The 57671-nt window shown below is 67.1% G+C and carries 33 protein-coding genes and 1 tRNA gene (2 of these 34 cut by a window edge); 9 read left to right on the top strand and 25 right to left on the bottom strand.

Annotated features, from left to right (window positions below; genetic code table 11):
* The 4 genes from NMB43_RS14055 to NMB43_RS14040 form a co-directional block, all read right to left on the bottom strand.
* Positions 1-385 carry the start of an NAD(P)-dependent oxidoreductase gene (locus tag NMB43_RS14055; protein ID WP_494348788.1) on the bottom strand. 542 nt of this gene lie to the left of the window's left edge, so the window shows 385 of its 927 coding nt (coding positions 1-385); it begins with the start codon at positions 383-385; the stop codon falls past the left edge of the window.
* 6 nt (positions 386-391) lie between these two features.
* Positions 392-1087, bottom strand: coding sequence for a 4-carboxy-4-hydroxy-2-oxoadipate aldolase/oxaloacetate decarboxylase (gene ligK, locus NMB43_RS14050; RefSeq protein ID WP_494348787.1), 696 nt, complete (start codon positions 1085-1087; stop codon positions 392-394).
* Positions 1088-1099: 12 nt separating this feature from the next.
* Positions 1100-2125, bottom strand: a complete 1026-nt coding sequence (locus NMB43_RS14045) for an amidohydrolase family protein (protein ID WP_494348786.1) — start codon at positions 2123-2125, stop codon at positions 1100-1102.
* A 325-nt stretch (positions 2126-2450) separates the two neighbouring features.
* Positions 2451-3563 (bottom strand): 4-oxalomesaconate tautomerase, encoded by a 1113-nt coding sequence (locus NMB43_RS14040; RefSeq protein WP_494348785.1) that lies wholly within the window; start codon positions 3561-3563, stop codon positions 2451-2453.
* A 152-nt stretch (positions 3564-3715) separates the two neighbouring features.
* On the opposite strand from NMB43_RS14040, the gene NMB43_RS14035 reads away from it, so the two are divergent.
* The 3 genes from NMB43_RS14035 (at position 3716) to NMB43_RS14025 (ending at position 22679) form a co-directional block, all read left to right on the top strand.
* Complete coding sequence (locus NMB43_RS14035; RefSeq protein ID WP_494348784.1) at positions 3716-4636, top strand: LysR substrate-binding domain-containing protein; 921 nt, start codon at positions 3716-3718, stop codon at positions 4634-4636.
* Positions 4637-4923: 287 nt separating this feature from the next.
* Complete coding sequence (locus tag NMB43_RS14030) at positions 4924-20970, top strand: leukotoxin LktA family filamentous adhesin (protein ID WP_494348783.1); 16047 nt, start codon at positions 4924-4926, stop codon at positions 20968-20970.
* 68 nt (positions 20971-21038) lie between these two features.
* A complete protein-coding gene (locus NMB43_RS14025; protein WP_494348782.1) occupies positions 21039-22679 on the top strand; it encodes a ShlB/FhaC/HecB family hemolysin secretion/activation protein in 1641 nt (546 codons plus the stop codon).
* Between the two features lie 253 nt (positions 22680-22932).
* On the opposite strand, the gene NMB43_RS14020 is transcribed toward NMB43_RS14025, so the two are convergent.
* From NMB43_RS14020 to rpsU, 5 genes are all read right to left on the bottom strand, one after another.
* Positions 22933-23011, bottom strand: a tRNA-Ile gene (locus NMB43_RS14020).
* A 55-nt stretch (positions 23012-23066) separates the two neighbouring features.
* Positions 23067-25058 (bottom strand): RNA polymerase sigma factor RpoD, encoded by a 1992-nt coding sequence (gene rpoD, locus NMB43_RS14015; RefSeq protein ID WP_494348781.1) that lies wholly within the window; start codon positions 25056-25058, stop codon positions 23067-23069.
* A 56-nt stretch (positions 25059-25114) separates the two neighbouring features.
* Entirely contained in the window at positions 25115-26899 is a 1785-nt protein-coding gene (gene dnaG, locus NMB43_RS14010; RefSeq protein ID WP_494348780.1) for a DNA primase, read from the bottom strand.
* Positions 26900-26914: 15 nt separating this feature from the next.
* On the bottom strand, positions 26915-27361 hold the full coding sequence (locus NMB43_RS14005; RefSeq protein WP_494348779.1) for a GatB/YqeY domain-containing protein: 447 nt from the start codon (positions 27359-27361) through the stop codon (positions 26915-26917).
* A 111-nt stretch (positions 27362-27472) separates the two neighbouring features.
* Entirely contained in the window at positions 27473-27685 is a 213-nt protein-coding gene (gene rpsU / locus NMB43_RS14000) for a 30S ribosomal protein S21 (protein ID WP_494348778.1), read from the bottom strand.
* A 93-nt stretch (positions 27686-27778) separates the two neighbouring features.
* Between rpsU and tsaD the strand changes: the two genes are divergently transcribed.
* The gene (gene tsaD, locus NMB43_RS13995; RefSeq protein ID WP_494348777.1) at positions 27779-28822 is read left to right on the top strand and encodes a tRNA (adenosine(37)-N6)-threonylcarbamoyltransferase complex transferase subunit TsaD; all 1044 of its coding nucleotides are present in this window, start codon (positions 27779-27781) and stop codon (positions 28820-28822) included.
* Here tsaD and plsY read toward each other — a convergent pair whose 3' ends face one another.
* Complete coding sequence (gene plsY, locus NMB43_RS13990) at positions 28823-29446, bottom strand: glycerol-3-phosphate 1-O-acyltransferase PlsY (RefSeq protein ID WP_494348776.1); 624 nt, start codon at positions 29444-29446, stop codon at positions 28823-28825.
* 53 nt (positions 29447-29499) lie between these two features.
* Between plsY and NMB43_RS13985 the strand changes: the two genes are divergently transcribed.
* On the top strand, positions 29500-29889 hold the full coding sequence (locus NMB43_RS13985) for a dihydroneopterin aldolase (protein WP_494348775.1): 390 nt from the start codon (positions 29500-29502) through the stop codon (positions 29887-29889).
* Between the two features lie 123 nt (positions 29890-30012).
* Here the strand turns inward: NMB43_RS13985 and NMB43_RS13980 are convergent, their stop codons facing one another.
* The 6 genes from NMB43_RS13980 to NMB43_RS13955 form a co-directional block, all read right to left on the bottom strand.
* The gene (locus NMB43_RS13980) at positions 30013-30369 is read right to left on the bottom strand and encodes an H-NS histone family protein (protein ID WP_494348774.1); all 357 of its coding nucleotides are present in this window, start codon (positions 30367-30369) and stop codon (positions 30013-30015) included.
* A gap of 139 nt (positions 30370-30508) precedes the next feature.
* Positions 30509-31414: a site-specific tyrosine recombinase XerD gene (xerD, locus tag NMB43_RS13975; RefSeq protein WP_494348773.1), complete on the bottom strand. Its 906-nt coding sequence runs from the start codon at positions 31412-31414 to the stop codon at positions 30509-30511.
* On the bottom strand, positions 31414-31920 hold the full coding sequence (locus NMB43_RS13970; RefSeq protein WP_494348772.1) for a methylated-DNA--[protein]-cysteine S-methyltransferase: 507 nt from the start codon (positions 31918-31920) through the stop codon (positions 31414-31416). Before NMB43_RS13970 ends, xerD begins: the two co-directional genes overlap by 1 nt.
* 183 nt (positions 31921-32103) lie before the next feature.
* Positions 32104-32691 (bottom strand): chalcone isomerase family protein, encoded by a 588-nt coding sequence (locus NMB43_RS13965; protein ID WP_494348771.1) that lies wholly within the window; start codon positions 32689-32691, stop codon positions 32104-32106.
* A gap of 105 nt (positions 32692-32796) precedes the next feature.
* Positions 32797-33009, bottom strand: coding sequence for a hypothetical protein (locus NMB43_RS13960; protein WP_494348770.1), 213 nt, complete (start codon positions 33007-33009; stop codon positions 32797-32799).
* On the bottom strand, positions 33009-34286 hold the full coding sequence (locus NMB43_RS13955; RefSeq protein ID WP_494352151.1) for a glutamate-5-semialdehyde dehydrogenase: 1278 nt from the start codon (positions 34284-34286) through the stop codon (positions 33009-33011). Before NMB43_RS13955 ends, NMB43_RS13960 begins: the two co-directional genes overlap by 1 nt.
* Before the next feature lie 148 nt (positions 34287-34434).
* On the opposite strand from NMB43_RS13955, the gene NMB43_RS13950 reads away from it, so the two are divergent.
* On the top strand, positions 34435-35691 hold the full coding sequence (locus NMB43_RS13950) for an MFS transporter (RefSeq protein ID WP_494348769.1): 1257 nt from the start codon (positions 34435-34437) through the stop codon (positions 35689-35691).
* On the opposite strand, the gene NMB43_RS13945 is transcribed toward NMB43_RS13950, so the two are convergent.
* The 4 genes from NMB43_RS13945 to leuS all read right to left on the bottom strand — a co-directional run bounded on the left by NMB43_RS13945 (position 35676) and on the right by leuS (position 41063).
* Entirely contained in the window at positions 35676-36707 is a 1032-nt protein-coding gene (locus NMB43_RS13945) for an extracellular solute-binding protein (RefSeq protein WP_494348768.1), read from the bottom strand. The two genes, NMB43_RS13950 and NMB43_RS13945, sit on opposite strands and share 16 nt — an antisense overlap.
* Before the next feature lie 84 nt (positions 36708-36791).
* Complete coding sequence (gene holA / locus NMB43_RS13940) at positions 36792-37805, bottom strand: DNA polymerase III subunit delta (RefSeq protein ID WP_494348767.1); 1014 nt, start codon at positions 37803-37805, stop codon at positions 36792-36794.
* Position 37806: 1 nt separating this feature from the next.
* Positions 37807-38319 carry an LPS-assembly lipoprotein LptE gene (locus tag NMB43_RS13935; protein WP_494348766.1) on the bottom strand — a complete coding sequence of 171 codons (513 nt, stop codon included), beginning with the start codon at positions 38317-38319 and terminating at the stop codon, positions 37807-37809.
* A gap of 92 nt (positions 38320-38411) precedes the next feature.
* Complete coding sequence (gene leuS / locus NMB43_RS13930) at positions 38412-41063, bottom strand: leucine--tRNA ligase (protein WP_494348765.1); 2652 nt, start codon at positions 41061-41063, stop codon at positions 38412-38414.
* Between the two features lie 190 nt (positions 41064-41253).
* Between leuS and NMB43_RS13925 the strand changes: the two genes are divergently transcribed.
* Positions 41254-41499: a GlsB/YeaQ/YmgE family stress response membrane protein gene (locus NMB43_RS13925; protein ID WP_494348764.1), complete on the top strand. Its 246-nt coding sequence runs from the start codon at positions 41254-41256 to the stop codon at positions 41497-41499.
* 38 nt (positions 41500-41537) lie between these two features.
* Here NMB43_RS13925 and NMB43_RS13920 read toward each other — a convergent pair whose 3' ends face one another.
* The 5 genes from NMB43_RS13920 to NMB43_RS13900 all read right to left on the bottom strand — a co-directional run bounded on the left by NMB43_RS13920 (position 41538) and on the right by NMB43_RS13900 (position 54030).
* Positions 41538-43304 carry a hypothetical protein gene (locus NMB43_RS13920; RefSeq protein ID WP_494348763.1) on the bottom strand — a complete coding sequence of 589 codons (1767 nt, stop codon included), beginning with the start codon at positions 43302-43304 and terminating at the stop codon, positions 41538-41540.
* Positions 43305-43324: 20 nt separating this feature from the next.
* On the bottom strand, positions 43325-44551 hold the full coding sequence (locus NMB43_RS13915) for a glycoside hydrolase family 6 protein (RefSeq protein WP_494348762.1): 1227 nt from the start codon (positions 44549-44551) through the stop codon (positions 43325-43327).
* A 137-nt stretch (positions 44552-44688) separates the two neighbouring features.
* Positions 44689-47025, bottom strand: coding sequence for a hypothetical protein (locus tag NMB43_RS13910; protein ID WP_494348761.1), 2337 nt, complete (start codon positions 47023-47025; stop codon positions 44689-44691).
* Positions 47026-47130: 105 nt separating this feature from the next.
* Positions 47131-50019, bottom strand: a complete 2889-nt coding sequence (locus tag NMB43_RS13905) for a PAS domain-containing protein (RefSeq protein WP_494348760.1) — start codon at positions 50017-50019, stop codon at positions 47131-47133.
* 6 nt (positions 50020-50025) lie between these two features.
* The gene (locus NMB43_RS13900) at positions 50026-54030 is read right to left on the bottom strand and encodes a PAS domain-containing protein (protein ID WP_494348759.1); all 4005 of its coding nucleotides are present in this window, start codon (positions 54028-54030) and stop codon (positions 50026-50028) included.
* Positions 54031-54291: 261 nt separating this feature from the next.
* Here NMB43_RS13900 and NMB43_RS13895 point away from each other — a divergent pair, with 261 nt between their 5' ends.
* On the top strand, positions 54292-55254 hold the full coding sequence (locus NMB43_RS13895) for a diguanylate cyclase domain-containing protein (RefSeq protein WP_494348758.1): 963 nt from the start codon (positions 54292-54294) through the stop codon (positions 55252-55254).
* On the top strand, positions 55241-57671 hold the 5' portion of the coding sequence (locus NMB43_RS13890; protein ID WP_494348757.1) for a CHASE domain-containing protein. The gene runs 830 nt beyond the window's last position; the window shows 2431 of its 3261 coding nt (coding positions 1-2431); its start codon is at positions 55241-55243; its stop codon lies off the right edge, out of view. The genes NMB43_RS13895 and NMB43_RS13890 overlap by 14 nt, the downstream gene beginning before the upstream one ends.

Below are 57671 nucleotides of genomic sequence, written 5' to 3'. Positions count from 1 at the left end.
CGGCTTCCACGTAGTGCGCACCGACCGCTTCGACGATGCGCGCCGCTTCGCACTTGGCGCCGGGCGAGGCGGAGTTGAGATCGAGAAACCAGGTGCCCGGGCGCAAGGCCGGCGCGCAGGCGCGCGCCACGGCGACGGCCTGGCTGGCGGTGACGGCGGAGATCACGCAGTCCGCTTCGCGTGCCAGCGCGGCATGGCTGGCGTGCAGGCCTACACCGTGGGCGTTGGCGTGGCGGCGGAGGGGGGCGTCCTGCGGCGTGTCGAGCTTGAGGTCGAAGGCCATGACGACGACATTGCGCGTGCGCAGGTCCTCGGCCAGGATGCGGCCCACCTCGCCGTAGCCGACGAGGCCGATGCGCCATCGCAGGGGGGCAGGGCAGGTCATGGCGGTTCAGTCCAGGTAGCGCAGGCCGGCCTTTTCCAGTGGCTCGCGCATCTTGTACATGTCCAGGCCCAGCACGCCGGCTGCGAACTGCGCACGCTTGGCGCCTTCGTTGGCTTCGCGCGCCTCGGCGGCCTCGGCGACTTTCAGCGCCATCGCGGCTGGCACCACGACCACGCCGTCGCTGTCGGCCACCACCACGTCGCCTGGATTCACCAGCGCGCCCGCGCACACAACCGGGATGTTCACCGAGCCCAGCGTGGCCTTGATCGTGCCCTTGGCACTGATCGCCTTGCTGAAGACCGGGAAGTCCATTTCCTGCAGCGTATCCACGTCACGCACCCCGCCATCGATGATCAGCCCCAGCGCACCGCGCGCCTTGAACGAGGTGGCCAGCAGGTCGCCGAAGAAGCCGTCGGTGCTGTCGGTGGTGCAGGCCGCCACCGCTACGTCGCCGGGCTGCAACTGCTCGGCCGCGACATGCATCATCCAGTTGTCGCCGGGCTGTAGCAGGATGGTGACGGCCGTGCCGCACAGCTTCGCGCCGGGATAGATGGGGCGCATGAAGGGCTTCATCAGGCCGGTGCGGCCCATGGCTTCATGCACGGTGGCCACGCCGTAGCGCGACAGTTTCTCCACAGCGGCCGGGTCGGCCCGTTCGATCTTGCGCTTGACGACGCCGAGCTGGTTCATCAGGGATGTCATCTGCAGGGCTCCTTATTTTCCGCGTGCCTTGAGGGCCGCATCTAGGCGCGGGTAGACGCGCCGTGCGTTGCCCTCGTAGATCTTGTAGCGCGCCTCGGGCTCGATGTTGGCGGCGTCGATATAGCGCTTGGTGTCGTCGTAGTTGTGGCCGGTCTCGGGGTCGATGCCTCGCACCGCGCCGATCATCTCGCTGGCGAACAGGATGTTGTCGATGGGGATCACGCGGGTCAGCAGGTCGATGCCCGGCTGGTGATAGACGCAGGTGTCGAAGAAGATGTTGTTGAGCAGGTGCTCCTGCAGCAGCGGTTTCTTCAGCTCCTGGGCGAGGCCGCGATAGCGCCCCCAGTGGTAGGGCACCGCGCCGCCGCCGTGCGGGATGACGAACCTGAGCGTGGGGAAATCCTTGAACAGGTCACCCGTCAGGCACTGCATGAAGGCGGTGGTATCGGCGTTGATGTAGTGCGCGCCGGTGGTGTGGAAGCAGGCGTTGCACGAGGTGCTGACATGCACCATGGCAGGGATGTCGTACTCCACCATCTTTTCGTAGATCGGGTACCAGTGGCGGTCGGTCAGCGGGGGCGAAGTCCAGTGCCCACCCGAGGGGTCCGGGTTCAGGTTGATGGCAACGAAGCCATAGTCCTTGACGCACTTCTCCAGCTCGGCGATGCAGGTGGCCGGATCGACGCCCGGCGATTGCGGCAGCATGGCCGCGCCGATGAAGTTGTCCGGGAACAGTTGCGCCACGCGGTGGCACAGCTCGTTGCAGATGGCGGCCCAGGTTGCGGAGACCTGGAAATCGCCGACGTGGTGCGCCATGAAGCTCGCGCGCGGTGAGAAGATCGTCAGGTCCGAGCCGCGCTGGCGCATGAGCTTGAGCTGGTTGGTTTCGATGGACTCGCGCAGCTCGTCATCGGAGATATGCAACTCGCGCACCGAGGGCATCTGCGCGGGGTCCTTGATGCCGGCGATCTGGCGATTGCGCCATTCCTCCAGCGCCTTGGGGGCGGTCGTGTAATGACCGTGGCAGTCGATGATCATTGTTGTTCTCTCTGTTGATGTCGGGGGAACAGGGTGTTTCCTGCGGGCTCGGCAGGCCCTGGACCCCCTCGCCCCAGCGGGGAGAGGGGCTGGGGGAGAGGGGGGCGACTGGCTGGGCTCGCAAAGACACTGGATTCCTGCTTTCGCAGGAATGACGGGGAGGGCGATGCACAATCCGGCTCCGTCGTCCCTGCGAAAGCAGGGACCCAGCGACTTTGCTTTTCGCTCGTGCGCGGACAAGCCGATCCAAAGACACTGGATTCCTGCCCCCGATCAGGTCGAGGGCGGGCTCTGCGCAGGAATGACAGGGGTGTGGATCGCGGGCTCATGACGATGCTCCCGCCCACACGCTGCGCGGCACCATCACTTCCCCACGCATCAGCAGGCGGGCGGTGCGTAGCAGGGCGGCGCGGGTCACGTTCTGCGGGTCGGCCGGATCGGTCTCCAGCTCCACGCTGAACTCGCCGGTCGGGTGCTCGACGGAGACGGTCTTGGGGTTGCCGGCCGGCATGCGTGCGATGGCGGCGGCCACGCTGCCTTGCAGTACGCAGGCGGTGGCGACGGTGACGGCGGCCAGTACGCCGATGGCGTCGTGGCACACATGCGGGATGAAGCTGCGCGTGCTGATCGCGCCGCCTGCGCGCGGCTGGGCAACCAGGGTCATCTTCGGGTAGTTCTTGCTGCTCACGTCGCCCAGGCCCATGGCGTGGCCGCAGGCGATGCGCAGGCGTTCCAGGCGTGTCTTCAGTTCTGTGTCGGCGTTCAGTGCGTCGACACTTTCGTAGCCCGTGCGGCCCATGTCGCTGGCGCGCAGGATCACCAGCGGCATGCCGTTGTCGATGCAGGTGACTTCGACGCCCTCGATCACATCGTGCACCTGTCCGGTGGGCAGCAGGCCCGGCGCGACCGAGCCAGCGGTGTCGAGGAAGTTGATGGTGATCGGCGCCGAGCTGCCCGGTGCGCCGTCGATGCGCGCATCGCCCTCGTAGCTGACCAGGCCGTCGGGTGTGTGCACCGTGATGTCGGCCGCCATGTCGGTGTTGAGCGTCAGCACCCGGAAGGTACTCGTCTCCCCTTGGGGCGCGACCAGGCCAGTTTCCAGCGCGAAGGGCACCACGGCGGCCAGCATGTTGCCGCAGTTGGGCGTGGTGTCGACCTTGTCGGATTCCGGTTGCAGTTGGGCGAACAGGAAGTCGAGGTCGACGCCGGGCCGGCTGCTGCGGCTCACGATGCCGACCTTGCTGGTCAGCGGGTGCGCACCGCCCAGGCCGTCGATCTGGCGCTTGTCCGGCGAGCCCATCACGGCCAGCAGCACGCGGTCGCGTGTGGCGATGTCGGCAGGCAGATCACTGGCGGCAAAGAAGGGGCCGCGCGAGGTGCCGCCGCGCATGAACAGGCACGGGATGGCGGTCTGGCTGCTGGGCGTAATGGCACGCATGGCGGGCCGTCTCCTCTCTGTCGGGCGCCGCTTCGAGGCGGCTTGTGGGCTGAATTGTGGGAGGCGAGCGGGCCGGCAGAAAGCGTACGGGGCGACTAGCTGCTATATCAAAGTGATATAACTGTCTGTCAGGTATACGGGAAACGCCTTATATGGATCTCAAGCAACTGGAGTACTTCGTGCGCGTCGCGGAACTGGGCAGCTTCACCCGCGCCGCCCAGGCGCTCGACGTGGCGCAGCCCGCGCTGAGCCGCCAGGTGCGCCTGCTGGAGGTGGAGTTGCGCCAGACCCTGCTGGCGCGCAATGGACGGGGGGCGACCCCCACGGAGGCGGGCAAGCTGCTGCTGGAGCATGGGCGCGGCATCCTGCACCAGGTGGCGCGTGCGCATGAAGACCTGGCGCGGGTGCGCGGCGGCCTGGCCGGTCACGTGGCCCTGGGCCTGCCGCCCAGCGTGGCGCGCGTGCTGACGGTGCCGCTGACGCGTGCCTTCCGCCAGCGCCTGCCCGAAGCGCGGCTGTCGATCAGCGAGGGCTTGTCGGTGGGCCTGCAGGATGGACTGCTCAACGGCCATGCCGACATCGTGCTGCTCTACAACCCGGGGCCGGTGCCGGGCCTGGAGACCGAGTTCCTGTCGCACGAGGAGCTGATGCTGGTCGAGGCGCGTCCGCCCGGCCTGCAGGAAGACCCGCCCCCACCCCCCGTCGCCCTTGCCGACGTGGTGGCCTTGCCGCTCGTGATTCCCCGCCGGCCCAATGCCATTCGAATGCTGGTGGAGGCCGAGATGGCGGCCATCGGTGCGCAGCCCGAAATTGCGCTGGAGATCGACGGCGTGCCGGCCATCCTCGACCTGGTGGCCGATGGCGCCGGCTGCGCGATCCTGTCGCGCCACGCCGTGAGCAAGTCGATCCGCCCTTCGGCCTACCGCCAGCGCGCCATCCTCACGTCGGCCGGGCAGCCGCTGACGATCCGTCTGCACACGGCGATCAGCGCGCTGCGCCCGGTGACGCGCACGCAGCAGATCACGCTCGACCTGATCCGCGAGACCCTGCAACAGGTTCTGCATCCGGTCTGAACTCCGGCGTGCCTTTTTGCGGCGTAATGTGTCGCAGTTCCGGTCTGTCGGTTTTTTTTTCCCCATGCCGGCAGACTGTTCACGCTTTCATTCTGGGAACGCGCGCGGGGCCTGGCAGGACGGATTTCCGAATGAATCTTGCTTGATTGGCATATTTGCTGATTCTCTTGCCCAACCCCGCTTCACGACCCGGCATGTGCAGCCCTTGGCCGGGTCCGTGAGAGAACACATAAGAACGAATCGCTGCCGCTAACGCCCCATGGCAGCACCCAGAGACGGAGTGAGCCATGAGCCAAGGTGCCATCACCTACCTGCGCAGGCAGTATCTGTGCGTCCTGCGCCGTTGCGCCTACCTGAACGTCGCGTTCATGCTGGGCAGCGCAGTCGTGCTGGTGGAGGCCCGCGCGGCGGGCATCCTGCCCGATGGCCGCACGCAGACCTCGGTCAATACCAACGGGGCGGTGACGGACATACACACCGGCACCATACGCGGCAACAACGCCTTCAACAGTTTCAGCCAGTTCAACATCGCCGGCGGCGAAACCGCCAACTTGCACCTGCCGGGCGGCACGGCCAACCTGGTGAACCTCGTCACCGGCTCGGCCAGCGCCATCGACGGCGTGATGAACGCCTACAAGGACGGGCGCATCGGCGGCAACGTGTTCTTCTTCAACCCGCATGGCGTGGTGGTCGGCGCCGGCGGGCAGATCAACGTGGGCAGCCTGCTGATGGCCACGCCCACGCGTGACTTCCTGGACCGCCTGCTCAACGCGCAAGGGCAGATCAACGACGAGGCGGTGAAGCAGGCCCTGGCCGGGCAGTTTCCGCTGTCCGACAGCGGCCTGATCAGCGTGAAGGGCGCGATCCGCACAGTGGATGCGACGATGCTCGCTGCTGCGCGCGTCGAGATCGGCGCGGGCGGCAGCCTGCGCAGCGGTCCGGCGGTGGCGGTGCAGTTCGGCAGCCTCGTCAATGTGGATGGCATGACGCAGGCCGGTGCGGTGTTCGCCGAGGGCGACACCATCCGCATCGTGGCGGCGGGTGACGTTGGGCTGGCAGGCACGGTGGCGGCCGACGGCATGGGCGCCCAGGCGGCGGGCAAGGTGAGTGTCCGGGCTGGCGGCGACGTGAGCGTGGCGGATGGCGCGCGCATCAGTGCCGATGGTCAGGGCAGTGGCTCCGATGCGGGCCAGGTCATGGTCTGGGCTGATCGCAACGCGACCCTGGCACAGGGTGCCACCCTCTCGGCGCGCGGCGGCGAGGTGTCGGGCGACGGCGGCTTCATCGAGTTCAGCGCGAAGGAAAAAGTCGTGCTGGCGGGGGGCGAACTGAAGGTCGGCGCCACCCAGGGCAAGGCCGGCGCGGTGCTGATCGACCCCGAAGACATCGAGGTTGTCGCCAACAGCACGTTCACCGACGGCGGCAGCTACACGCTGATCGCCAACGACTCGATCACCGTGAACGACAACGTGGTGATCTCCACCCGCAACACGGCCAATCCGTCCACCGACGACCACCTGACGGCGGCCTCGCAGGGCGACTCCGGCAACCTGCGCCTGAAAGCCTCGCACATCGAGCTGAAGGCGGGCTCCAAGCTGCTCGCGCATGCCGACAACGGCTTCGTGGCCGGCGACGTGACCGTGTCGGCCAGCCACATCAATGCGCTGGGTGCGACGCGCACGGCAGATGCCAGCGTCAAGATCACCGATGCCACGATTACCGGGCGCGACATCCTGATCCGCAGCGACGCCGACACCTCGGCCATCGTGCAGGCGCTCGAACAGGTGCCGAATACCTCGTTGGCCGATGCGCAGAAGCTCGTCGACAACGAACTGGACAACCTGTCTGACGGCCCTGGTGGTGAATTCCTCGCCATCACCACCCAGGCGACGGCAAAGACCGAGTTGTACGGTGCCACGGTGACCGGCAGCGGCAAGGTCACCATCGACAGCCGCGCCGGCGCGCGTGCCGGTTTCGAGAAGACCGCCAGCGCCGAGACCCTCATTGGCGACAGCGCCACCGGCAGCACGCAGATCAGCGGCGGCAGCGTCAGCATCGAGGCGAAGTCCAGCACCTCCTTCACCGTCAACGTACTGGGCAACCTGGTGCGCCTGGCCGACCAGAGCTGGCTGCCCGACCCGGACGACGGCACGCTGCAGACGCTCAACGACCAATTGTTCGACTTCAGTGCGGTGCCGCTGGTGGCCTTGTCGTCTTCCACCGCCAAGGTCGTCATCAACGGCGCCAGCGGCGTGAGCGCAAGTGGCGCGCTGACGGTCAACAGCGAGGCCGTCTCGGCGGCCAAGCCCAACTTCAGCAGCCCGCTGCTGTTCTCGGCGGCCTGGGGCGAATCGACGGCCGACGCGAAGACTCAGGTGCTCGGCACGAGCGCGCTCACTGCCGGCGGCAAGGCTGTGATCAGCGCCAACACCGATGCGGAGGTGAACGTCACGGCCACCGTCAACTCGACCAACAAGCCGATCGATGCCGTGTTCGTGTACGCGGAGAACACCGCCAACGCGCTGGCCGAAACCGGCGACAGCGCCACCGTAACGGCCGGCGCGGTCGACCTGACGGCGCTGACCAAGGCCGACATCTCGGTCAGCGGCACCGCCAGCAACATGGGCGGCAGCGGCCTGGGCATCGCGGTGGCGGTGAATCTGTCCGACAACAGCGCGACCGCGAAGCTCGGTGGCACCGCGACGGCCACCACCGGCGACCTCAAGGTCGATGCCAAGGTCGACATCGCCAAGAACACCACCGGGGCCGATGCCGCGACCCTGGGCGACCCGACCACGCTGAGCGCACGCATGGCCAGCGTGTCGGACAAGATCCAGGGCAAGGTGGCTGGGGGCCTGCTGACTTCGGTCGGTGGCCTGAGCCAGGCCAACAGCGACACGCTCACCGGCTTCATGTTCCCCGGCATCAAGGAAGGCAAGTTCAACGCCTCCGGCGCGGTGACCTACACCGACGCGACCAACACGGCCAACGCCAGCATCGCGGCCAATGCCACGGCCAAGGCCGAGGGCAAGCTGGACGTGACGGCCAAGGTGGAGGACCGCCCCACCGCCAGTGCGGGCGCCAAGAGCAACTCTGCAGGCACCGCCATTGGTGGCGCCGTGATCCTGGCTGATTTCACGAACAACGCGAACGCCTTCATCGGCCGCGGCGCCACGGTGGACGCCAAGGGCGCACTGCGCGTGGATGCCCAGACCGCCGTGCCCTACGCCTGGCAGATCGACTGGAATTCGCCCGATGCGATCCTGAACCACTTGCAGGGCAACGTGCTGGACCTGGTGTTCACCTCGTACTCGATCAACTCCGCCAGCGGCAAGGGCAGCAAAGGCAGTTCCGGACAGGGTGTCGGGCTGGCTGCTGGGGTGAGCCTGTTCGACCTCAACAACAACAGCCATGCCTACATCGACGAAGGCGCGAAGATCAACACCGTCTTCGACAAGGACAGCCTGGCACTGCCGCAGCAGTCGGTGACCGTCTACGCCAAGAACGACGTCAACACGGTCAATGCCGTGGGCATCCTGGGCACCAAGTTCTTCGGCACCAGCGGCGGCAAGGCGGCGGTGGGCGGTTCGGTGAACATCGTCGACATCGACGGCACGGCCAGCGCCACCATCCGCGGCGATGCGCAGGTCAAGAGCGAGAACGGCGTCGACGTGCAGGCCGAGTCGGTGAACCAGATCGTCACCGTCACCGAGGCAGGTGGCCAGTCCGACAATGTGGGCGTCGAGGGTGCGGTGTCGATCAACATGATCGACAACACCACGCTGGCGGCCATCGACGACGATGCGAAGATCGACGCCGGCAGCCATGTGCAGGTGCAGGCGCTGGGCGATGTGGAAAACATCGCCGTGGCCGGTGGCGTGGTCGCCACCAAGGGCCAGGTCGGCATCGGCTTCGCGGTGTCGATCAACGACATCGGCACCACGACCTCTGCCTTCGTGGGCGACTACGACCCGCTGGGTCTCGATAACGCCGCTGCGACCGGCAGTGTGAAGACCGCCGGCAATCTGTTGGTGAAGGCCGAGTCGGATACCGAGATCGGCGCCTACTCGGTCAGCGGTGCCATCGCCACCAGCAGCAGCTCGCAGAGTGCCGGTTCCGGCGCCAGTGGTTCCAGCACCCAGGCCGGCAGCAGCGGCGCGGGCACTGGCAAGTTCGGCATCGCCGTGTCGGGTGACGCCTCGGTCAACGAGATCATTGCCGACACCCAGGCCTACCTGGCCGATGGTGCGAATGTCACCCAGGCCGGCAATGTCACGCTGGACGCGGACAACACCCTGGCCATCAACGCGCTGGCCGGCGCGGTGACGATCTCGACGCAGAGCAATGGCAACGGCCTGGCCGGCTCGCTGGCGATGAACAGCCTGGGCGGCACGACGGCGGCCTATATCTCGAATGCCGGCGTCACCCAGAGCGGCGCGCTGTCGCTGGATGCCGACGTGGATGGCGAGATCAAGACACTGTCCGCCTCGGTGCAAGGGAGCAAGGGCAAGATCGGCGTCGCCGGTTCGGTGTCGATCAACGACATCGCCAACACCACCACTAGCTACCTCTACAACAGCACGATCAATGGCGTGCAGGGCGTGAGCATCCGCGCCAGCGACGTCTCGGCCATCCGTGCCGTGGCCGGCGCCATTGCCTTCGGTGGCAAGGCCGGCATCGGGCTCTCGTTCGCCTGGAACGAACTGGACAACGTGACCCACGCCTACATCGAGGACAGCGATGTGGACGCCAGCGGCGCGCTGAGCGTCAGCGCGACCAGTGACGGACAGATCGACGTGGTCGCCGCTTCCCTGGGCGCCAGCAGCGGGCAGATGGCCGGCGCGGCCGCCGTCGCCATCAACGAGGTCGACAACCGCACCCAGGCGTGGATCGACGGGACGAAGACGACGGCCGGCATCGACGCCGCCTCGCTCAACGTCAATGCCAAGGATGGCGCCGGTATCTTCTCGGTGGTGGGGGCGCTGGGCCTGAGTACGGGCAAGGCGGCCTTTGGCGTCAGCTTCGCATGGAACGACATCGACAACCGCATCGGCGCCGAGCTGAAGAACACCCATGTCGATACCGGTGCTGCGAGCGTCATTGCGTCCAACGAAAGCGAGATCGAGACCTATGCCATGGGCGGTGGCGGGGCCGCCAAGGTGGGGATTTCCGGCTCACTCGCGATCAACGACATCACTACGCAGACGCAGGCGCGCAGTGACAGCAGCACCTTGCTGGCAACGGGTGACGTGACGCTGCGTGCGCAGGACCAGGCCGACATCCTGGCGGTGACTGGCGCGCTGTCGGGCGGCGGCACCGCCGCCGTAGGCGCCTCGGGTTCCTACAACCACATTGGCGGCGGCACGCTGGCGGAAGTCAGCGGTGGCTTGATTGATGGTGCCGCCTCCGTCGCCGTCGAAGCCAAGCGCAGCGGCACGGTGGACGTGTGGGCCGCGTCCGGCTCCGGTGGCGGGACGGCGGGTTTCGCCGGCTCCATCGCGATCAACGACCTCGGTGGCAGCGCCACGGCGCGCATCGACGACGGTGCCAACGTGGCGGCCGATCACAACCTGCTGCTCTCCGCGCAGGACGACGAGCGCATCCAGGCCAAGGCAGGCACGGTGGCGCTGGGCGGCACCGTCGGTGGCGGCGGCGCCATCGCGGTCAATGACATCCATTCGACGACCAGCGCCGAAGTGGCCGGCAGTGCCACGCGCCTGGCCGCGCTGGGCCAGGGCGGCACGATGGCGGTGGACAACGGCAACTTGTCCGCGGGTGGTTTCGGCGTATCGGTCGACAGCCGTCAGCAGAAAGACGCCATGCGCGGCGTGGCGGTCATCGCCTCGTCGAGCAGCCAGGTCGAGTCCATCATCGTGAACGCCTCGGGCGGCGGCACCGCCGGTGTTGCGGCCACGGTGTCGGTCAATCTGCTGGGCGGCAGCACCGGCGCTTCGGTGACTGGCGGAGCGAAGATCAACGAATCGCTGCTCGGCGCGGATGGCTTGCAGGAAGCGCGCGTTGCGGCCTATCACCAGGATGTGGTCAAGGCCGGCGCGGGCGGCCTCGCGGTCGGCGGCACGGCTGGCGTGGGCGGCTCGGCCGATTCCACCATCGTCTCGCACACGACGACAGCCAAGGTCGACGGTTCGACCGTGCAGGCGAACGCGGCCGTCTCGCTCGACGCGGATTCGCGCGTCGAGACGCTGCAGACCGTGGTCGGCGTGGCCGGCGGCGGGGTGGCGGCGGTCAATATCTCGGCCACCGTGCTGTCGGTGAACGGCACGACCGAGGCGCTCGCCCACAATGCGACGCTCAACAGCCAGGGTGCGCTCGGGATCGAAGCGAACTCCGAACTGGAGGCACGCCACTACGTTGGTGGGCTCGATGTGTCCGGCGCGGCCGGCGTCGGCGCATCGGTCATCGTGACCGTGGTCGACCAGGACACGCGTGCGCAGACGACCGGCAGCACGGCGCTCAACGCCAAGGGCACGACCGAGGTGAGCGCGACCTCTGACCAGGACATCGCCATCATCGGCGCGACCGGCTCGGCCTCGGGTGGCTTCAACATCGCCGGCACGGTCGGCGTGACCGTGGTCAAGGGCAGCACCGAGGCGCGCATCGGCGGCGCCAGCAGCGTCAACCAGGATGCGGCCTACGCAGGCACGGCGCAGGACGTGATGGTCAGCGCCAGCGACACCACGACCTACGACAGCAAGCTCGGCGCGCTGAGTGTCGGCGCGACGGTGGGTGGCATCGGCGCCACCGCCGACGTGGTGCTCATCAATAACGGTGCGACCGCCGAGATCGCCGGCGGTGCACGGGTCGATGCCGACCGCGACATCGGCGTGGAGGCCAGCGCGACTCGCAACGTCGACTCGCTGACCATGGCCTTCTCGGGTGGTCTGACGGTCGGCATCTCGGGTGCGGTGTCCTACATCGGCGTGGGCAGTCGTGCCGACAGCGATGCGCGTTCCGAACTGCTCGGCTCGGTCAATGACGCGAGCGGCGTGGCTTCGCGCAGCGCCTTCGGCAACCAGTCGAACACCGATGCCGGCGGCATCTCGGGTACCGTGGCGCGGACCAATGCGGCGCGTGGCAGCCTGAACGTCGCCAATGACTTCAGCGTGCTGCCGACCAACAATACCGCCGGTGCCGGTGTGGGCAGCGGCGCTGTCGTGAATGCCGGTCGTGATGTCGCGGTCGGGGCCACGACGCATACCGATACCGACGCCATCGCGGTCGGTGTAGCTGTGTCGGGTGGCGCCTCGCTGGGGGGTGGCATCGCCATCGCCCAGGTCGATGATGCGACCCTGGCGAGCCTGTCCGGCACCGTCACGGCCAATCGCAACGTGCTGGTGACGGCGCGCGACACGCAGAGCGGCAGCTCACGACTCGAGACCTACGCGGGCGGCGGCGGCCTGGTCGGTCTGGGCGCCTCGGTGGCGATCCAGAGCAAGACCAGCAGCGCGACCGCCGAGATCGGCACCGGTGCCGTCGTCAACACGACCGGCAGTGCGCCAGCCGATGCCAATGGCACCGGCCTGGTGCGGGTGGAGGCCGAGCTCGATCACGATCTGTCGTCCGAAGCGCTCGGCGCGGCGGCGGGCCTGGGTGGGGTCGGCGCGGCGATCGCGCATGCCACGCTGGATGGTGACGCCACCGCGCGCATTGGCAACAACGCACAGGTCAGTGGCAAGGCGCTCGACGTGCATGGTCACACAAGGACCGACACCTACGCCGAGGCCGTCGCGGCGGCTGGCGGCATCATCAGCGGCGCCGGTGCCGACGCGCGGGCGACCGATCGCTCCTCGGCACACGCGACCCTGGGTACCGGCGTCGTGACGCGCACGCCGGGCGGGCTGACGCAGGTGCGCAGCGATGTCGATCCGGTGGCGCAGGCCAAGACCCTGGGCGCCGCCGTGAGCGCGGGCGTCTCGATCGGGGTCTCGCTCGCCAAGGCGGAAGTCGACACCGATGCGATCACCCAGATTGGCAACAACCTGGATGCGCAGGGCGGACAATTCACCGCGCGTGCCGACACCTTGTCGCGCAGCGGCCAGAAGACCGCCGAGGCCGAAGCCGAAGCGGCGACTGGCGGCCTGCTGGTTGGGGCCAGCGCGACCTCGGCCGAGGCCATCGCGCGCCCGACCACCCAGGTCACGCTGGGCACCGGCAACACGATCACCACCGGTAGCGGCGCGATCAGCTTCGCCACCGACTCCGACGTGGCGGCCGACAGCTCGGTCACGGGCATCTCGGTCGCAGGCCTCGTGGCGGCCGGCGCCAACTTTGCCCAGACCACGGTCGACAGCCGTACCGAGACCCAGGTGGGGGGCGGCACATTCACCGGCGCCAGCATCGCGGTGAGCGCCAACAGCGAGGATGAGCTCGACACCGAATCGCGCTCGGGCGCGGGTGGCCTGGGGGCGATCCTTGCGGCCAAGACGGTCAACGATGCCGACGCCGTCACCACGGCGCAGATCGGCGGCACGCTCAACACGCCGACGGTCAGCATCACTGCCACGCACAGCACCGACTTCCAGGGCACGGCGGACAGCCTGATGGCCTCGGTCGCCGGCTACAGCGGCGCCAATGTCTTCAACTACAGCGATGCGAGCACGCGCGCCGAGCTGTCGACCGGTAGCCGTGCGGAGCAGGCCGAATCCTTCACGATGAATGCGCTCAGCAGCGTGACCAAGGGCAGCGCGAGCGCAGGCTGGACGGTGCAGGCCGCCTCGGGCGGCGTGTTCAGCGGGGCTTCAGGCGGCAGCTACAGCACGATCCATAACGACACCGATGCGCTGATCGGCGATAACGTGAAGATCGCGACGGCCAAGGCGGGCAGTGCACAGGGCACGCTGACGGTGCAGGCGCGCAACGATGTCGATGCCTATGACGCCGTGCTGCTCGACACCGGCGGTGCGATCGCGGTGGCGCATACGGAGTCCTTCATCGACGCCACGCAGAACGATGCCGATGTCACCGTGGGCGCGGGTTCTCGCCTCAAGAGCGATGGCGACATCCGCCTCGAAGCGCGGACCGATGCGACCGTGGACACCGAAGCGCAGAGCAAGACCTATGGCCTGGCCGGCGCCCCCTCCGGCTCCTCGCGTAGTGCGATCGTGACTTCGAACGACGTTGCCCTCAACGGTGCGCGCATCGAGTCGGAAGAGAACGTGAGCATCCTGGCCGGGGCCAACAACACCCTCGTGGCCGATGCCGAGACGCGCCTGTGGAACAAGACCGTGGTGCCGATCAACTCGACCCCTGACGCGCATGGCGCGATCGTGCAGAACAACACGATCACGATCCAGGCCACCGGCATCGACACCAGCGGGATCAGCGACGTGCGCGATGCGCAGATCGCCCGCGCGGCGATCGCCACCGTCAAGGACATCGAACTCAACGCCGGCGAGGGCAGCCATCACACGCGCGGCTACGGCCGTGGCACGGACCTCTACCGCGAGGCGCTGGAGGCGGTGGCCAACTTCTTCGGCGCCGATGTGAGCCTGGACATCAAGGGTGGCAGCACCTTCGACGATTCGCGCTCCGGCGTCGCCGTCAATGGCACCGTGTTCGCCGGCACGCGCCATCATCAATACCTGGTCATCGACGCCACTGGCAATGTCACGCGCCAGTCCGAGGGCGTCAGCTACAGCACGCGCAACAACGTGTCGCTGAACCGCGAGCTGCAGGACCGCATCGACTACCTGCAGGCGCGCTACGACGAGTACAAGCTCGACAAGCCGGATGTCGCGGCCGGCTTCCAGAACGACATCCTGATCCTGCAGGCCAAGCAATCGAAGCTGGCCGGGGCCAAGGCCGACTTCATCGACCTCAATCCGGCAGTGGCCTACACCGGCAACATCGCCATCGCGGGCGACTACCTGACCGGCAGCGCCAATGCCGAGCTGGTGGCACCGGGCGACTCGGCCATCGAGATCACCAACCACAGCAAGAAATTCCTGCACGTCAATATCGGCAACGCAGCGGCTGATTGCCTGGCTGCGCTGTGCATCCCGGGCGAGCAGGGCGGCAACATCACGCTCAATGGCGTGCGCGTGAGCAGCGCGGCGGACATCAACGCGCGCAACCAGCATGGCCAGGTGGCCAGTTTCGCCGCTGGCAACGTGCTGGACCGCAGCAACTCGCCCGATCCGCAGATCGTGCTGAAGAACACCTACGAGGACCCGGTCAATCTCAACGCGCTGTCGCCCGAGGTCCATGTCGATGGCGACCTGTCGAACGTGCGCGGCCTGGTCAAGATCGAGAGCACCGGCACCGTGCTGGTGGCGGCCGACGTGGTGGCGCAGACGGTGGACATCGCCACCAAGGGCGACTTCATCAAGACCTTCTCGCTGGGCTTCACTCATATGGCGGGCGATCCCAGCCTGTCGAACAAGGTGACGGTCGGCGGCAGTCCGATCGGCCAGACGCTGGAGAGCAAGTACCAGTCGCAGGCCCGGCAGGACATTGGCGTGACCAGCTACAACACGGCGGCTGGTACCTACGCGCGGACCTATCTGGTGGATAACGTTGTCATTCCTGGCACGGGCAGCACCATTGCCGGCAACAACGTGTTCATCAGCGGTGAGAAGCTCAACATCAACGGGCTGATCCAGAGCGGGTTGCCAGACTTCAGCGTGAACATCACACAGGCGGACGTCGATAGCGCCAAGGCCAAGCCAGGTACCTGGATCAAACTGGACATGCAGGCCAACGGCGAGAGCGTGAAGGATGTCTTCAAGCCGCAGATCCAATGGGACGACGCCAACAACCGCATCGAGCTGGGCAGCGTGCAGGTGCAAGGCGGCTACATCCAGCTTTACGGCGACATCTTCAGCACCGGCAACGGCAAGCTGAACGTGATGGATGGTTACGGGCGCATCCAGGTGACCAACAGCTCCAACGCGGCGCTGGCGCTCAATCGCGTTGACACCGGTGAAGGCATTGCCGGCAAGGTCAAGATCACCGACACCAGCACCAAGACCACCAGTGGCCAGTCGCTGGAGACCACCATCACGCGCCAGAACGGCGTGGTGACCTATAGCTACAACGGGCAGGTCAGTGACAGCCGCGGCGCCAGTGTCACCGTCGACACCAACGATGCCAGCGGCCGCAGTGCGACCTACACGCCCTACAAGGATCGTCGCTTCTTCTGGATCAATGCTGAGTACATCGATGCCAGCCGCTGGGAGACTTACGACCGGTCCTGCTTCCTCGATTGCGATGTGATCGGGTCGGTGACCGACTGGCTTTCCAAAGATCCGGGCTCGGCGACCGATTCCAAGGCCTCGCACACCAATGTCTCCCGCATCTCGGGCGATTGGCTGGCGGTGGATGGTCGGACGGCAGATTACATCCTCGATTACACCAAGGTTCGCGGTAATACGTCTGACAGCGGCTTCTACAAGACCGGGAGTTACTACTCTGGCCTCAATGAACACATCACTTCAAAGCGCGACTGGTCGTGGTCGGAGAGCAACTACTACGTCAATAGCTTGGCGGCCTCCAAGGGCATAGGGGTCAACTTCATCGGTTACGACAGCGGCCTGCTGAGTGTCAGCAACGGCAGCAACGTGCTGCAGTTGCAGGGCACGGTGCGCAACCTGACCGGCAGCACCACGCTCAGCGCGGGCAGCATCAGTGCCGCGCCGCTGGCGCAGGTGGTGGCGCAGAACCTGTCGCTGACGGCCACCACGGGCAGCATCGGCGCGCCCAATGTGGATGCCAGCCAGAGCAAGCTGCTCAATGTCGACCTGCAGGCGGGCGGCAGCCTGAACGCCAGCGCGCTCAATGGCAGCATCGGCATCCGCGAGGTGAAGGGTGACCTGAGCCTGGTCGGCGTGCGTGCATCCGCCAGCGGCCTGGTGGAGCTGCGTGCCGACGCCAATATCGCCGAGACCGGCGCCAGCCTGGTCGACGTGCAGGGCGGGCGTATCCGCCTGGTGTCGGAGAACGGCGCCATCGGCTCGCTTGCCAACCCGCTGGAAGTGGACGTGACGAGTGCCACCGGCTGGCTGCAGGCCAGCGCGGCGAAGGACATCGCACTGGTCGAGCAGAACGGCGACATGCGCGTGCTGAGCATCGACTCGCTGGCCGGCGATGTCTCCCTCAACGCACGCGCCGGCGCCATGCTGGATGTGAATAGCGCAGAGTCGGTGGACGTCGAGACCCGGGCCGAGCTGCTGGATGTCGCCAAGCGCGCACGCCTGACGGCGAACGATGGCGCCGCGCTCAGCGAACAGGCCACGCTCAACGCCTACAACGCGCAGAAGACGCAGGACTACTTCCAGTACTGGCAGATGCGCGGGCTGGTGGAGCAGTTCGATGCCTGGGGGAACTCCTTGGGCTTCACGGCCAACGCCTACGACCCGAACTTCCAGTACGTGTTGCCGGCCGCCACGGCCGCGCAACTGAAGACCGCCAACAACTGGAGTGATGCCGACATCATGGCCTACCAGGCAGAGCGCACGGCCTTCTATCACGCGGCCGCGCAGAGCTTTGGCACCGGAGGCGTGGCGAGCTTCCAGCGCAACTACCGCTACGACGTCGCCACGCAGGACGCCGGCACCAGGCAGAAGCTGGCGGCAGGCAGTACCTGGACCGAGGGCGAGATCACCAACCGCGTCGCGGCCGGCATCTTCAAGGACACGGCGGATACCGAGGTGCTGATCGAGGAAGCCAACGTGGCCGGCCGCAACCTCAGCCTGAGCGCCAGCCATGGCATCGGCATCGAGAAGTCCGCCATCAGCTTCAGTGCCAACCCCGCGGGTTGGACCGAGGAGCAGCAGCTCGCGCTGGTCGCGGCGGAGCGTAGCGACGTGACGCTGGACTACGTCAACCGCACGATCACGATCCGCGGCAAGGACGATGTGGACATCACGCTGCGCAACAATGGCACGCTGAGCGCAACGGCCGGCGGCAGCATCTACGTGGGCTCGGAAGAGGATGTGCGCGTCAAGTCGGTAAGCACCACGGGCGACGTGCGCATCAAGACCGGTGGCGAGCTGTTCAATGCCGCCGCCAGCGGTGTGGCCGCGGTCGATGCGCGCAACATCACGCTGGAGGCGGGCGGCGGCGATCTCGCCAGCGCCCAGCAGGAGATGCTGGTGAAACTCGCCGCGCAAGGCGCGCTGACCGCACGGGCCGACCAGAACCTGTACCTGCGCAACCTCGGCGGTGACCTCATCGTCGACCAGGTCTACGCCACGCAGACCGCACAACTGCGCTCGCCGGGCGCGATCCTGGAACTCAGTGCGGACCTGCGGCCCGACATCCAGGCCCGCAACATCTCGCTGACCGCCGGTACCACCATCGGCAACGGCGCCAGCCAGCTCAATTACCTGGACCTCGGCGGCGACGCGGACGGCTGGGTCGACCTGTCGGCCCCCATCGGCATCTACGTCTACAGTCCCGACCGCGCGCTGAACCTGCGCAACGTGAGCACCGGCGAACTGAGCATCGACAGCCTGGGCTCTCCCGTGGCCATCGTCGGCGCGGTGAACGTGGCCGGCAACGCCCATGTGAGCTCAGGTGACAGCGTGACGCTGCAGGATGGCGCGTCCATCATCAGCAGCCAGGGCGACATCGACATCAGCGGCCGGACCTTCGACATGGCCAGCGGCAGCAGCCTGACGGCCCAGCTCGGGAATGTGTCGGTCAGCACCGTGCAGGGCATGACGCTGACGCAAGTCCAGGCCGGGGGTGACATCACGCTCGCGGCCGGGGGGAGTCTCACCACTAGCGGCCCGCTGCTGAGCGGCCAGAACCTGTCGCTCGGCTCGGGTCAGGCCATGCAGGTGAGCGGCAGCACGAGCGCAGGCGGCAGCGCCAGCTTCACGGCGGGCACCACGCTGGACCTCGCCGGCAGCTTCAGCAGTGGCGGCAGCACGAGCCTCAGCAGTGGCGGTGCCGCGACATTGGGCGGCACCCAGACCATCGGTGGCGACTTCGTGGCCAGCAGCGGCGACAGCCTCACGCTGAGCGGCAACACGACCGTGACCGGCGACAGCACGCTGAGTGCCCAGCAAGACCTCACGCTGGCCGCAGGCGCTGCGTTGAGCAGTGGCGGCGATGCCAGACTGACTTCCACCGCCGCTTCGATCAGCATCGCCGGCACGCTGGACAGCGCCGGCAACAACACGCTGCAGGCGGCGCTGGACGTGGGGATCGGCGGCACGGCCAGGGCCGACGGCAACACGCAGATCGACGCCGGGCGTGACCTCGCCAGCAGCGGCACGCTGCACAGCGGGCAGAACCTCGCGCTGACCGCGGGCCAGGCCATGCAGGTGAGCGGCAACACGACCGCAGGCGGCAGCGCCAGCTTCACGGCAGGCACGACGCTGGACCTCGCCGGCAGCTTCAGCAGTGGCGGCAGCACGAGCCTCAGCAGTGGCGGTGCCGCGACATTGAGCGGCACCCAGACCATCGGTGGCGACCTCGCAGCCAGCAGCGGTGACAGCCTCGCGCTGAGCGGCAACACGACCGTGAGCGGCGACAGCACGCTGAGCGCCCAGCAAGACCTCACGCTGGCCGCAGGCGCTCAGTTGAGCAGTGGCGGCAATGCCAGTCTGACTTCCACCGCCGCTTCGATCGACATCGCCGGTACGCTGGACAGCGCCGGCAACAACACGCTGCAGGCGGCGCAGGACGTGGGTATCAGCGGCACGGCCACGGCAGACGGAAACACGCAGGTCGACGCCGGCCGCAACCTGGTCTCCACCGGCACGCTGCACAGCGGGCAGAACCTTGCGCTGACCGCGGGTCAGGCCATGCAGGTGACGGGCAATACCACGGCGGGCGGCACCGCCAGCCTCAGCGCCGGCACCATGCTGAGCCTCGCGGGCGATTTCGCCAGCGGTGGCAGTACGAGCCTCATGAGTGGTGGCGACAGCAACATCGGCGGCACGCAAACCATCGGTGGTGACTTCACTGCCAGTAGCGGTGCAGCGATGAACTTGACGGGCAGCACCACCGTCGCGGATGACAGCGCGTTGAGCGCGCAGCAAGACCTCACGCTGGCCGTGGGTGCCACGCTCAGCAGCGGCGGCAACGCCACGTTGAGTTCCAGCGCGGGCTCGGTCTGGGTCTCCGGCACGCTGCACAGCGGGCAGAACCTCGCGCTGACCGCGGGTCAGGCCATGCAAGTGAGTGGCAACACGACAGCGGGCGGTACGGCCAGCCTCGGTGCGGGCGCTACGCTGAGCCTTGTGGGCGACTTCGCCAGCGGTGGCAGCACTAGCCTCACGAGCGGTGGCGACAGCAACATCGGCGGCACGCAAACCATCGGTGGTGATTTCACCGCCCGCAGCGGCGGCGCGATGAACCTGACAGGCAGCACCACCGTCGCGGATGACAGCGCGCTGAGCGCCCAGCAAGGCCTCACGCTGGCCACGGGTTCCCGCTTCTCGACTGGCGGCGACTTGAGTGCCAGTGCCGGCGGCAACGTGCAGTTGGATGGCCTTGTCGCCGTGGGAGGTCAAACCCGCGTCGCCGGCGGCCAGGATGTGTCGGTGGGCGGCCAGGTGACTGGGCAAGGAGACATGTTGGTCCAGGCGGGCAACGACGTGGTGTTCACTGGCGGCCAACTCGCGTCGCCTGCGCCGATCAGTCTCGTGGCGGGCACGGATGGCAGTGGCAGCGTGCGGGGTAGCGCGCAGGGTGGCACCGACATCGTGGCGGGAGACAGTCTGCGCATCACGGCGCCTCAGGGCATCGGTGCCGGTGCGCCGCTGCAGGTCGACGCTGCCGACCTCGTGCTCCATGCCGACAGCATCGATGTGCAGGCTGCCAGCACGGGACCGATGAAGCTGGAGGTCGGTGGCAACAATGGCGCGCTGGCAAATTCGGCCGCCTTGCGACTGGATGGTCTGGCCGGGGCGACCTTCACCTGGCTGGGGGCCAACCAGGCGAGCGTCTCCAGTACCGGCAACCTGTTCGTGCTGAACGGGCAGATGGGCGATTACGGCGTATTCACGACGCCGGACTACAGCGTGCGCATCGACCACCTCGACCGCACGCCGCGCCCTGGCCTGGACGTGCGGGGCTTCACGCTGGACGGGGCCTATACCCTGTCCGTTACACCTGAGGAGGCGGTACTGGGGGCCTACGTGATCGGGTCCAACCCCAACAAGGTGGTGTATGGCTATCCGGCCGGCTCGGCCAGCGAGGAAAACGGAGACACCCGCGTGCCGATCCGCGTCGCCGGGCCCGACATGACGCCGGCCGAGGCGCCGCGCGCGGGTTTCCTGCAGATCGGCAATCTGTTCGATTGCGCGGCGCAGGATGAGGAATGCCAACAGATTACCGGCGCAAGCCAGGGGGGAGAATGACTAAGAGCGAGGCCAAAGGCCGGCAGGCGAAGGGCACGCGGCGCGCCGGATGTGCGCTGGGACTGTGGATGGCAGCAGGTTTTGCAGGGGCGCCGGTTTGGGCCCAGTTGCTACCGCCCTCGGTCGACCCCGCCGCGATCCAGCGCCAGGAGCGCGAGCGCTTGGAGCAGCAGGAGCGCGAGCGACGCCTGCTGGAGCGCCAGGAAGCACCGCAGATCCTGACCCCCAAGCCGGCCGCCGGCGGCGAGGCCAACGAGGTCAAGAACATCCAGGTCACACGCTTCGAGATCGACGAGTCCGCCATCCTGAAGAAGGAGGACATCGAGCGCATCCTGGCGCCGCTGCGTGGACAGACCGTGAGCCTGGCCGACCTGATGCGCGCGGTCGACGCCATCAACAAGCTGTACGAGGCCGTCGGCGAGCTGACGGCGCGTGCCTTCCTGCCGACGCAGACGATCAGCGGCGGCGTGGTGCGCATCCGCCTGATCGAGAGCCGCGTGGGCAAGCTGGGCGTGGTCGGCAATCAGCATCTGTCCGGCGACTATGTGCGCGAGCGCCTGCGCCTGCAGGAGGGTGAGCGCATGTCGGTGCCCACGCTGGAACAGGATCTCGCGCGCTTCAACCGCCTCAACGAGAGCCAACTGCGCGCCAGCGTGGTGGCCGGCGACCAGTTGGGCCGTACCGATGTCGAAATCCGCGTCGAGGAGACGCCGCGCAATCGCACGACCCTATACGTGGACAATTCGGGGCGTGATACCACCGGCAACGGCCGCATCGGCTTCTACACCCGCTTTGCCAACCTGGCCGGGCAGAGCGACGCGCTGAGCTTCAACGGCTCGAAGACCGAGGGCTCCTATTCGGTGGGCGCCGGCTATTCGATCCCCCTCACGCGCGACGACCTGCGCCTGGACGTCGGCTTCAGCGGCGGCGAAAACGAGATCATCGACGGCCCTTTCGTGCCGCTCGAAATCACCGGCCGCTCGCAGGACTTCAGCCTCGGCCTGACCCAGCCCCTGGTGGCCGAGATCGCGCGTAGCTGGTCGGCCTATTCGCGCCTGTCCTTCCGCAAGTCGATCAGTGCCTTCGGCGGCATCGAGCAGATCAATGAAGACCTCAGCGTCCTCACCCTGGGCCTGAGCGGCGACAAGGCCGGCGACCGCAGTGGCTGGCTGCTCGACCAGCAGCTTTACGTGGGCATGCACTACATCGGCGGTGAGCGCGCGTTCACTTACTACCGCGCCAATGCCAATCGCCTGGATCGCCTGGGCGAGCGCGTCCAGCTCATCACGCGCGCCGGTCTGCAGCTTTCGGCGACCGACATCCTGCCCTCCAGCGAACTGTTCCAGATCGGCGGCGCCTATACCGTGCGCGGCTACTCGGAGGGCCTGCTGTCGGGCCGCCACGGTTACTACCTTGGCATCGAGGCGCGCCTGCACGGCGGCGAACTGCGTGAACTGGAACGCCAGGGCAATGCGCCGCGCTTCCAGTGGCTGGGCTTCATCGACCATGGCGGTGTCATGCCCTACCGCCCGGGCAACCAGCCCGAGACCACCGGCGACGATTTCCTGACCGGCATCGGGGTCGGTGTGCTGGTCGAGTGGCGCCAGATGAACGCCCGCCTTGCGCTGGCCGCCCCGCTGGACAAGAACCCGGGCGAGCTGCACTACGACAAGCTGCGCGCACACGTCGCGCTGAACCTCAACTTCTGACGCGGCTGCCGGTCCGCTGACAGACCGGAGTCCAGGCTGGGCGAGCAGCGTTGCACTATTGACCGAGCAGGTTTCGGTCAATGGTCTTGATCCGCCAACTCTCCCGCTGCCTCACCGGGTCGTCGGTCTTACCGTCGCATGAGCCCCAGCGGGCTCCCGCCATCCCCGCAAAGCCTCTCACGAGCAGTGCAACCAAAACGGACGGGCGAGATAAAACGATAAAGCCCCGACCGAAACCGGTCGGGGCTTGATTTGGTGGGCCCCCTGGGAGTCGAACCCAGCACCAACGGATTATGAGTCCGCTGCTCTAACCAGGCATGAGCTAGAGGCCCGATGTGCACACGGCCACCCAAGGGCGGCCGTGTGGCAGTCAAGCTGAGGGCAGGATCAGCCCTCGCCGTCGAGGAAGCTGCGCAGCTTCTCCGAGCGGCTGGGGTGACGCAGCTTGCGCAGGGCCTTGGCTTCGATCTGGCGGATGCGCTCGCGGGTGACGTCGAATTGCTTGCCGACTTCTTCCAGCGTGTGGTCCGTGTTCATCTCGATGCCGAAACGCATGCGCAGCACCTTGGCTTCGCGCGGGGTGAGCGAGTCGAGGATTTCCTTGGTCGTGTCCTTCAGCGAGGAGTACAGCGCGGCGTCGCCGGGCGACAGCGTGGCTGTGTCCTCGATGAAGTCGCCCAGGTGCGAATCGTCATCGTCGCCGATCGGCGTCTCCATGGAGATCGGCTCCTTGCTGATCTTCAGGATCTTGCGGATCTTGTCCTCGGGCATCTCCATCTTGATCGCCAGAGTGGCGGGATCGGGCTCGGCACCGGTTTCCTGCAGGATCTGACGCGAGATGCGGTTCATCTTGTTGATCGTCTCGATCATGTGCACCGGGATGCGGATGGTGCGGGCCTGGTCGGCGATCGACCGCGTGATGGCCTGGCGGATCCACCAGGTGGCATACGTGGAGAACTTGTAGCCACGGCGGTATTCGAACTTGTCCACCGCCTTCATCAGGCCGATGTTGCCTTCCTGGATAAGGTCGAGGAACTGCAGGCCGCGGTTGGTGTACTTCTTGGCGATCGAGATCACGAGACGCAGGTTGGCCTCGGTCATCTCGCGCTTGGCGCGGCGCATCTTGGCTTCGCCGGTGGACATCTGCTTGTTGATGTCCTTCAAGTCCTTGAGGCCGATCTGGATGCGATCCTGCAGGTCGATCAGCTTTTGCTGCTCTTCCAGCACGGCCGGCTGCATGCGCATCAGCGTGGTGGCATAGCTGGCGCCGGCGGAAATCTCGTTCTTGAGCCAGTCGAGATTGGTTTCGTTGCCCGGGAATACCTTGATGAAATGGGCGCGCGACATGCCCGAGCGATCCACGCACAGTTCCAGGATCTTGCGCTCGTGCTTGCGCACGTCCTCGACCATGTGGCGCACGGTATCGCATAGGTTTTCGATCATGCGCGCGGTGAAACGGATGTTCATCAGTTCGGCGCTGATCTGGCTGTGCAGCTTCTGGTAGGTCTTGTCCTGCGGCCCCTTCTTGGCCAGCGCCGGGATCATCTTGTCATACAGTCCGCGGATGACATCGAAGCGCTCCAGCGCGTCGGCCTTGAGCTGGAGCAGCGAAGCCGACATCGCGCCGCCGCCGCCTTCACCGTCTTCGTCTTCTTCTTCGTCCGCCGCATCTTCCAGCTCGACGTCATCGGAGGAATCGGCAGCGGCTTCTTCTGCGACCGCATTGGGGTCGACCAGGCCGTCGACGAGTTCGTCGATGCGCATCTCGTCCTTGCTGACCTTTTCGGCCATGGCGAGGATGTCGGCGATGGTGGTGGGGCAGGCCGAGATGGCCATGACCATGTGCTTGAGACCGTCTTCGATGCGCTTGGCGATCTCGATTTCGCCTTCGCGCGTCAGCAGCTCGACCGTGCCCATCTCGCGCATGTACATGCGCACCGGGTCGGTGGTGCGGCCAAACTCGGAGTCGACGGTGGACAGGGCCTGCTCGGCTTCCTCTTCCACCTCCTCGTCCACCACGGCGGCCGGCACGTTGTCGGACAGCAGCAGGTCTTCGGCGGCCGGAGCCTCGTCGTAGACCTGGATGCCCATGTCATTGAAGGTGGAGATGATCGATTCGATCTGCTCCGCATCCACCATCTCGTCGGGGAGGTGGTCGTTGACTTCGGCGTAGGTCAGGTAGCCGCGTTCCTTGCCGAGCGCGATCAGGCTCTTGAGGCGCGTGCGACGGACTTCCGCATCCTCGGCGCTATCGGTCGGCAGCGGCGGGATGTTCAGGTCCCTCTTGTCCTTCGATCGCCCCGTCTTGGCGGGGGCTCCAGCCTTGGCGACTTTTGGAAGTTCCTTGCGTGTTTCTTTGGCTTTTTCCTTGGCGGCCATAGAGTCCTCGTGAATCGGGCGGAGCATTCGGGGAAACCGGCAATTTTAGTCCGATTTCAGTGGTTCTGTCCAGACTTAAGTTTCTGTTTTTCCGCAAGAAGCAGTTGCTGGTAACGCTGCTTCTCTGTGTCGCTCAGGGTTTCGCGTGCGTTGATGCGTGCTGTGAGCTGATTCAGTTCTTCGCGGTGGAGACGGGCTTCTGCGCTAATCCTGAGACCGTGCAACAGGTCTTCCAGTTCGACCCGTGCGCCGTCTTCGTCGAGCAAATCGTCTTCGGCCTGCAGCAATTTGCCGGTCAGCGCACGTACCTCATCGTCAGCAATCGTGTCGTGGATCGAGGCGAAGGTGGTTGCGCTCAGCGACCCGTCGTCGCGCCGGTCTTGCAGCAGGTGAATCAAGGTGGCGGCGGGGCCTTCGTCGACCAGGGTGGAGGCGTCCGAGGGCAGGGTCTCGATGAGCTTCCAGTAGCTGGCCAGAATGCGCAGCATCCGCTCCACCGGGCGCGTGGCCTCCTTGCGTGGTGCGCGCGGTGGCGGGGCCTTGCGCTTGCTGCCGTCGGTGCTTGTCTTGAGCCCCAGGGCGCGCGCGACTTCGCTCGCGTCCATGCCGGCCTGCTCGGCAACCAGGCGCACCATCTGCAATTGCAGAACCGGCGCGGCGATGCGTGGCACCAGGCTCTTTGCTTCATGCACGAGGCGCGCACGATCTTCGGCGGTGTCGAGATTCAAGCCGCTACGCAGTTCGCGCAGCAGGAATTCGGTCAGCGGCGTGGCTTCTTCCAGTGCGCGGCGGAAGGCTTCCAGGCCTTGCTCTCGCACGTAGCTGTCCGGGTCGTGCTCGGGCGGCAGGAACAGGAAGCGCACCACCTTGTCATCGGCGAGTTGCTCCAGGCAGGCTTCCAGCGCGCGGCGGGCGGCCTTACGACCGGCGTTGTCGCCGTCGAAACAGAACACCACGCGCTCGGCCTGGCGGAACAGTTTCTGGACATGGGTCGGCGTGGTGGCGGTACCGAGCGCGGCCACGGCGGCGTGGAAACCGAATTGCGACAGGGCCACCACGTCCATGTACCCCTCGGTGACCAGCACCATGCCGCTCTCGCGGATCGCCTGGCGCGCGTGGAACAAGCCGTACAGCTCACGCCCCTTCTCGAACAGCGGGGTTTCGGGAGAGTTCAGGTACTTCGGTTCGCCCTTGTCGAGCACGCGTCCGCCGAAGCCGACCACGTTGCCGCGTTGGTCGAGGATGGGGAACATGATGCGGTCGCGGAAGCGGTCGTAGCGGCGGCCGGTGTCGTTCTGGATCACCATGCCGGTTTCCAGCAGGCCGGGGCTGTCGTAGTCGCGCGGGAAGGCGGCGCGCAGGTTCTGCCAGTCGTCCGGCGCGTAGCCGATGCCGAAGCGCGCGGCGATCTCGCCGGTCAGCCCCCGGCGCTTGAGGTAGTCGATGGCGCGCGGGCTGCGCTTCAGTTGCTCGCGGAAGTAGCGCGACGCGGTCGTCATGATGTCGGTGAGCGATTGGCTGTGCGCGCGCTGTTCCGGCGTGGTCGTCTCCTCCTCCGGTACCTGCAGGCCGACCTGGCCGGCCAGTTCCTTGATCGCATCGCGGAAGGACAGGCCGGCGTATTCCATCAGGAAGCCGACCGCCGTGCCGTGCGCGCCACAGCCGAAGCAGTGATAGAACTGCTTGCTCGGGCTGACGGTGAAGGAGGGTGACTTCTCGTTGTGAAAGGGGCAGCAGGCGAGATAGTTCGCGCCGCCCTTCTTGAGTGGTACGTAGCGCTCGATCAGGTCGACGATGTCGACGCGCGCGAGCACCTGGTCGACGAAGCCCTGCGGGATCACGACGCTGCGCCTGGCTTACTTGGCGAGGGCGGCCTTGATCTTGGCGGACACCTGCGCCATGTCGGCGCGACCGGCCAGTTGTGGCTTGAGGACACTCATCACCTTGCCCATGTCGGCGGGCTCGGCGGCGCCGGTTTGGGCGATGGCTGCGGCCACGGCGGCGTCGATCTCGGTCTCCGACAGGCCGGCCGGCATGTAGGCGCTCAGCACGGCGACCTCGGCGCGCTCGGCGTCGGCCAGGTCCGTGCGGCCGGCGGCGTCGTACTGGCTGATCGAATCGCGGCGCTGCTTGAGCAGCTTCTCGACGATGGCCACGGTGGCGGCGTCGTCCAGCGTGATGCGCTCATCCACTTCCTTTTGCTTGATGGCGGCCAGCAGCAGGCGGATCGCGCCCAGGCGGGCGGTCTCCTTGGCGCGCATGGCGGCTTTCATGTCTTCGGAGATGCGTTCCTTCAGCGACATAACAGATGACCCTCTCGATTCGAATCTTCTAAACACAAAAACCCGGCAACCCACGTGGGTTCCGGGTTTTGGCCAAGCCAACCAATCCGCGCGCCGTATGGCGCAGCAGGATCAGTACAGCTTCGGCGGCAGTTGTTGGCTGCGCAGGCGCTTGTGCAGGCGCTTGACGGCAGCAGCCTTCTTGCGCTTGCGCTCGGCGGTGGGCTTTTCGTAGAACTCGCGCGCGCGCAGTTCGGTCAGCGTGCCGGCTTTTTCGATGGTGCGCTTGAAGCGGCGGATGGCAACTTCGAACGGCTCGTTTTCTTTGACGCGTACACCAGGCATTCGTGTATTCCTCAGGGGCACCCTTGGGCGCGGATTGGAGTGAGCCCGCGACTATACAGGCATCGGCGAAGTTTTCCAAGTAGACTCCGCAAAATGAAACGAAGTCTTGTATTGGGCATTGAGACCTCCTGTGACGAGACCGGTATCGGTCTGTACGACAGCGAGCACGGTTTGCGGGCCCACCGGGTGTTTTCCCAGATCGACCTGCATGCGGCCTACGGCGGCGTAGTGCCGGAACTGGCTTCGCGCGACCATGTGCGACGCATTGTTCCGCTGATCCGCGAGACGCTGGAAGGCGGCGGGGTGAGCCTGCAGGAGCTGACCGCCATTGCCTATACGACTGGACCGGGCTTGGCGGGGGCCCTGCTGGTGGGTGCCAGCGTGGCAGAAGCCTTGGCCCTCGCGCTGGACCTGCCAGCCCTGCCGATCCATCACCTTGAAGGGCATCTGTTGTCGCCACTGCTGGCCGCCGAGCCGGCCGAGTTCCCCTTTGTGGCCTTGTTGGTATCGGGTGGTCACACCCAGCTCATGCGAGTAGGGGACGTAGGTGACTACCAGTTGCTTGGCGAGAGCGTCGATGATGCCGCTGGCGAGGCTTTCGACAAAACGGCCAAGCTCTTGGGGCTGGGCTATCCGGGCGGGCCTGCGCTGGCCAGATTGGCCGAGCAGGGGACGGCGGGGCGCTTCAAGCTGCCGCGCCCGATGTTGCATTCCGGTGACCTCAACTTCAGCTTCAGCGGCCTCAAGACGGCCGTGCTGACCGCTACGCAGCAACCCGGTTACGCGCCCGAGCAGGCACCGGATCTGGCCCTGGAGTTCCAGGAGGCGGTGGTGGATGTGCTGACCAACAAGGCGCTGGCTGCGCTCAAGCAGACGCGCCTGAAGCGCCTGGTGGTAGCCGGTGGCGTCGGCGCGAACCGACGCCTGCGTGTGGCCTTGCACGAGGCGCTGGCGCGGCGCGGCGCGCGGGTCTTCTTTCCTGAGCTGGAATACTGCTCCGACAACGGAGCGATGATTGCCTTCGCGGGCGCCATGCGCCTGCAGGCCGGGTGCGCCCGGGCGACCCGCGAAGGGAGTTTCGCGGTACGTCCGCGCTGGCCGCTCAGCGAGCTTGCGGTGGACGCGGACGGGGCCTGATCAGGCTTTCTTCTTGCTGCCGATGCGACTTTCCTGGCCGGCCAGCAAGCGACGTATGTTGTCCTTGTGGCGCCACAGGAGAACAGCCGACATGAGCAAGCAGACTGCCGGCCAGAGCATGCCGCCAACCAGCCACAGGCACAGCAGCGGGGCGGCGACGGCAGCAACAACGGCCGCCAGCGAAGAGTAACGGGTGGTGGCTGCCACCAGCAGCCAGGTGGCGAGGGTCAGGCCACCGAGTGCCGGGGTGATGCCGAACAGCACGCCGGCCGCGGTCGCCACGCCCTTTCCTCCCTTGAAGCCCAGAAAGCACGAGAAGACGTGCCCCAGGAAGACGGCCAGCGCGCTCAGCGCGATCGACCAGATGGGCAGGCCGAGCGGTTCCCCCAGCTTCTGCGCACCCCATACGACCACCCAGCCTTTCAACGCGTCACCCAGCAGGGTCAGCAGCGCGGCCAGTTTGTTGCCGCTGCGCAGAACGTTGGTGGCACCGGGATTTCCCGAGCCGTAATTGCGCGGATCGTCGAGCTTCAATATTTTCGAGACCAGCACGGCAAAGGGAATCGAGCCGATGAGATAAGCGCTGGCGAGCAGCAGGAGTGAGGGCAGGAGTGGGTTTTCCATCGTGATCGGTGTCTGTGCTAACGTGCCCTTACCGTTTTTGCGGTATGGGCGCCATGGATTACATATTTGTCGAAGGCCTGCAGGTGGAGGCGCGGGTGGGAATATACCCGCGTGAGCAACTCATGTCGCAGGCGCTTGAAATCAATCTTACCTTCGGCGTACCCGACGCAGCCGCCGAGCGCGACGACATCGCGGATACGATCGACTACGATCGTGTCGTGGTGCGCATTCGTGAGGTGCTGGGCGAGTTGCATTTCAACTTGCTGGAGACGCTGGGCGAGTTTCTCGTCGAGCTGTTGTTCACTGAGTTCGGGGCTCCCTGGGTGCGGGTTTCGATTGCCAAGACGGGGGTGGTGCGGGGGGTCCGGCGCGTCGGGGTATATATCGAGCGGGCGCGGGATGGGAGTGGCACGCCGCCTTTGCGAGGCAGTGGCCTGGATTGAGTGGATACTCCTTGTCCGCCGAACGTGTCCGCCGAACGGAGGGGATGGCTTATCCCGGTAAAGAAATGAAAACGCCCCGCAGGCATCAAACCTGCGGGGCGTTTTCCATCAAGCGTGCGGTTCTTACTTGATCAGCAGCTCTTCCAGCGGCTTGCCGCCGGCCAGGTGGGCGGCGACCCATTGCGGTTTGCGGCCGCGGCCGGTCCAGGTCTGGCTTGCATTGGCAGGGTCGCGGTACTTCGGCGCCACCTTGCCCTTGGAGCCGCGCACAGCCTTTTTCACTGCAGGTGCGCGCTTGCCCTTGGTCGCTGCCGGCTTGTCGCCCAGCACGTCGGTAATGGACATGCCGGCTTCGGCCGTCAGTTTCTGGATTTTCTTGAGGAGATCCTTGCGGGTATTGTCCGTGCGCTTGGCGATCTCGCTCTCGATGCGAGTCTTGAGTTTCTTGAGCTCGGTGACGGTGAGTTTGGTCAGTTCCATGTTTGTTGTGGCCCCTGTTAGATGAGCGAAAACGCTGATCCATTCTGCGACATTATTCGCCCATTTGCAAAGGGATTATTTCCTTAGTAGCAGGGAATGTTGTCGAAAGTATTTACAGCTGGCTACAAATCTTGAGGAATCAGGCGCGCGGGTGGTGCTGGGAATGCAGTGTTTTCAAGCGTTCCCGCGCGACGTGGGTATATATCTGGGTGGTGCCGATGTCGGCGTGACCAAGTAGCAACTGGACCACGCGCAAATCCGCTCCGTGATTAAGAAGGTGGGTGGCAAAAGCGTGGCGTAGCGTGTGCGGGGATATGGCCTCACTCCGGATGCCGGCCGTCAGGGCGTGACGTTTGATCGTGTGCCAGAACATCTGGCGTGTCATCGCGGTGCCAAATCGTGTCAGGAAAACCGCGTCGTCGGGCACGCCTTGCAAATCCGGGCGGGCTTCGGCCAGGTAGCGCCGGAGCCATGAAACGGCTTCCTCTCCGAGCGGCACCAGCCTTTCCTTGCTGCCCTTGCCGACCACGCGTAGGACGCCGAGCTGCAAATCAAGTTCAAACAATTTGAGATTCACGAGCTCGGAAACCCGCAGGCCTGTGGCGTAGAGTGTTTCCAGCATGGCGCGGTCGCGCAGGCCGAAGACGTCGGTGCAATCCGGCGCGGCGAGCAGGCGTTCAACCTGTTCTTCGCTGAGGGTTTTGGGAAAGCGGGCCGCGCTGGCTGGTGAATCAATGTCGGCCGTGGGGTCGCGCTGCAATTGGTTTTCCGCCAGCAGGTGACGGTAGAAACGGCGCAGTGTGGCGAGCGCGCGGCGTTGCGTAGCCGGTTTGGTGCGCGTGCTCAAGTCCGCCAGATAAGCCGCCAGCAGGGCTCCTTCTGCCTGGTCGAGGGGGGTGTCTCGTTTCTCCAGCCAGGCCGCATACAGTGTCAGATCGGTGCGGTAGGCCTCCAGGGTGTTGCGAGACAAACCATCCTGCATCCACAGCGTGTCGATAAATGCGTCGATCAGCGCGACGGCCTGGTGATCTATTGGGCCGGTCATTACAGCGCGCCCTCGTGCATCAGCAGCCAGCGTTTGGCATCCAGCAACCAGCCGTCGCGTGCGTGGGCAAACCCGCCGGTCCGTCCCTGCCCGATCACGCGGTGGCAGGGCACCAGCACGGGAAAGGGATTGGCACCGCAGGCCTGACCGACCGCGCGGGCATGCGAGCCCAGTTCGGCTGCGATCTCGCCGTAGCGCCGGGTGTGTCCGGCGGGAATGGCGCGGATGGCTGCCCACACCCTGACTTGAAAGGGGCTGCCGGCGTGGAGGAGAGGGAACTCCGGGAATGGGTGCTGCGGTTCATCCAGGTAGCGTAACCAGCTTTGTTCGAAGGCTTTGGCCACAGGATCGGTCGCGGCGAGCGCTGGATGGTTTGGCGGCAGGAAGCGGATGTCGACGATGCGTTCGCCTGCGACGCAGATTCCCAACTTGAATGCGGGCGCGGTGAATACGCCGCACAGTCCGGCAGAGGCGACGACGGTGGAGGCAGTGCGAAGAGACGGCATGCCAGGCAGCTTAGCGTCAGGGCTGGCGAGCGCCAAGCCGGGAGGCAGGGGCGCGGGGTTGTGGAAGGAGGGCCGGCAGCACGAGGTACCGCCGGCCCGTCGCTCTACCCCAAGAGCGAGTGATGCCCGGTCAAATTAACTTAATCGCATGAAATCGGCAAAGTTGCGTGGTGTAAATTTTTGTCAGCCGGGTCGACCGAGCAGATGGGCGCGCAGATCCTCCTGGGCTGGCTCCTTGCCCAGCCAGATGCGCAGCAATGCGGCGTAGAAATCCTCGCCGGGAGTATCGCTGCCTTTCGCTTCTCCATTGACGCTCAGGCGCGTGCCGCTTCCCGGAATGAAGTCGAGGAACACCACCGTCTTTTCGGCTGCTTTGCCCATGCTAAGCAGCGTCTTGCGGAAGTGCTCGATGCGTGGGGCAAGTTGCTGTTGCTCGGCGGCGGAGAGATTCTTGTTGAGACCCTCGATCAGGGCGTCGGCAAACTGGTCTGCGCCCAACTCGCGCAAGGTCACGATATGGATGCGGCGGGGGCCGCTGCCGGCGAGGACGGCCTGCGCGTCACTGCTCTTCTGGGGCAGGTAGAGGCCCATCGCATAGACGCGGAACATCAGACGCTTGCGCAGGCCTGCGCCGTTGAGTTGCAGTTCAGCGCCGGCGACGGTGGTCTTGTCCTCGAATTGCACCGAGGCGACTTCGGCGGCAGCCAGCGGCAGGCTCAGGAGCAGGCTGAGTACGCCGCTCGCGAGGCGGGCATGGAACGCTGGGGGCATGGTGTGTCTCCGTTTGGGTGTTGTCCATACGGCAGCGTATGTCATCGGTCAAAAAAAACAAGCCCGCGATCAGGCGGGCTTGTCAGGACTTTCCCTCGGGTCCGCTCAGCCGGCCCAGCAGTTGAAGATGCCCACGCACAGCACGGCGATGCCGGTCCACCAGATCGTGCCGCCGGGTGGTTTGAGGTAGTGGTGCGCCTCGGTGAAGGGGGCGAAGGTGAAGAAGTCGTGCTCTTCCTTGCGCAGGAAGGTCCACGCGCCCAGCGTGAGCACCAGGCCCAACGCGACCAGGGTGATGCCGAATTGCAGCGTCGTCATCAGGCGCGCACCTCACCGTTGCCGAACACCACCCACTTCTGCGAGGTCAGGCCTTCCAGGCCGACCGGGCCGCGTGCGTGGATCTTGTCGGTCGAGATGCCGATCTCGGCGCCCAGACCATACTCGAAGCCGTCGGCGAAGCGTGTGGAGGCGTTGATCATGACCGAGGCGGAGTCCACCTCGCGCAGGAAGCGCATGGCCTTGCTGTAGTTCTCGCTGACGATGGCGTCGGTGTGCTGCGAGCTATAGGTGTTGATGTGCTCGATGGCTTCGGAAACGTCGGCCACCACCTTCACCGCGATGATCGGGGCGAGGTATTCCTCGTACCAGTCCTGCTCGGTGGCTTCGACCAGCTTGGCGCCGGGGATGTCGGCTTCACGCAGGATGGCCAACGATTCCGCGCAGGCGCGCATCTCGTTCTCCTTGGCGGCCAGCATGCGGCCGATCTCGGGCAGGAAGCGCCGGGCCACGCTGCGCGCGACGAGCAGGGATTCGGCCGTGTTGCAGGTGCCGTAGCGCTGCGTCTTGCTGTTCTCGACGATGGGCAGCACCTTGGCGGGATCAGCCTCGTCGTCGATGTAGACGTGACAGTTGCCGTCCAGATGCTTGATGACAGGCACCCGCGCCTCGCGGCTGATGCGCTCGATGAGACCCTTGCCGCCACGCGGCACGATCACATCCACATACTGCGGCATGGTGATCAGTTCGCCCACCGCAGCCCGGTCCGTGGTCTCGATGACCTGAACGCCGGTGGCGGGCAGGCCGGCGGCCGCGAGGCCTTCACGCACGCAGGCGGCAATCGCCTGGTTGCAGTGCAGGGCTTCCTTGCCGCCGCGCAGGATGGTGGCGTTGCCGCTCTTGATGCACAGGCCGGCGGCGTCCGCCGTCACATTGGGGCGGGCTTCGTAGATGATGCCGATGACACCCAGCGGCACGCGCATGTGGCCCACCTGGATGCCGGAGGGGCGGCGCTTGACGTTGGTGATCTCGCCGACCGGATCGGGCAGGGCGGCAATCTGTTCGAGACCGGCGGCCATGCTCTCGATGCCCTTGGCGCTCAGCGTGAGGCGGTCGATCATTGCCGGCTCCAGGCCATCGGCGCGAGCCTGTTCGAGGTCGCGCGCATTGGCGGCGAGCAGTTCGGGGGCGCGCACGCGGATCAAGCGGGCGATTTCGTTCAGCGCATGGTTCTTGGCGCCGGTGGAGGCGGCGGCCATGGCGCGCGAGGCGGTGCGGGCCTGGCGGCCCAGCGTCTGCATGTATTCCTTGATGTCCATGATGCGACGGTTCAACCGTATGGTCTGCGGATGGGGAGCCCTCCATTAGACCATCCGGCAGCCCGCGGGCCAAGCGAGGGCGGCGTGGGCGCTTGACCACCTGCGCGTCCCTCGCCAGACTGTGCGCCCCCTGGCGTGCCCTATCCCGATGCTGCATTCCTTGCTGTGCCGTCTCACTGCGCCCGAGTCCCTGTGGCGCGACGGCAACTTCCTGCGCCTGTTCCTGGCCACCACCCTGACCGTGCTGGGCACTGCGGTGACGCACATGGCGCTGCCACTGACCGCGGTGCAGATGCTGCAGGCCAGCGCGACCGAGATGGGCGTGCTGGTGGCCTGCCAGTTGCTGCCCTTTGTGACCGTGGGCTTGCCAGCCGGGGTATGGATAGACCGTGGCAGCAAGCGGCGCATCGCCATCCTGTTCGACGTCTTCGCCGCGCTGGGCCTTGCACTGGTGCCGCTGGGGGCGGTCTTCGGTTTTCTGTCGATGCCCGTGCTGTGCGTGGTGGGCTTCATGGTGTCGACCACCGAGGCCGTCGGCGGCTCGGCCCTGCAGGCCTTCATTACCGGCCTGGTCGGGCGGGAGCGTCTGGTGCTGGCCAACAGCAAGCTGTCGGCCGCCTCATCGGCGGCACTGGTGGCCGGGCCGGCGCTCGCTGCCTTGCTGGTGGCCTGGGTCGGTGCGCCGCTGGCGGTGACGGCGGACGCCCTGAGCTTCCTCTGCTCCGCCGCCTTGCTGGCGCGCATCCGCCACCGCGAGCGGGTGTCGCAGGGGCCCTCGCCCGGGGTGTGGCCGCAGGTCCGGGAGGGCTTGCTGCTGGTGTGGCGCACCCCGGTGCTGCGCGCGATGCTGTGGGTGGTGGCCGCCTGGATCATCCTCAACGATGGCTTCAAGGCGCTCTACGTGCTGCGGGCCAGTCGCGATCTGGGCCTGGACGCCGGACACATCGCCCTGATCAATACCTTGGGAGCGCTGGGCGGGCTGGCCGGCGCGCCGCTTGCGCATGGGCTGGAACGCCGCCTGGGCATGCGCCGCACCCTGGTGTGCGGGATCGTCATCGCGGCCCTGGGCTATCTCGCCTTCGCCGTGCCGCAGGCGGACTGGGTGGCGCCGCAGTGGGCCGCGGGCCTGGCCTTGTGCCTGCTCGACTGTGGCGCGGCGATCTACGTGATCACCTATCTGAGCCTGCGTCAGGCTGCCAGCCCGGACGCGGCGCTGGGCCGGGTCGTGACCGGCATGCGCTTTCTGAGCATCCTGCCGGGGCCGCTGGGCACCATCCTGATCGGGCTGGCGGCGGACGCTTTTGGCCTGGCGGGCACGATTGCCGGCATCGGGGTGGCCTGCCTGTTGCTGGGCGCGCTAGCCCTGCGCCTGGTGCCAGACTGGCGCCTTCAGCGCGGCGCGTAGAGCGCGCCGGCCAACCAGCGCTCCCAGTAGTGGCTGCGCTTGGCGCTGTCTTCCACGGGTTGGAGCCAGACCAGTTTGTCGCTGGCTCGCATCGAGGCCGGACTGGTCTCCCGCAGGGTGCTGGCAAGGCCCTGGTGGCTGGCCAGTTGTCCCGACACCATCGGCGTCAGCATGAAGTTGATCCAGGCTTCGGCGAGCTTGCGATGCGAGGTCTGGCGCATGATCGCCCAGCAATCCAGCCAGGCCAGGGCACCCTCGCGCGGGATCACGTAGCCAATGTCGAAGCCCGCCTGGCGCAGCAATTGCACCTGCTGATCGCCGTAGTTACCGAAGACAAGCGCGATCTCGCGCTCGCGCATCCGCTCGATGACCTCTTCCGGCTTGCTGTAGAGGTGCGGGTTGTTGTTGCGCAGGTTCAGCAGGTGGCGCAGGGTGCGCTCAAACTGATCCGCGCTGAGACGGAAGGGGTCCTGGATGCCCAGGGTCAGCGCGGCGAAACTGAAGTTGTGGGCGCCGCCGTTGTAGAGCAACACGCGCCCCTTGTAGCGCGCATCCCACAGCGCGCTCATGCTGGTCGGCGGGCTGGGCACGAGCTTGCGGTTGAAGATCAGCCCCATCGCCGAGTAGGTGTAGGGGATGGCCCAGAACTGTCCGTCCACGGCCAGGCCGGGAATGCTCTCGAGGCGGCGGAAGCGCGCCAGTTGCTTGGCCGTGTTGGGAATGGCCGATTGGCGCAAGGGGGCCACCAGGCCGGCTGCGATGTAACGCTGCAGCTCGGCCGTATTGACGGCCAGCAGATCGAAGTTACGCCCCTCGTTGGCGTTGGCGTGAGTCCACAGTTCCTCGTCCGAGCCGATCTCCACCACTTCCACGCGGACCTTGTGCTGCGTCTCGAACACGCGCACCGCCGCTGGCGTCACATAGCCTGGCCAGGACAGTACTCGCAGTACCTCGTCCGTGGCGCGGGCGGGGCAGTGCAGTACAAGGAGCATCAGGAACGCGATGACGCGCAACATGCTGCAGTCCGGTCAGGAGCCCGTTCGGTCGGGCCGGGTTAGGCCAATGGCATGCCCAATGTACCGGAAAACGCTTTCCGGCGCTCAGGCCGCCCGCAGGCGCAGGCATAACTGGAGGAATTCGTCCCACACGTCGCCGTCGCTGAGGCCCTTGATCATGCGGTCGATGCGGGCCGATTGCATCAGGGCGGCGCGCAGCGACGCGCCGCGCAGGCGCTGCACGGCGCGTCGCATCAGGGCCTGGCGCGGGCCGAACACGCGCTCGGCCTTGAGCGCGGCATCCATCGGCTGGCCGGCATCAAGCGCGGCGCGCACATGGGCAAGGGTGCGGATCTCGTTGGCCAGGGTCCACAGCAACAGCGGCGGCGCCGCGCCTTCGCCCTGCAGGCCGTCGAGGAGGCGGGCGCAGCGCGCGGCATCCCCTTCCAACAAGGCGTTGCGCAGCTTCTCGGTGTCGTAGCGCGCGACGTGGAGCACCGCGTCCTCGACCTGCTCCAGCGTGAGCGTGCCCTCGCCGTACAACAGCCCGAGCTTCTGGATTTCCTGGTGGGCCGCCAACAGATTGCCTTCGACGTGACCGGCGATGAAGGCCAGCGCCTCGCGCGGCGCGCTCTGCTTCTGCGTCTGGAGGCGGCCGGCAATCCATTGCGGCAGCTCGGCTAGGCCGGGGGCATTGCACTCGATGACCTGGCCGGCCTCCGCCAGGGCCAGGAACCAGGTGGTCTTGCGCGTCGCCCAGTCGAGCTGGGGCAAGGTGATGAGGGTGACGTCCGTGCCCTGCGGGTCCAACTCGCGGGCGAAACGTACCAGCGCGTCACCGCCTTGCTTGCCGGGCTTGCCGTTGGGGATGCGCAGGTCGACCAGCTTGCGTTCGCCGAACAGCGAGAGATTGCCGGCGGCCAGGCCAAACTCGTCCCACTTGAAGTGCTGGTGGGTCACGATCACCTCGCGCTCGCTCACCCCTTGCTGGCGGGCGGCGCTGCGGATCGCGTCGGCCGCCTCGATGACCAGCAGCGGCTCATCGCCGTGCAGCACGTACAGCGGTGCCAGCCCGCGCGCGAGCAGTTGCGGCAACTGGGCTGGCGCGAGGTTGGGCATGTCAGGGCTTGGCGGCAGTGGTGGCCGGCGGCGGCATGCGGGTGGCGGCGAGGCGGCGCACCAACTGCTGCGCGAGGTCGCGTTCCATCTCGGTGTACATCTGCGCCTCTTCCTGTTCCTTGGCCAGCACTGCGCTGTCGGCGAAGGTGATGTCACGGTGCAGGTTGAGCGAGGTCAGCGGCGTGATCTCCTGGCCGCCCTTGCCGACGAGGCGATAGGCAAAACGCAGGCGCAACTGGTACTCGCGCGCCGAGCCATTGGCGTTGAGCGCGATGATCTCCTTCTCGCGCACGTTGACCGGCGTCTGCAGGCGCACCTCGGCATCTTCTGCGCGGTCGACGACGCGGGTCGAGCCGTTGGCCTGGATCGCGCGCTTCAGCGCTGCCGTGAGGTCGGCATAAGGGTCCATGTCCAGCTTGATGGTCTGGAAGGGCATGGGCTTGGGGCCGCGCAACTGGAAGCCGCAGGCGGCCAGCAGCGAGAGCAGGAGGAGGGCGGAGAGGAGGCGGCGCATGTTGTTCTTTCGGAGGGAAGGACTGAGTGCTGAGAACTGAGTGCTGAGTGAAGCTCACTCAGTCCTCGTCGCTCAGTCCTCCGTCCTGCAGTTCATACGACGATATTAACCAGGCGACCCGGCACGATGATGATCTTCTTGGCTGGCTTGCCTTCCATGAACTTCTGGGCGGCTTCCGAGGCGACCGCCAGGGCTTCGATGGCGGCCTTGTCGGCGCTCGCCGGCACCTTGACCGAACCGCGCGTCTTGCCCAGCACCTGCAGCACCAGCTCGATCTCGTCCTGCACCAGCGCGGCTTCCAGCGGTTCGGGCCAGGGCGCCGAGAGGATGTCTTCGCCGTAGCCCAGATCGGCCCACAGGGTATGGGTGATGTGCGGGGTGATCGGCGAGAGTACGCGCAGCAGGATGCCGAAGCACTCTTCGATGACTTCGGCGGCAATGCCTGAATCACGCGGCGCCTTCTCCAATGCGTTGAGCATCTTCATGCAGGCCGAGGCCACGGTGTTGAACTGCTGCTTGCCGAGGTCGTAGTTGGCCTGCTTGAGCAGCAGGTGCACTTCGCGGCGCAGGCCGGCGAGCTTGTCGTCGAGCTTGGCACTGGCCAGCGTGCGCGAGGCCGGCAATTGCGGCTTGAGCTGCGTGGCGAAGACATGGCCGAAGGCCCACACGCGCTTCAGGAATCGATACGAGCCTTCGATGCCAGCATCCGACCACTCCAGCGTCTGCTCCGGCGGCGCGGTGAACATCATGAAGAAGCGGGAGGTGTCGGCGCCGTATTGCTCGATCATGGCGTTCGGGTCGACGCCATTGCGCTTGCTCTTCGACATGGTGCCGTAGCCGCCATAGTCGACGGGCTGGCCGTCGCGCTTGGCGAGTGCGCCGGTGACGCGGCCGGAGGCGTCGTGTTGCAGCTCGACTTCCTCGGGCGCGAACCACTCGATGCCGGTCTTGTCGGAGCGGCGCGAGAACAGGTGGTTGAGCACCATGCCTTGGGTGAGCAGTCGTTTGAAGGGCTCGCGGTATTGCACGAGGCCGAGGTCACCCATGACCTTGGTCCAGAAGCGCGAGTAGAGCAGGTGCAGGATGGCGTGTTCGATACCGCCGATGTACTGGTCGACCGGCATCCAGTAGTTCACGCGCTCATCGACCATGCTCTGGTCGTTGCCGGGCGTGGCGAAGCGCGCGTAGTACCAGGACGAATCCACGAAGGTGTCCATGGTGTCCGTCTCGCGGCGCGCAGGCTTGCCGCATTTGGGGCAGGCGCAGTTCAGGAAGTCAGGACGCTTGTGCAACGGGTTGCCGGAGCCATCCGGCACGCAGTCTTCGGGCAACACGACGGGCAGTTGATCGTCCGGCACCGGCACCGAGCCGCAGTCGTCGCAATGGATGATGGGGATCGGGCAACCCCAGTAGCGCTGGCGCGAGATGCCCCAGTCGCGCAGGCGCCATTGCAGCTTCTTGTCGCCCAGACCCTTGGCCTTGATGTCGATTGCGATGGCATCGACGGCGGCGGCATAGCCCAGGCCGTCGTACTTGCCGGAGTTCACGCAGACGCCGTTTTCCTTGTCGCCGTACCACTCCTGCCAGGCCTCGGTGGAGAAGTCCTTGCCAGCGACCGAGATCACCTGCTTGATCGCCAGGCCGTACTTCTTGGCAAACGCAAAGTCGCGCTCGTCGTGCGATGGCACGCCCATCACTGCGCCGTCGCCGTATGACATCAGCACGTAGTTGCCGACCCATACTTCGACCTGTTCGCCGGTCAGCGGGTGGGTGACGAACAGACCGGTGGGCAGGCCTTCCTTCTCCATGGTCGCCATGTCGGCTTCCATCACCGAACCGCTCTTGCACTTCTGGATGAAGGCGGCCAGCGCGGGGTTGTTCTTCGCGGCGTGCGTGGCCAGCGGGTGCTCGGCGGCCACGGCGCAGAAGGTGACGCCCATGATGGTGTCGGCGCGCGTGGTGAAGACCCACAGCTTGCCCTCATTGATGAGCTGACCGTCATCACCCTTGATTTCGTGCGGGAAGGCGAAGCGCACGCCGGTGCTCTTGCCGATCCAGTTGGCCTGCATCAGGCGCACGCGCTCGGGCCATTGATCCAGGGTGTCGAGGTCGCCCAGCAGCTCTTCGGCGTATTGCGTGATGGCCAGGTAGTAGCCGGGAATCTCGCGCTTCTCGACCACCGCGCCGGTGCGCCAGCCGCGGCCGTCGATCACTTGCTCGTTGGCCAGCACGGTCTGGTCGACCGGGTCCCAGTTCACGACCTGTGTCTTCTTGTAGGCGATGCCTTTTTCGAGCATGCGCAGGAACAGCCACTGGTTCCACTTGTAGTAATCGGGCTTGCAGGTGGCGAGCTCGCGGCTCCAGTCGATGGCGAAGCCCAGCGACTTCAACTGGCCCTTCATGTACTCGATGTTGTCGTAGGTCCACTTGGCCGGCGGCACCTTGTTGGCGATGGCCGCGTTCTCGGCCGGCAGGCCGAAGGCGTCCCAGCCCATGGGCTGCATCACGTTGTAGCCCTGCATCTTGTGGAAGCGTGTCAGCACGTCGCCGATGGTGTAGTTGCGCACGTGGCCCATGTGCAGCTTGCCCGAGGGGTAGGGGAACATGGACAGGCAGTAGTACTTCTTCTTGCTGTCGTCCTCGACGGCGCGGAAAGCGTCGGTCTTCTCCCAATACTGCTGGGCGGTCTTTTCGGTGGCGGTGTGGTCGTACTGCGGGCTGAGCGTTTCCTGCGAGGCGGACATGTCTGTGTGCCGGGTGGGCCGGTGAGCGATTGGCGAAGCCCGCGATTTTAGCAGGCCAGCCGGTTTCGATCCCGGCGCCGATGGCCTGCGCCGGGCCTCTTTTGAGCAAATGCATTGCGGCGCACAATGGTGCGGGGTTGTCGCTCGTCTACCGGACCGCCTCGTGGCCAACATGACAAGGAGAGCGAAGATGGGTCTGCTTTACACGATTCTGATCGGCTTGATCGTAGGGGTGGTGGCGCGTTTCGTGATGCCGGGACAACAATCCATGGGCTGGGTGATGACCATCCTGCTGGGCATCGGGGGCTCGCTGTTGGCGACCTTCGGCGGGCAGGCGCTGGGCCTTTATACCGCCGGGCAGGGGGCGGGCTTCATTGGCTCGGTGGTCGGCGCGCTGATCCTGTTGTTCGTGGTACCCAAGCTGATGAAGAAGTAGCAACACGGCCGGTGGCCGGCGCAAGGCCGGCCACCGGCTCAAGGCAGGGGCTGCAACCCCCAGCCGTCGTAGGTGCTGCCCGGCAGCACGCGCACGTCGTCGGCGAAGGCGGGCAGGGCCTCCCAGGCGGCGGGGTTGTCCGGTGGCACCAGGCCGGCCGCGCAGGGCGACAGCCGGCAGCGGTAGGGCAGCCCCTTGTGCATGACGATCTTGTCCAGCGGATAGGCGACCGGCGCGTTGCCGTTCAAGCTGGCGGCGGCCTGCCAGTACTCCAGTCGCAGGTAGTCGAAGCCGTCGGCCAGTCCGCTATCCACGAAACGCACCGCGTCGATGCTGCGGCGGTCGTTGCCCGTGCCGCTGACATTGCCGGCGCTGCCGTTGCCGGTGGGCAAGGCATTGCTGGTGCCGCCGACGAACTTGAGGCTGCTGTCCCAGTCGCTGTTGCTGAAAACGATGGGCGTGCTGGTGTTCATGATGCGCAGCAGGTGGTCGTAGGGCGTGGCGTCGGGATAGACCTCGGTGTAGTTGAACTGGCGGTTGCGCCACACGTTGTCCTGGAAGCTGTAGCTCATGCCGGCGAGGCTCTGGCTGTCGATGTAGAGCCCCAGGTTGCGCATGTCGGAGAAGTAGTTATTGCGCACCGTCACGCCGAGGTTGCCGGCCGTGGCGTCGCCCGCGATGGGGCGTGTGAACAGGCTGAAGTGCGTGCCGGCCGAGCCGATGAAGAGGTTCTTCTCCAGCAGCAGGTGGCCTTCGCGCATGGCGACCTGCAGGTTCCCGTCCTGGTAGATCTGAAAGGCCGAGCGCCAGTCGATGGCGGCAGGGCCGATCACGTTGTGGTGCACATGATTGTTGCCGCCCAGTTGCCCCAGTTGGAGCGCTTCGGTGCCGCTGCGCAGGATGCGGTTGTTCCAGATTTCCCAGTCGCGGATCTGGTGCTGCGGCTGGGCCTGGGTGCTGCCGATGTACATGCCTTCGCTGAGCGTGTCGTGGATGTAGAGGTCGTGCAGCTTGCAGCCTTCCATCACGGCGCTGGCGGTGTTGTCGGTCTTGGCCACGATGCCGGCGAAACCGACGCGGGCGATCTCCAGGTACTCCAGCTCGAAGCGCGTGGCGCCGCCGCCGATCGCCAGCCCGGAGATGCCGCTGGCGCTGTAGGCGTCGTCGATGAGGATGCCGTACTTGCCCTGCGAGTGGGCGAAGGCACCGCCACGATGGCCGGGGTAGCTGGCATGGCCGGTCTGCGACACCGGGTCGTAGCGCCCGCTGAGTACCCAGTTGCTGCCACCGCTGATGACGAACAGGTAGTAGTGGCCGAGCCCGCCCACCTTGACTTGGCCGCCGCTGTTGGTGATGACCAGCTTCTTGCTGGCGCTGCGGTTCGGCAGGTTGCCCAGACGGATGTACTTGTAGCTGCCGGCCGGGATGTAGAGGCGGTCGATGCCGGCCCAATCCACCGCCGGGTAGCTGGCCTGCAGGTCCGGCAGGTAGATGCCGCCGTCGCCGTTCTTGGCCGATGCGGGCAGCGTGAAACTGCTGGTGGGCACGCCCAGGCGGCCGTCCTCGATCCAGGCCGTGCCGCCGGAACTGGTGCTGGCGCTGCCACCGGAGGATGAGCTGCTGCTCGATGACGATGCCGGGGCGCCGCCGGATGAACTGCTGCTGCCCGATGAAGACGAACTGCTGCCCGCGCCGCTGGAGCCGTTGCCGGGCGCAGGCGTGTCGCCGCCACCCCCGCCGCCACCGCAGGCGGCAAGTGCCAGCAGGGCGAGGCCGAGCAGGGTCTGTTTGCATGTCTTGATCATGGTGTACTCCGGGTTCGGGCTCACAGACCCAGGACCAGCTTGTAGGCGAGATCGGGCACGAAGCTGCCGGCGCCGGCTGCGCAGCCGTCCGACTCGCCCGGCGCCTTGATCCACAAAGACATCTCGGGGGCGCCGCCCAGCGTGTGGACCTGGCTGACGAGGCCGATCTTGCGCCCACTGGGGTCGCACCATTCGGTGCCCTTGGGGCCATTGCCGTTGCGGCTGGTATCCACCACGAAAGGCTTGCTGAAGCTGCCCTGCGTCTGCAGTTGCGCGGCCACGGCCTGACCGTGCGTGGCCAGTTCGGCACTGCTGCGGTAGTTGGAGACGTTCAGCGCGAAGCCGCGCGCCCGCTGCACACCGGCATTGATCAGGCGGCTCGCGGTCTCGGCGGGCGTCTTCCAGCTCGAATGGCCGGCATCGAGGTAGAGCCAGGTATTGGGCGCCTTGGCGACGAACTGGTCGACGGCGTAGTTGAGCAGGGCGAGGCGGGCGCTGCGGTCGGCGTCCGAAGGCAGGCAATCGAGCTGCATCAGCGCGTCCGGCTCCAGCACCACGATCGCCGGCTGGCTGCCCAGTGCGGCGGCGAAGGCGGCGATCCAGCTCTTGTAGGCATCGCCGCCGCTGGCGCCGCCCGCGCTGTAGGAGCCGCAATCGCGGTTGGGGATGTTGTAGGCCACCAGGATGGGCAGGCGAGCGCCGCTCGCGGCCGCGTTCGCATAGCTCGCCACGGCGCTCGCGATGTCGCCGTTCCAGCCACCGAACCAGCGCGCAAAAGCCTGGTTGGCGATGCCGTCACGGATGGTGGGCATGCGCGTGTCCGCCGGGTTGGCCGCGACCCAGGCCTTGGCCTGCGACGTGGGGTCGACGTAGAAGCCGCTGGTCATGGAGACCGGGTTGCCGGCGCCGGAACTGCTGGTGCTGGAAGACGAGCCCGAGGAGGCCCCCGCGCCGGCACCGCCGGATGAACTGGAGCTGGACGAGGAGCCGCTGGAGGACGAGCTACTGGACGAGCTGCTGGACGACGGGCCTCCGGAAGAGCTACCAGAAGAGCTGCTGGAAGAGCCGGAGGAGGTGCTGCTCGAAGCGGTGCCGCCCGACGAGGCGCTGCTCGATGCGCTCAGGCTGCCGCCCGGGATGCTTGCGCCATCACCACCGCCCCCTCCGCCACCGCAGGCCGTGGCGGCGAGCAGGCACAGGAGCGACAGGACGCGGTGCAGGGGGGCTGGGGTGCGCAGGGCGGGCATGGTGCAGGGTGGGCGATATGGAAACGCCCGCAGCTAGCCATGCGCGCGAGCGCGCGACCACCGTCAGCCGGGCGGATGGCGAATCCGCCTGGCCGGACGGTCGCTCTCCGGCGCAGCGCAGGGGCAGCCGTTCTGTATCAGGGGCGCAGCGCGTTCCAGTTGCCCTTGGGCCACACGCCCGCGCCCCAATTCACGAGGCGGTTCAGGGTGGCGGGGGTGACGTAGCCCTTGTCTTTGAGCAACTTGATGCGCAGGTAGTAGGCGTCCGCCTGGTAGCCGCGCTCGGGGAGGTCGTAGGTCCAGGCCGGGTTGTAGTCCGGCGCGTAGTCGGTGGTTTCGAAGTTGTCTGCGGTGCGTAGCTCAGGGGTGTTGGCCGCGCGGCGCACCCATTGATTGGGGCTGTAACGCTCAGCCACGCCGAGGAAGGCGAGGGCCAGTGCTTCCTGCAGTTGTTTGCGCTCGTCCAGCGTGATCAGGCCGGCGGCTTCGGCGCTGCCGTCGAACTGGATGTCCAGGCCGAGGCCGATCTGGCGTTGGCGGAAGGCGAAGTGTTGCGGCGTCCAGTCTGCCGGCATGCTCTGGTACAGCCAGAAAATGGACCAGGCGTGGCGGTACAGGTGAATCGGGCCGTTGGTGTAGAAGCCGGTGCCGCCAGCGTGAGTCCCGTAGATGTGTTGGGGGTGATAGTTCCAGTCCAGCCCCAGGGAGCCTGCGCGCCAGCCACCATTGACCACCTGTTCCAGTGAATACCAGGCGGTGGAGAGGTAATTGCCCGCCTGGGTGAAGTTGAAACTCAAGCCTGCGTGGTCGGCGACAAAGTGCGGCGCAGTCTCGAACATCGTGCGCATGGGCATGCTCCAGCTGCGAAAGCCGACGGGGATGCCGCGTGCCTGCTGCTGGTTGTTCGTGTCGGTGTAGAACGCCATGCCGCTGCGGTGGGTGACGTCTTGCAGGCGATGCTTCATCTGCATCTCGATCATGCGCAGGTTGTACCAGGCCAGCTTGGCCAGGTTCAGGCGCGTTTGCTGCAGTTCCTGGGCGCGGGTGCGGTTGGGCTGGTCGCGATTGGTGACCCAGAAGCCGCCGACGAAATCCCCATCGCGCACTTCCGATTCACGCCAGACCTGCAGATTCCATAGGCCTTGCCGGAAATGCCACTCGCTGTTGCTGTCGCGGTACTGGGTGAGCCAGTCGTCGGCTGTCTTGAGCTTGGCGAAATGCGGGCTGGCGGGCAGGGCGGCGGGGGCGCTCACGCGGTCTTCCACCGCGATGGTCGGCAGCCAGGTGTTCCAGTCCGGGTACTGCAGTGCCTGTGGGGTTTCGCGCGGGTTGAGGAAGCCCTCGGCGCCGAGGATCGCGGCTTGGTACTGCCCGTTCGGAAACAGGTAGGCGCGCATCTGGCTATCGCGTTCCAGCACCGCCCCCAGCCCCGCGCCGGCGGCCCAGAGCTCGACGGGCTTGCTGTCCAGCCCGGGGCCGGGTTGGTAGGGCGGATTCCACGGCCGGCCCGCATCCTTGCGCGTGTAGCCAGCGGGGAGCTTGAGGTCGAGGCTGCGGATGTAACTGGCGATCTGCTTGCCTTGCAGCTCCGACAGGCCATGGAACACCGAACGGACAATGATGGAGGTGTTCGAGTAGTTGAAATAGGCCAGGTCGCTGCCGTCGCGGAAGTGGCAACTGGCGCATTTACCCTGGATGGCGTGGCGACTGTTGCTGAAGCCCAGATCGGTGAGCGGGGCCGATTCCCAGAGTGTTTTGCCGGTTGCGATGTCGGCGCTCGTGTTGAGTGGGGGCGTCCAGTCGTCCGGGTTGTCGGCTTTGAAGGTGTTGGCGGGAAGCAGGGATTGTCCGTCCGCGCGAACGATGTCGAGCGCCAGCACGCGCCAGCCACTGGAAATGCCGTCGGTGGCGTCGAAGCGGAACTCCAGCAGATTGCCTGTGGCCTTTGGCCCGGGGCTGCCCAGGGCGGCAATGGGGATGCGGATGCGTACCGTCTGGTAAGTACCGTTGAGGCAGCCGAACTCGGCTTCATGCGCTTCGCAAGTGACGGTGGTGTTGGTCAGGGGCAGCCAGGAACCGCCGTTGAGCCGGACGCTACCTTTGCTGCCAGGACGGACGGAGTTGGCTGGGGCGTCGGTGCGCGCGAATTCGCCGTCTTCGCGCCAGACGAGGCGGTGCGTCGTGAGCTTGAGGGTCTGCGCCGCGCCGGGGGTGTTGAGCGAGAACGGGGCGCCCACGATCGTGCCCGGTGCGCCCAGCACCTCCAGCGGGAGCGCCTGGCTGGTACTGACCGTAGGCGAGGGCGCCGGGATGCCTGGCGTGGTCGGCGTGCTTGGGGCGCCGGGCGGGTTGCCGCTGCTAGGGCTTGAGCTGCCTGCGCTGCCGCCACCTCCGCCGCCCCCGCAGGCGACCAGTTGTGCGATCAGGATGGCTGCGCACAGGGCGCGGACGTAGCGTGTCTGTGACGGTTCCATGGGGCGGGGGCAGGTTGTGGGGTGGCCCAGCCTAATCCCGCCTTTTTTCCCGGATTTCCTTGTGCCGCCTGATGGTGCGTGGGGACGGTCAGGCGGCAGGCACGCTCAAGCAAAGCACAGGGTGAGTGTGCGCAGCGCGTCGCGCAGGCGCGGATACTCCTGGCGGATGCGCGCCAGGTGGCCGGCCTGAGCGGCCAGCTCAAGCTCGGCGGCAAGCTGGGTGAGGTCGTCCAGGCCGACCACGCTGGCGCTGCCGTGCAGGGTGTGGAACAGGCGCGCGAGCGCGTCCGTCTTGTGTCGTTCAAGGGCGTGCTCGATGTCGGCCAGGCAGTCGGGCAGGGTGCCGACGAATACGTCCATCACGCGTTGCACGAGGGCGGCGTCGTGGCGCGACGGCGCCAGCGGCGCCTGCCCCGGCAGGTCGCGTGCGTGGATGGCGCGCTCGATCGCGGCGTGCAACTGCTTCTCGCTGACCGGCTTGCTGAGGTAGTCGTTCATGCCTGCAGCCAGGTAGAGGTCGCGGTCTTCCTTGCTGGCATTGGCGGTCAGCGCCACGATGTGGATCTGCGGATTGCGTACGCGCCACTGCTGCCAGCCGCCGCGGCGGATCGCGCGGGTGGCGTCGGCACCATCCATCTCGGGCATGCGTCCGTCCATGAGCACCAGGTCGTAGTCGTGCTCGGCCAGGGCCTGGATCGCCGCCAGGCCGGTCGGCACGATGCTTACCGTATGGCCCAGGGTGCCGAGCTGGGCCTTGATTATCAACTGGTTCACCGCCACGTCCTCGGCCACCAGGATGTGCAGCGCGCGCGATTGCGGTGGCAGCGGCGCGCCGTCGTCCAGCGGTACGGCCTCGCCAGCCTCCAGCAGCAGGTCGAAGCTGAACACGCTGCCCACGCCGGGCGTGCTCTCCACCTGGATCTGGCCGCCCATGGCCTCGATAAGCTGGCGGCAGATCGCCAGGCCCAGGCCGGTGCCGCCGAAGCGGCGGGTGGTCGACAGGTCGGCCTGCTGGAATTTCTGGAACAGGCGCGGCAGGGCCTCCGGGTCGATGCCGATGCCGCTGTCCTGCACGCGCACGGCGATGCGGTGCTCGCCGGCGCCGCCACCGGCGTGGCGCAGGCTCACCGCGATGGCGCCGCGCTCGGTGAACTTGACCGCGTTGCCGACCAGGTTGATGAGGATCTGGCGTAGCCGCGTGGGGTCGCCGCGCAGGTAGCGTGGCAGCGTGGGGTCGAAGCTAAGCTCGAAGCGCAGGTCGCGGCTTTCCGCGTGCTCACGGAAGGGGCTGAGGCTGTCGCGCACCAGCGTTTCCAGTTCGAAGTCGATGTGTTCGAGCTGCAACTGGCCGGCCTCGATCTTCGAGAAGTCGAGGATGTCGTTGATGATGCCCAGCAGCGATTCGGCGTTGCTCAGACTGGTCTCCAGCGTGTCGCGCGTATCGCTCTGCAGTGCCTCGTCGCGCAGCGCGATGCGCAGGGTGCCGATCACCCCCGACAGCGGCGTGCGGATCTCATGGCTCATGCTGGCGAGGAACAGGGACTTCGCGGCGCTGGCGCGCTCGGCCGCCTCCTTGGCTACCTGCAGGCGCGCCTCGGCCTGGCGCCACTCGGTGATGTTGAAGTTGCAGCCGACCACGACCGGCTGCCCGTCGGCATCGGGGCAACTGCCCTTGGAGACGAGGCGGTAGATGTCTTCGCCGGTGACCGGGTGCAGCGTGCGTTCCTCCTTGAGCACCGGGTGGCCGGCCAGCACGGCGCGGTCCTCGGCCATGACCTGGGCCGCATGCTCGGGCTGGCGCGCCAGGTCCTTCGGGCTGCGCCCGATCAGGGCGGAGGCCGGCAGCTTGCGTTCACGCACCAGGGCCTCGTTGACCATCAGGTAACGGCTGTCGGCGTCCTTCACGTACACCGGCTGCGGAATCACGTCGATCAGGCGCTGTGTGAAGGCGGCCACGCGCTCGCGCTGGGCCCGCTCACGCAGCAGGCTGCGTTCCAGCTCGCGTTCGGCCAGCTTCCACTTGGTGAGGTCGAAGTGAGCGCCGACGATCACCGGGTTGCCGTCCTGGTCCTCGCTGAGCCGTTTGGTCACCACGCGGAACACCTCGGCGCCGCTGACCGGGTGGGTGGTGTGCTGCTCCTTGTGCACCTCGCCGCGGCCGGCCAGCACGTCGCGGTCCTCGCGGGCGACGAATTCCCGCGTGGCGTCGTCGGGGGCGAGCGCGAGCGAACTCATGCCGATCATCTTGCGTTGGTCCAGCCCGCGCTCGCGCGCGAAGGCTACGTTGACCATCTGGTAGCAACTGTTGCGGTCCTTCACGTAGACCGGGTCGGGGATCACGTCGATGAGGCGCTGCACGAAGTTCTGCACCCGCTCGTGGCGGGCGCGCTCGCGTTCCACCGCGGCCTTCAGCTCGCGCTCGGCCTGGCGCAGATCGGTGATGTCGAAGTGGGCGCCGACCACGATGGGCCGGCCCTCGGCATCCAGGCAGGGACGCTTGTAGACGAGGCGGATGCGCTCCTCGCCGGTGAGGGGGGCGCGCGCGTGGTACTCCTTGAACACCGCCTTGCCCTCTTCGATGATCTGGCGGTCCTCGTCCAGCACCATGCCGGCGATCTGGCTGCTCGGCGCGAGGTCGCTGGAGCTGTGGCCCAGCACCTCGCTGGCCGGGCGCTGGCGCTCGGCGAGGAAGGCCTCATTGACCATGATGAAGTGGGACTGTGCGTCCTTCAGGTAGATCGGCTCGGGGATCACGTCGATCAGGCGCTGCACGAACTTGTGCGTCTCCTGCAGGCGATGTTGCAGTGCCTGCGCACGCAGGGCCTGGTAGAGCGAGCCCAGGCCGGCGAGCGTTCCCAGCAGGAACAGCGGTAGCGACAGGGGCAGGCCCAGCGCGAGCCCGAGGCCGGGCAGCAGGAGCTGCGGCAGCAGCAGTGCCAGCAGCGCATGGGTGAGGCGACGAGGCAGGGTGGGGCGGGACGGCGAGGGAAGCACGCGGGACTACTCCGGAGTGAGGGCCGATAACTGGGAACAGGTGTCGGCCATGGCTGCGCGCAGGGCGGTACTCGCCTCCAGCGCGTCGTCGTGGCGGCCCTGGCGCACCGCGTCCTCGACCGCGCCGGCAGCGTCCGACAGGGCCTGGGCGCCGAGCATGCTGGCGCTGCCGCGCAGGCCATGGGCGAGGCGCGAGAGCTGCGGCATGTCGTGGCCGGTGAGGGCTTCTTCCAGTTCCTGCAGGCGTTGCGGCAACTGGGTGGCGAACAGCTTGAGCAGGCGCCCGTGCAGTGCCGGCGAGATGCCCTCGGGGCGGGGCGGGACGCTGGCAGCGGGCGGCGGTGCGGCCAGGGCCGACGAGGGGGCTTTGCCGTAGTGGCCGGCGATCACCCGAGCGAGGGTGGTGTGGAGCTGGCGCAGCTCCACTGGCTTGGTGAGGAAGTCGTCCATGCCGGCTGCCAGGTATTCGGCACGGTCCTCGGTGCTGGCGTTGGCGGTCAGCGCCACCACCGGTATACCCGGGTCGCGCACGCGGATCGCCTCGTGGCCGCCCTGGCGGATGCAACGCACCGCGTCCAGCCCATCCATTTCGGGCATGCGCCCGTCCATCAGCACCAGGTCGAAGCGCTCGCGGGCCAGGGCCTGCAGGGCTTCGAGGCCGGTGCCGACCATGCAGACCTGGTGGCCCATGTCTTCCAGCAGGGCACGGATGATGATCTGGTTGGTGCCGTAGTCCTCGGCGCACAGGATGTGCAGGCTGCGCGCATGCGGGGGCAGGGGGCGGTCGTCGTCGTCGGCCGGGGCTTCGCCGCGTTCCAGCGGCAGCACGAACTCGAAGGTGCTGCCCACGCCCAGCTTGCTGGTGACGCCGATCTCGCCGCCCATGGCCTCCACCAGTTCGCGGCAGATGGCCAGCCCCAGGCCGGTGCCACCGTACTTGCGGGTGGTCGAGCTGTCGGCCTGCTGGAACTTGCCGAACAGGCGCGGCAGCGCCTCGGCCGGGATGCCGATGCCGGTGTCCTCGACGCGCAAGCGCACCCGGCAGCGCGCGCCATCGCCGTCGAGCAGGGTGGCACGCAAGGCCACGCTGCCACGCTGGGTGAACTTGAGCGCATTGCCCACCAGGTTGATGAGGATCTGGCGGATGCGCGTCGGGTCACCCTTGAACCAGGGGGGCAGCGCCGGGTCGATGTCGATGATCAGGCGCAGGCTGCGCGCCTTGGCATTGCCCTGCAGGATGCGCAGGCTCTCGACCGCCACCGTGCGCAGGTCGAAGTTGATGTGCTCCAGCGTGAGCTGGCCGGCCTCGATCTTCGAGAAGTCGAGGATGTCGTTGATGATGGAGAGCAGCGAGCGCGCATTGGCGAGCCCGTTGTCCACCAGCTCGCGCGCGGCGCCCGGCATGTCTTCGCGACGCAAGGCGATGTCCAGGGTGCCGATCACGCCGGCCAGCGGGGTGCGGATCTCGTGGCTCATGCTGGCGAGGAACAGGGACTTGGCCTTGGAGGCGCGCTCCGCCTCCTCCTTGGCCAGAGCCCAGCGCGCCTCGGCTTCGCGCTGCGTGCTCACGTCGGACAGGATGCCCACCACCACCGGCTGACCCTCCACGCCGAGCCCGGTCACTGCGCGCAGCAGGTAGTGGCGCGCCCCGCCCTCGCCGTCGAAGTGGAACTCGGTTTCGAACACATGGCCTTCCTCCAGCCCCATGGCCTGTGTGTGGCAGTAGGCCAGGGTCCGGCGCAGGCCGTCGGGGCCGTACTCGATGGTGGCGGTGCCGATCAGTTCGCGCCGCAGCTCGCCGATGAGCTGGCGGAAAGCGCGATTGACGATCAGCAGCTTGCCGCGCTCGTCCTCCACGTACAGCGGCGTCGGCAGGGCGCCGATCAGGGACTGCAGGAAGTCGCGCACATGCGACTGCGCGGCCAGGGCGTCGCGCGCCTGGCGCTCGGCCTGGCGCAGCGCGGTGATGTCGAAGTTGGCGCCGACGATGACCGGCTGCCCGTTGGCGTCCAGGCAACTGCCCTTGGAGATGATGCGGAAGCTCTCCTGCCCACGGTAGGGGTGGCGGATGTGTTCTTCCTTGTAGACCAACTCGCCGCCGACGATGCGTGCGTCTTCGTCCATCACCAGTTCGGTGTAGTCCTGGCTGGCCCCCAGGTCGAGCGGGTTGCGGCCGATCAGCTCCGCCACCGGGCGCCCGATCTCGGCCGCCATGGCCTTGTTGACCAGCAGGTAGCGGCTCTGCGCATCCTTCACGTACACCGGCTGCGGGATCACGTCGATCAGGCGCTGGATGTAGTCCTGCACCCGTTCGCGCAGATCGCGCTCGCGGGCGATCGTCAGCTTGAGGTCGTGCTCCGCGACGCGCCACTCCGTGATGTCGAAGTTGGCGCCCACGATCACAGGCTGGTTGTCGGCATCGAGGCAGGCCCGCTTGGTGACGATGCGGTACATGTCCTGCCCTGTCTGCGGATGAGGGCGCCGCTCCTCCTTGTAGATATGCTCGCCGGCGAGAATGCGGCGGTCCTCGGCGGCGGACTCGGCGGCCTGCTCGGCCGAGGCCCAGGCTTCCGCCCCGCGGCCGATGATCTGCTCCGGCGCCATCTGCAGGAAGCGCGCGAAGGCCTCGTTGATCATGATGTAACGGCTGTGCGCGTCCTTCAGATACATCGGCTGCGGGATCACGTCGATCATGCGCTGCATGAAGGCCTGCACGCGCAGGCGCTGCGAACGTTCGCGCGTCATCGCCTCGGTCAGCTCGCGCTCGGCGATCTTCCAGCGCGTCAGATCGAAGTGCGCGCCGACGATCACCGGCTCGTTGTCGACGTCGCGGCACAGGCGCTTGGAGACGATGCGGAACACCTCGGCGCCGCTGACCGGGTGCGTCGTGTGCTGCTCCTTGCTGACCTCGCCGCCGCCCAGCACCGCCTCGTCCTCCTGGCGCACGATCTCGCTGGTGTCCGCATCGGGGGCGAGGTCGAACGAGGTCTTGCCCACGATCTCCTCCGCCGGCAGGCCGCGCTCGCGGCCGAAGGCCTTGTTCACCAGCAGGAAACGGCTGTGGCGGTCCTTCACGTACACCGGATCGGGAATCACGTCGATCAGGCGCTGGATGAAGGTCTGGGTGCGCTCGCGCAGCGCCTTCTGGCGGTCGTGCTCGGCCAGCAACTGCGCCTCGGCGCGGCGCCACGGGGTCACGTCGAAATGGGCGCCGACGATGATGGGTACGCCGTGCTCGCCCAGCGAGCGGCGCTTGGAGACCGTGCGGTAGACCGTGCTGCCGTCGCCGGGGTGGAGTGCCGTCTCCTCCTTGCTCACTTCGCCCCCGGCCAGCACGGCCGCATCCTCGGCCTGGATAAGGGCCGGGTTGGTGAAGCCCAGGGCCGGTGCGTCCTGACCCTGGATGCGCGCGACGCTGAGGTTGCGCTCGCGCGCGAAGGCCTCGTTGACCAGCACGTAGTGCCCCTGGCGATCCTTGAGATAAACCGGGTGAGGGATCACGTCGAGGATCTGCTGCAGGATGCGGTGCGTGCGATAGGACAGTGGCGGGTCGTCGGCGCCGGGCGCACCCGGCTCCAGGCCGCGGTCGAGCAGCAGCAGGCGGCAGGCCTGGCCATTGACCACCAGCGGCAGGCCCGCCCGGGCCGCGTCGGGGGAGCTGAGCCAGGTGTTCCAGGGGGTCGGCAGGGCGGCGGCAGGAGTGCCCGGGCCGAGTGCGGCATCCAGGCCGAACAAGGCCTCGCAGTGACGATTGGCGAGCAGGATGCGGCCGTCCGCGGCCTGCAGCAGGGCGGCGCAGGGGGCGCTGTCGACCAGCCCGGCAAGGCGCTGGTCCAGGCCCGCCGCGTCACGCCGGCAGGCGGCCCAGCCCAGCATGGGCAACAGGGGCGTGCACAGACCGGCGAGCCACGGCGACACCCCGCCGGCCCAGGCCGCGGCCAACACAAGCACGCTCGCCGCCAGGCTGATGGCGACCGGGTGGCGGACCAGTAGGCGGAGGAGCGGCGTCATCGGCAAGGGCGGGGACGGAGCATGGGATTCATGGACAACGACATGCTGCGCTGCTTTCTTGAGCTGATGGGAGCGGGGGCAACCGTGAGGGGCGGAAGGGGGGCGGAAGAGGCGCGGAGGGGGGCGGAAGGGCTCGCGACCATCAAGAAACGCCGCTGCCGGCCGCTAATCCGGTGGTCAGCCTGCCCCGGGGCCCGGCTTGGCGCCAGCGGGCCCTGCGGCCATTGCCGGCATCCTTCCCACCCCGCCTTCCTTGCCGCCATGCTCTCGAATCTCATTTCCGCAGATCTGGCCGCCGCCTCGCGCATCCTCATCGTCGACGATTCACCGATGAGCGTGCGCCTGCTGGCCCAGTTTCTGCGGGATCTCGGACATGTGCATTTTGCCACCAGTGGTGACGCCGCCCTCGCCATGGCGCTCGAATTGCGCCCGCACATCGTGCTGCTGGACGTGGAGATGCCCGGCATGGATGGCTATGAGGTGTGCCGGCGCTTCCAGGAGGTGGCCGAGCTGCGCGACACGCCGATCATCTTCGTCACCGCCCATACCGACGTCGAACACGAGCTGCTGGGGCTGGAGGCGGGGGCGGTCGACTTCATCTCCAAGCCGATCAACGAGCCCATCGTGCGTGCCCGCGTGCGCACCCACCTGACCCTCAAGCTGCAGACCGACCTGCTGCGCGAGCTGGCCGCACGCGACGGCCTGACCGGCGCCTTCAACCGGCGCAGCTTCGACGAACGCATCGCGCAGGAGGTGCGCCGCCAGCGCCGCCTGGCCGGCAGCCTGGCGTTGGCCATGGTCGATATCGACTGCTTCAAGGCCTACAACGACCACTACGGCCACCTGCAGGGCGACGACTGCCTGCGCCTGGTCGCCCAGGCCATCGCGCGCGCCGCGCGCCGCCCTGGCGACATGCTGGCGCGTTACGGCGGAGAGGAGTTCGCGCTGATCCTGCCCGGCACCGAGCCGACGGGCATCGCGCACTTCGCCAGCATGCTGTGCGAGTGTGTGCGTGAGCTGCGCATCCCCCACGCCGCCAGCAGCGTGTGTGACATCGTGACGATCAGCGTGGGCATTGCCGCCGCCGCGGCCGCGCTCACCGCGCCGGCGTCGCTGATCCGCGCCGCCGATCGCGCGCTCTACAGCGCCAAGGCGCAGGGGCGGGACCGCGCGGTGTGCCTGGATGCGGCGACAGACGACGAAGCGGCCCATGCGCAGCCTTGAATCCGCCCGCGAGGCGCTGCGCTTGCTGGCCCGCGAGCGCGCCGCGCTGGTCATCCTGCTGGCCGGCCTCGGGCTGACCCTGGCGGGCTGGGGACTGGCCCGCCACCACGTCGAGCTGCGCCAGCGTCAGGCCTTCCGCCACGAGGCGGAGGCGGCGGCCGAGGCGATGGGCCGCCGCATGGCCGACTATGCCCAGGTGCTGCGCGGCGGTGGCGGCTTCGTCCAGGCCTCGCAATACGTGTCGCGCGCCGAATGGAAGGAATACGTCGACCGCCTGGAGCTGGCGCGGCGCTACCCCGGGGTGCAGGGCATGGGCTTCGCCGAGATCGTCGGCGAGGCCGGGCGGGCGCAACTGGAGGCCGCCATCCGTGCCGAGGGTTACCCGCGCTTCGAAATCTGGCCGCCGGGCCCGCGTGCGCGCTACGCAGCGGTCACCATGATCGAGCCGGCCTCGCTGCCCAACACGCGGGTGCTCGGCTACGACATCGCGTCCGAGCCGGTTCGCCAGGCCGCCCTGCGGCGCGCGGAGGCGCTGGGCGAGGCGACGCTGACCGGGCGGGTGCGCCTGGCCAGCGAGATCGACGAAAGCGCGCCGGCCGGCTGCGTGCTGTATCAGCCGCAGTTCCGCCATGGTGCGCCGCTCGACACCCCGGCCGCGCGTCACCAGGCGCTGGTCGGCTTCGTGTTCGCTGCTTTCCGCATCGGCGAACTGATGCAGGGGGTGCTGGGCGAGCGGGCGCGCTACCTGCTGCTGGAGGTCTACGACCTGGAGCCCGGCGGCCCGCGCGTGCTGCTGCACTCGGAGCTGCCGCCCCAGGCGGCCAGCCGCCTGGTGGAGGAGATCGAGCTGCCCCTGTCGGGCCGCCGCTGGCTGATGCGCGCGCATGCAACGCCGGCCTTCATGGCCGCCACCTCCAGTTCGCTGCCGCTGACCGTGCTGGCCGGCGGCCTGGTCCAGTGCGCCCTGCTGATGGCTCTGCTGCTGCAGCGCGCGCGTCAGGCGCAGCGGGTCGAGGTGCGCGCCACCGAGATGACGGCCGAGTTGCGCAGCAGCGAGGAACGCTTCCGGCGCGTCGTCGAGACCATGCCCTCGGGCATGTTGATCGCCGACGCACAGGGCCGCATCCTGTTCGCCAACCATCAGTTGGCCGACATCTTCGGCTACCCCGAGGCCAGCCTGCGCGGTCTGCCGGTCGACGCACTGGTGCCGGCCGCCGCACGTGCAGCGCACGCGGCCGATCGTGCCGCCTTCATGATGCGGCCGGCGGCCCGCATGATGGGGCGCGGGCGCTACCTGTCCGGCCTGCGGCGCGATGGCGGCGTGGTGCCGCTGGAGATCGCCCTGGCCCCCTTGCAGGCCGGTGACGGGACCTTGGTGCTGGCCCTGGTGACCGACGTGAGCCAGCGCCAGCTGCACGAGCAGGAGCTGGCCGAGGCCAAGACGCGCGCCGAGGCCGCCAACGAGGCCAAGAGCGCCTTCCTGGCCAACATGAGCCACGAGCTGCGCACCCCGCTCAATGCCGTGCTGGGCATGGCCCAGTTGCTCGGCTACACCGCGCTCGACGCCCGCCAGCAGGACTACCTGCGCACCCTGCATTCGGCCGGCAGCTCGCTGCTGGGCCTGCTCAACGACATCCTGGACCTGTCGCGCATCGAGGCCGGGCAGCTGGAGATCGCCCACGCCGCCCTGCGCGTCGCCGACCCGATCCGCCGCGTCGAAGACCTGCTGCTGGTGAGCCTGCGCCAGAAGGGCCTGGCGTTGCGCGTGGACATCGACCCCGCGGTGCCGGCCCTGATCGAGGGCGACGCCCGGCGCATCCAGCAGGTGCTCGCCAACCTGATGGGCAACGCGGTCAAGTTCACCGAGCAGGGCGAGATCAGCCTGCGGGTCGTGCCGGGTCAGGGCGAGCAGGCCGGCATGCTGGTGTTCCGCGTGCGCGACACCGGCATCGGCATGACGCCGGAGCAGATGGCGCAGTTGTTCGCCCCCTTCACCCAGGCCGACAGCTCGGCGACCCGCCGCTTTGGCGGCAGCGGCCTTGGCCTGGCCATCTCCAAGCGCCTGGTCGGCCTGATGGGGGGCGAGATCGGCGTCGCCAGCGTGGCCGGGCAGGGCAGCGAGTTCTGGTTCAGCATCCCGCTGCGGCAGGCGGAGGCGGGCCAGGGCGTGGCGCCGGAAAGCGAGCCGCAGGCCGGCGGTTTCTATGCGCTGAGTGGCCTGCGCGTGCTGCTGGTGGAGGACAACCGGACCAACCAGTTGGTGGCGCGCCGCCTGCTGGAGGACGCCGGCGTCGTGATCGAGCTGGCCGGGGACGGCGCCCAGGCGCTGGCCTGCCTGCGGCGCCAGCCCGCGCACTTCCACCTTGTCCTGATGGACGTGCAGATGCCGCACATGGATGGCCTGCAGGCGACCCGCC

This window comes from Uliginosibacterium sangjuense (genome assembly GCF_059132465.1).
The sequence above is the reverse complement of the archived record's forward strand: the minus strand, read 5'-3'. Positions and strand labels throughout refer to the sequence as shown.

Bases quoted from the DNA above. Each gene is read 5' to 3' on its own strand.
- ligK (WP_494348787.1), bottom strand. From the start codon at position 1,087: ATGACATCCCTGATGAACCAGCTCGGCGTCGTCAAGCGCAAGATCGAA.
- NMB43_RS14045 (WP_494348786.1), bottom strand. From the start codon at position 2,125: ATGATCATCGACTGCCACGGTCATTACACGACCGCCCCCAAGGCGCTG.
- NMB43_RS14040 (WP_494348785.1), bottom strand. From the start codon at position 3,563: ATGCGTGCCATTACGCCCAGCAGCCAGACCGCCATCCCGTGCCTGTTC.
- NMB43_RS14035 (WP_494348784.1), top strand. From the start codon at position 3,716: ATGGATCTCAAGCAACTGGAGTACTTCGTGCGCGTCGCGGAACTGGGC.
- NMB43_RS14030 (WP_494348783.1), top strand. From the start codon at position 4,924: ATGAGCCAAGGTGCCATCACCTACCTGCGCAGGCAGTATCTGTGCGTC.
- NMB43_RS14025 (WP_494348782.1), top strand. From the start codon at position 21,039: ATGGCAGCAGGTTTTGCAGGGGCGCCGGTTTGGGCCCAGTTGCTACCG.
- rpoD (WP_494348781.1), bottom strand. From the start codon at position 25,058: ATGGCCGCCAAGGAAAAAGCCAAAGAAACACGCAAGGAACTTCCAAAA.
- NMB43_RS14005 (WP_494348779.1), bottom strand. From the start codon at position 27,361: ATGTCGCTGAAGGAACGCATCTCCGAAGACATGAAAGCCGCCATGCGC.
- rpsU (WP_494348778.1), bottom strand. From the start codon at position 27,685: ATGCCTGGTGTACGCGTCAAAGAAAACGAGCCGTTCGAAGTTGCCATC.
- tsaD (WP_494348777.1), top strand. From the start codon at position 27,779: ATGAAACGAAGTCTTGTATTGGGCATTGAGACCTCCTGTGACGAGACC.
- plsY (WP_494348776.1), bottom strand. From the start codon at position 29,446: ATGGAAAACCCACTCCTGCCCTCACTCCTGCTGCTCGCCAGCGCTTAT.
- NMB43_RS13985 (WP_494348775.1), top strand. From the start codon at position 29,500: ATGGATTACATATTTGTCGAAGGCCTGCAGGTGGAGGCGCGGGTGGGA.
- NMB43_RS13980 (WP_494348774.1), bottom strand. From the start codon at position 30,369: ATGGAACTGACCAAACTCACCGTCACCGAGCTCAAGAAACTCAAGACT.
- xerD (WP_494348773.1), bottom strand. From the start codon at position 31,414: ATGACCGGCCCAATAGATCACCAGGCCGTCGCGCTGATCGACGCATTT.
- NMB43_RS13970 (WP_494348772.1), bottom strand. From the start codon at position 31,920: ATGCCGTCTCTTCGCACTGCCTCCACCGTCGTCGCCTCTGCCGGACTG.
- NMB43_RS13965 (WP_494348771.1), bottom strand. From the start codon at position 32,691: ATGCCCCCAGCGTTCCATGCCCGCCTCGCGAGCGGCGTACTCAGCCTG.
- NMB43_RS13960 (WP_494348770.1), bottom strand. From the start codon at position 33,009: ATGACGACGCTGCAATTCGGCATCACCCTGGTCGCGTTGGGCCTGGTG.
- NMB43_RS13955 (WP_494352151.1), bottom strand. From the start codon at position 34,286: ATGGACATCAAGGAATACATGCAGACGCTGGGCCGCCAGGCCCGCACC.
- NMB43_RS13950 (WP_494348769.1), top strand. From the start codon at position 34,435: ATGCTGCATTCCTTGCTGTGCCGTCTCACTGCGCCCGAGTCCCTGTGG.
- NMB43_RS13945 (WP_494348768.1), bottom strand. From the start codon at position 36,707: ATGTTGCGCGTCATCGCGTTCCTGATGCTCCTTGTACTGCACTGCCCC.
- holA (WP_494348767.1), bottom strand. From the start codon at position 37,805: ATGCCCAACCTCGCGCCAGCCCAGTTGCCGCAACTGCTCGCGCGCGGG.
- NMB43_RS13935 (WP_494348766.1), bottom strand. From the start codon at position 38,319: ATGCGCCGCCTCCTCTCCGCCCTCCTCCTGCTCTCGCTGCTGGCCGCC.
- leuS (WP_494348765.1), bottom strand. From the start codon at position 41,063: ATGTCCGCCTCGCAGGAAACGCTCAGCCCGCAGTACGACCACACCGCC.
- NMB43_RS13925 (WP_494348764.1), top strand. From the start codon at position 41,254: ATGGGTCTGCTTTACACGATTCTGATCGGCTTGATCGTAGGGGTGGTG.
- NMB43_RS13920 (WP_494348763.1), bottom strand. From the start codon at position 43,304: ATGATCAAGACATGCAAACAGACCCTGCTCGGCCTCGCCCTGCTGGCA.
- NMB43_RS13915 (WP_494348762.1), bottom strand. From the start codon at position 44,551: ATGCCCGCCCTGCGCACCCCAGCCCCCCTGCACCGCGTCCTGTCGCTC.
- NMB43_RS13910 (WP_494348761.1), bottom strand. From the start codon at position 47,025: ATGGAACCGTCACAGACACGCTACGTCCGCGCCCTGTGCGCAGCCATC.
- NMB43_RS13900 (WP_494348759.1), bottom strand. From the start codon at position 54,030: ATGACGCCGCTCCTCCGCCTACTGGTCCGCCACCCGGTCGCCATCAGC.
- NMB43_RS13895 (WP_494348758.1), top strand. From the start codon at position 54,292: ATGCTCTCGAATCTCATTTCCGCAGATCTGGCCGCCGCCTCGCGCATC.